The 47,674-nt window shown below is 39.9% G+C and carries 37 protein-coding genes, 2 tRNA genes, 3 rRNA genes and 1 other RNA gene (1 of these 43 running past the window's edge); 26 read left to right on the top strand and 17 right to left on the bottom strand.

Going from position 1 to position 47,674, the window contains the following annotated elements:
* The 7 genes from LC115_04035 to LC115_04005 form a co-directional block, all read left to right on the top strand.
* Positions 1-53: ribosomal RNA gene (locus tag LC115_04035) — 16S ribosomal RNA — on the top strand; the annotation flags it as partial.
* 40 nt (positions 54-93) lie between these two features.
* A tRNA-Ile gene (locus LC115_04030) sits at positions 94-167 on the top strand.
* Positions 168-182: 15 nt separating this feature from the next.
* A tRNA-Ala gene (locus tag LC115_04025) sits at positions 183-256 on the top strand.
* Between the two features lie 86 nt (positions 257-342).
* Positions 343-3,231: ribosomal RNA gene (locus tag LC115_04020) — 23S ribosomal RNA — on the top strand.
* A gap of 35 nt (positions 3,232-3,266) precedes the next feature.
* Positions 3,267-3,378, top strand: a 5S ribosomal RNA gene (rrf, locus tag LC115_04015).
* Between the two features lie 60 nt (positions 3,379-3,438).
* Entirely contained in the window at positions 3,439-4,572 is a 1,134-nt protein-coding gene (tgt, locus tag LC115_04010) for a tRNA guanosine(34) transglycosylase Tgt (GenBank protein ID MCZ2355850.1), read from the top strand.
* Positions 4,573-4,699: 127 nt separating this feature from the next.
* Positions 4,700-6,001 (top strand): aminopeptidase P N-terminal domain-containing protein, encoded by a 1,302-nt coding sequence (locus tag LC115_04005; protein MCZ2355849.1) that lies wholly within the window; start codon positions 4,700-4,702, stop codon positions 5,999-6,001.
* 166 nt (positions 6,002-6,167) lie between these two features.
* On the opposite strand, the gene LC115_04000 is transcribed toward LC115_04005, so the two are convergent.
* Positions 6,168-7,337: a thiolase family protein gene (locus LC115_04000; protein ID MCZ2355848.1), complete on the bottom strand. Its 1,170-nt coding sequence runs from the start codon at positions 7,335-7,337 to the stop codon at positions 6,168-6,170.
* A 315-nt stretch (positions 7,338-7,652) separates the two neighbouring features.
* Between LC115_04000 and hemN the strand changes: the two genes are divergently transcribed.
* On the top strand, positions 7,653-9,008 hold the full coding sequence (hemN, locus tag LC115_03995) for an oxygen-independent coproporphyrinogen III oxidase (protein MCZ2355847.1): 1,356 nt from the start codon (positions 7,653-7,655) through the stop codon (positions 9,006-9,008).
* A gap of 51 nt (positions 9,009-9,059) precedes the next feature.
* Here the strand turns inward: hemN and LC115_03990 are convergent, their stop codons facing one another.
* The 3 genes from LC115_03990 to LC115_03980 form a co-directional block, all read right to left on the bottom strand.
* A complete protein-coding gene (locus LC115_03990; protein MCZ2355846.1) occupies positions 9,060-9,452 on the bottom strand; it encodes a hypothetical protein in 393 nt (130 codons plus the stop codon).
* A gap of 38 nt (positions 9,453-9,490) precedes the next feature.
* A complete protein-coding gene (locus LC115_03985) occupies positions 9,491-10,138 on the bottom strand; it encodes an MOSC domain-containing protein (protein MCZ2355845.1) in 648 nt (215 codons plus the stop codon).
* A gap of 137 nt (positions 10,139-10,275) precedes the next feature.
* The gene (locus LC115_03980; GenBank protein ID MCZ2355844.1) at positions 10,276-11,484 is read right to left on the bottom strand and encodes a saccharopine dehydrogenase NADP-binding domain-containing protein; all 1,209 of its coding nucleotides are present in this window, start codon (positions 11,482-11,484) and stop codon (positions 10,276-10,278) included.
* Positions 11,485-11,591: 107 nt separating this feature from the next.
* Here LC115_03980 and LC115_03975 point away from each other — a divergent pair, with 107 nt between their 5' ends.
* The 4 genes from LC115_03975 to LC115_03960 are packed head-to-tail and all read left to right on the top strand — an operon-like array spanning position 11,592 to position 13,845.
* Positions 11,592-11,897, top strand: a complete 306-nt coding sequence (locus LC115_03975; protein ID MCZ2355843.1) for a rhodanese-like domain-containing protein — start codon at positions 11,592-11,594, stop codon at positions 11,895-11,897.
* A 47-nt stretch (positions 11,898-11,944) separates the two neighbouring features.
* A complete protein-coding gene (locus LC115_03970) occupies positions 11,945-12,310 on the top strand; it encodes a CoA-binding protein (protein MCZ2355842.1) in 366 nt (121 codons plus the stop codon).
* A 15-nt stretch (positions 12,311-12,325) separates the two neighbouring features.
* Complete coding sequence (locus LC115_03965; GenBank protein ID MCZ2355841.1) at positions 12,326-12,814, top strand: MarR family transcriptional regulator; 489 nt, start codon at positions 12,326-12,328, stop codon at positions 12,812-12,814.
* The gene (locus tag LC115_03960; protein MCZ2355840.1) at positions 12,811-13,845 is read left to right on the top strand and encodes a histidine kinase; all 1,035 of its coding nucleotides are present in this window, start codon (positions 12,811-12,813) and stop codon (positions 13,843-13,845) included. The genes LC115_03965 and LC115_03960 overlap by 4 nt, the downstream gene beginning before the upstream one ends.
* A 203-nt stretch (positions 13,846-14,048) precedes the next feature.
* Here the strand turns inward: LC115_03960 and LC115_03955 are convergent, their stop codons facing one another.
* Both LC115_03955 and ssrA read right to left on the bottom strand, forming a co-directional pair.
* Entirely contained in the window at positions 14,049-14,210 is a 162-nt protein-coding gene (locus LC115_03955) for a hypothetical protein (GenBank protein ID MCZ2355839.1), read from the bottom strand.
* 126 nt (positions 14,211-14,336) lie between these two features.
* Positions 14,337-14,704, bottom strand: a transfer-messenger RNA (tmRNA) gene (gene ssrA, locus LC115_03950).
* An 83-nt stretch (positions 14,705-14,787) separates the two neighbouring features.
* On the opposite strand from ssrA, the gene LC115_03945 reads away from it, so the two are divergent.
* From LC115_03945 to mtaB, 3 genes are all read left to right on the top strand, one after another.
* On the top strand, positions 14,788-15,969 hold the full coding sequence (locus LC115_03945) for a proline dehydrogenase family protein (GenBank protein ID MCZ2355838.1): 1,182 nt from the start codon (positions 14,788-14,790) through the stop codon (positions 15,967-15,969).
* Positions 15,970-16,005: 36 nt separating this feature from the next.
* Positions 16,006-17,095, top strand: a protein-coding gene (gene prfB / locus LC115_03940) for a peptide chain release factor 2 (protein MCZ2355837.1) whose coding sequence is annotated in 2 segments (ribosomal slippage) — positions 16,006-16,065 and positions 16,067-17,095 — 1,089 coding nt in all. Because the reading frame shifts where the segments join, the coding sequence is not laid out codon by codon here.
* The gene (gene mtaB / locus LC115_03935; protein MCZ2355836.1) at positions 17,088-18,398 is read left to right on the top strand and encodes a tRNA (N(6)-L-threonylcarbamoyladenosine(37)-C(2))-methylthiotransferase MtaB; all 1,311 of its coding nucleotides are present in this window, start codon (positions 17,088-17,090) and stop codon (positions 18,396-18,398) included. Before prfB ends, mtaB begins: the two co-directional genes overlap by 8 nt.
* A gap of 83 nt (positions 18,399-18,481) precedes the next feature.
* Here the strand turns inward: mtaB and LC115_03930 are convergent, their stop codons facing one another.
* The 4 genes from LC115_03930 to LC115_03915 all read right to left on the bottom strand — a co-directional run bounded on the left by LC115_03930 (position 18,482) and on the right by LC115_03915 (position 22,711).
* Positions 18,482-19,414, bottom strand: a complete 933-nt coding sequence (locus LC115_03930; GenBank protein MCZ2355835.1) for a YfiM family protein — start codon at positions 19,412-19,414, stop codon at positions 18,482-18,484.
* A 70-nt stretch (positions 19,415-19,484) separates the two neighbouring features.
* Entirely contained in the window at positions 19,485-19,781 is a 297-nt protein-coding gene (gene raiA, locus LC115_03925) for a ribosome-associated translation inhibitor RaiA (protein ID MCZ2355834.1), read from the bottom strand.
* Between the two features lie 31 nt (positions 19,782-19,812).
* Positions 19,813-20,739 (bottom strand): tyrosine-type recombinase/integrase, encoded by a 927-nt coding sequence (locus LC115_03920; GenBank protein MCZ2355833.1) that lies wholly within the window; start codon positions 20,737-20,739, stop codon positions 19,813-19,815.
* Positions 20,740-20,833: 94 nt separating this feature from the next.
* Positions 20,834-22,711 carry a T9SS type A sorting domain-containing protein gene (locus LC115_03915; protein MCZ2355832.1) on the bottom strand — a complete coding sequence of 626 codons (1,878 nt, stop codon included), beginning with the start codon at positions 22,709-22,711 and terminating at the stop codon, positions 20,834-20,836.
* Between the two features lie 185 nt (positions 22,712-22,896).
* Here LC115_03915 and LC115_03910 point away from each other — a divergent pair, with 185 nt between their 5' ends.
* Positions 22,897-29,631, top strand: coding sequence for a hypothetical protein (locus tag LC115_03910; GenBank protein MCZ2355831.1), 6,735 nt, complete (start codon positions 22,897-22,899; stop codon positions 29,629-29,631).
* Between the two features lie 129 nt (positions 29,632-29,760).
* Here LC115_03910 and LC115_03905 read toward each other — a convergent pair whose 3' ends face one another.
* Positions 29,761-30,954: a glycosyltransferase gene (locus tag LC115_03905; GenBank protein MCZ2355830.1), complete on the bottom strand. Its 1,194-nt coding sequence runs from the start codon at positions 30,952-30,954 to the stop codon at positions 29,761-29,763.
* 85 nt (positions 30,955-31,039) lie between these two features.
* Between LC115_03905 and gmk the strand changes: the two genes are divergently transcribed.
* Genes gmk through hemL form a run of 3 tightly spaced genes read left to right on the top strand, consistent with a single transcriptional unit; the run spans position 31,040 to position 34,499 of the window.
* On the top strand, positions 31,040-31,621 hold the full coding sequence (gene gmk, locus LC115_03900) for a guanylate kinase (protein ID MCZ2355829.1): 582 nt from the start codon (positions 31,040-31,042) through the stop codon (positions 31,619-31,621).
* Between the two features lie 58 nt (positions 31,622-31,679).
* A complete protein-coding gene (locus tag LC115_03895) occupies positions 31,680-33,191 on the top strand; it encodes a hypothetical protein (protein MCZ2355828.1) in 1,512 nt (503 codons plus the stop codon).
* Positions 33,192-33,200: 9 nt separating this feature from the next.
* Positions 33,201-34,499, top strand: coding sequence for a glutamate-1-semialdehyde 2,1-aminomutase (gene hemL / locus LC115_03890; protein ID MCZ2355827.1), 1,299 nt, complete (start codon positions 33,201-33,203; stop codon positions 34,497-34,499).
* Between the two features lie 88 nt (positions 34,500-34,587).
* Here the strand turns inward: hemL and LC115_03885 are convergent, their stop codons facing one another.
* The 4 genes from LC115_03885 to LC115_03870 form a co-directional block, all read right to left on the bottom strand.
* On the bottom strand, positions 34,588-35,190 hold the full coding sequence (locus tag LC115_03885) for an SMI1/KNR4 family protein (protein ID MCZ2355826.1): 603 nt from the start codon (positions 35,188-35,190) through the stop codon (positions 34,588-34,590).
* A gap of 57 nt (positions 35,191-35,247) precedes the next feature.
* A complete protein-coding gene (locus LC115_03880) occupies positions 35,248-37,644 on the bottom strand; it encodes an aldehyde dehydrogenase family protein (GenBank protein MCZ2355825.1) in 2,397 nt (798 codons plus the stop codon).
* A 26-nt stretch (positions 37,645-37,670) separates the two neighbouring features.
* Positions 37,671-38,678: a deoxyribose-phosphate aldolase gene (gene deoC, locus LC115_03875; protein ID MCZ2355824.1), complete on the bottom strand. Its 1,008-nt coding sequence runs from the start codon at positions 38,676-38,678 to the stop codon at positions 37,671-37,673.
* 163 nt (positions 38,679-38,841) lie between these two features.
* A complete protein-coding gene (locus tag LC115_03870; protein ID MCZ2355823.1) occupies positions 38,842-39,576 on the bottom strand; it encodes a thioredoxin fold domain-containing protein in 735 nt (244 codons plus the stop codon).
* Between the two features lie 230 nt (positions 39,577-39,806).
* On the opposite strand from LC115_03870, the gene LC115_03865 reads away from it, so the two are divergent.
* From LC115_03865 to LC115_03850, 4 genes are all read left to right on the top strand, one after another.
* Complete coding sequence (locus LC115_03865) at positions 39,807-40,310, top strand: DUF2480 family protein (protein MCZ2355822.1); 504 nt, start codon at positions 39,807-39,809, stop codon at positions 40,308-40,310.
* A 2-nt stretch (positions 40,311-40,312) separates the two neighbouring features.
* Positions 40,313-41,284, top strand: coding sequence for a CPBP family intramembrane metalloprotease (locus tag LC115_03860; protein MCZ2355821.1), 972 nt, complete (start codon positions 40,313-40,315; stop codon positions 41,282-41,284).
* A 65-nt stretch (positions 41,285-41,349) separates the two neighbouring features.
* The gene (locus LC115_03855; GenBank protein ID MCZ2355820.1) at positions 41,350-41,973 is read left to right on the top strand and encodes a hypothetical protein; all 624 of its coding nucleotides are present in this window, start codon (positions 41,350-41,352) and stop codon (positions 41,971-41,973) included.
* A 38-nt stretch (positions 41,974-42,011) separates the two neighbouring features.
* The gene (locus LC115_03850; protein MCZ2355819.1) at positions 42,012-43,967 is read left to right on the top strand and encodes an OmpA family protein; all 1,956 of its coding nucleotides are present in this window, start codon (positions 42,012-42,014) and stop codon (positions 43,965-43,967) included.
* 90 nt (positions 43,968-44,057) lie between these two features.
* Here the strand turns inward: LC115_03850 and LC115_03845 are convergent, their stop codons facing one another.
* Together LC115_03845 and LC115_03840 are read right to left on the bottom strand one after the other, a co-directional pair.
* Complete coding sequence (locus LC115_03845) at positions 44,058-44,567, bottom strand: DUF6125 family protein (GenBank protein ID MCZ2355818.1); 510 nt, start codon at positions 44,565-44,567, stop codon at positions 44,058-44,060.
* A gap of 29 nt (positions 44,568-44,596) precedes the next feature.
* Positions 44,597-45,943, bottom strand: coding sequence for a mandelate racemase/muconate lactonizing enzyme family protein (locus LC115_03840; protein ID MCZ2355817.1), 1,347 nt, complete (start codon positions 45,941-45,943; stop codon positions 44,597-44,599).
* A 157-nt stretch (positions 45,944-46,100) separates the two neighbouring features.
* Between LC115_03840 and LC115_03835 the strand changes: the two genes are divergently transcribed.
* The 3 genes from LC115_03835 to nadE form a co-directional block, all read left to right on the top strand.
* Positions 46,101-46,676, top strand: coding sequence for a nicotinate-nucleotide adenylyltransferase (locus LC115_03835; GenBank protein MCZ2355816.1), 576 nt, complete (start codon positions 46,101-46,103; stop codon positions 46,674-46,676).
* Positions 46,666-47,361, top strand: coding sequence for a CDP-diacylglycerol--serine O-phosphatidyltransferase (pssA, locus tag LC115_03830; protein ID MCZ2355815.1), 696 nt, complete (start codon positions 46,666-46,668; stop codon positions 47,359-47,361). Before LC115_03835 ends, pssA begins: the two co-directional genes overlap by 11 nt.
* A 78-nt stretch (positions 47,362-47,439) precedes the next feature.
* A protein-coding gene (gene nadE / locus LC115_03825; GenBank protein ID MCZ2355814.1) for an NAD(+) synthase crosses the window boundary here: on the top strand, positions 47,440-47,674 show its 5' portion. Its footprint extends 1,703 nt past the window's final position; the window shows 235 of its 1,938 coding nt (coding positions 1-235); its start codon is at positions 47,440-47,442; the stop codon falls past the right edge of the window.

Here is a 47,674-nt window from a genome sequence, read left to right as displayed (position 1 = left end):
CTAAGTCGTAACAAGGTAGCCGTACCGGAAGGTGTGGCTGGATCACCTCCTTTCTTGGGATATACCATTTTACACATTAATAGACTCGTAAGCGGGCTTGTAGCTCAGGTGGTTAGAGCGCAACACTGATAATGTTGAGGTCCGTGGTTCGAGTCCACGCAGGCCCACCCTTTTTAGGGTTGGGGGAATTAGCTCATTAGGCTAGAGCGCCTGCCTTGCAAGCAGGAGGTAATCGGTTCGACTCCGATATTCTCCACGTTTTTGTATTGTCATTATGGAGTGTATTTTTAGTGATGATATATTAAGGAATAGTTCTTAGAATATAAGGGGGTTTAAGATATATTAAGAAAGAGTTAAGGGTATTCGGGGGATGCCTAGGCGCATTTTGGCGATGAAGGACGTGGTAAGCTGCGAAAAGCTGCGGGTAGCTGCAAACGAGCGTAGATCCGTAGGTGTCCGAATGGGGCAACCCTACTGTGTGCAGCACAGTAATCCGTAAGGAGGCGAACGTGGGGAACTGAAACATCTAAGTACCCATAGGAGAAGAGAACAATAGTGATTCCGGGAGTAGTGGCGAGCGAAATTGGAGTAGCCCAAACCGTATTAGTTAAGGCTAATGCGGGGTTATAGGACATACGTTGTGGTTTATTTTATGTAATAGGAACTATATGGGAATGTAGGCCATAGGAGGTGAAAGCCCTGTACTATGATATGAAGTAGGTTAGTATGTATCCTGAGTAGTTAGCGGTTGGAGACTCCGTTAATGAATTTGCCGGCACCATCCGGTAAGGCTAAATACGTAAGTGCGACCGATAGTGTAGAGTACCGTGAGGGAAAGGTGAAAAGTAGCCTGAACAAGGCATTGAAAGAGTACCTGAAACCGAATACTTACAAGCAGTGGGAGCCTTTTTTTTTAGGTGACTGCGTGCCTTTTGCATAATGAGCCTACGAGTTGCGCCTTGCTGGCGAGGTTAAGGGTTTTAGATTTGTAGCCGAAGCGAAAGCGAGTCTGAATAGGGCGATTTTAGTCAGCAGGGGCAGACGCGAAACTTTGTGATCTACCCATTTCCAGGATGAAGTGCGGGTAAAGCCGTATGGAGGTCCGAACCGGTAAACGTTGAAAAGTTTTCGGATGAGGAGTGGGTAGGGGTGAAAGGCTAATCAAACTAGGAGATAGCTCGTACTCTTCGAAATGTTTTTAGGAACAGCCTCATAAGTTAAGTATAACGGGTAGAGCTACTGATAGGATGCGGGGGAGTCAAATCCTGCCAAATTCTGACAAACTCCGAATAGTTATACTGTTGTTATGGGAGTGAGGGCGATGGTGCTAAGGTCGTTGTCCGAGAGGGAAAGAACCCAGACCATCCGCTAAGGTCTCGGAATGTTATTTAAGTTGAACAAACGTAGTTTAAAGACTTTGACAGCCAGGATGTTAGCTTGGAAGCAGCTAATCATTTAAAGAGTGCGTAACAGCTCACTGGTCGAGTTTTTAGGCATGGATGATAATCGGGCATTAAAATAGCTACCGAAGCGGTGGTGTGTATGTAGATACACAGGTAGGAGAGCATTCTAATAGGGGAGAAGGTTATTCGTGAGGGTAATTGGATTTATTAGAAGAGCAAATGTAGGCATAAGTAACGATAATGCAGGTGGGAACCCTGCACGCCGTAAGACTAAGGTTTCCTGAACAACGTCAATCGGATCAGGGTTAGTCGGGTTCTAAGGGGCCTCCGTAGAGGGGATACTGATGAATGACGGGTTAATATTCCCGTACTATGATATTGACGGAAGGGGTGACGCAAAGGCGTACTATGTGCGTACAGACGGATGTACGTTGAATGGGGGTAGGAGTTATCAGTTAAGTAGTTAAATGCGCTTGATTGTCCGATACCAGACAGTACACTAAAGCAGTGATGTGGCGGTGATAATCATACGAAGCCATGTGCCTAGAAAAGCCTCTACGGTTAATTGATATCATATCCGTACCGTAAACCGACACAGGTAGTTGGGAAGAGTATTCTAAGGCGCTCGAGAGATTCACGGCTAAGGAACTCGGCAAAATGGCCTTGTAACTTAGGGAAAAGGGGCACCACAGTGATGTGGTCGCAGCGAAGAGGCCCAGGCGACTGTTTACCAAAAACACAGGACTCTGCGAAGACGAAAGTCGCGGTATAGGGTCTGACACCTGCCCGGTGCCGGAAGGTTAAGAGGGGATGTTATCGCAAGAGAAGCATTGAATTGAAGCCCCGGTAAACGGCGGCCGTAACTATAACGGTCCTAAGGTAGCGAAATTCCTTGTCGGGTAAGTTCCGACCTGCACGAATGGTGTAACGATCTGGGCGCTGTCTCGGCCGTGATCTCGGTGAAATTGTAGTACCGGTGAAGATGCCGGTTACCCGCTACGGGACGAAAAGACCCCGTGCACCTTCACTACAGTTTGGCATAGACAATGGTTATAGGATGTGTAGGATAGGTGGGAGGCTGAGATTTGGTGTCGCTAGATGTCAAGGAGCCGATGTTGAAATACCACCCTTTTTATGGTTGTTGTCTAACCTGTTTATGATGGGGACGGTGCCTGATGGGTAGTTTGACTGGGGTGGTCGCCTCCAAAAGAGTATCGGAGGCTTTCCAAGGTTTCCTCAGCACGCTTGGCAACCGTGCGTAGAGTGCAATGGCATAAGGGGGCTTGACTGTGAGGCAAACGAGCCGATCAGGTACGAAAGTAGGACATAGTGATCCGGTGGTTCCGCGTGGAAGGGCCATCGCTCAAAGGATAAAAGGTACGCCGGGGATAACAGGCTGATCACTCCCAAGAGTTCATATCGACGGAGTGGTTTGGCACCTCGATGTCGGCTCGTCACATCCTGGGGCTGGAGAAGGTCCCAAGGGTTCGGCTGTTCGCCGATTAAAGTGGCACGCGAGCTGGGTTCAGAACGTCGTGAGACAGTTCGGTCTCTATCTGTAGTGGGCGCAGGATGATTGCGTGGGTCTGACCTTAGTACGAGAGGACCGGGTTGGACGTACCGCTGGTGTACCAGTTGTAGTGCCTAACTGCACGGCTGGGTATCTAAGTACGGAATGAATAAGCGCTGAAAGCATCTAAGCACGAAATCAGCCACAAGATGAGTCATCCATTGAGAGTTGTAGAAGACTACTACGTTGATAGGCTGCAGATGTAAAGGTGGTAACATCAAAGTCGAGCAGTACTAATTACTCAAATATTTCTAAATATAAATAAACCCCCTTTCATTCTAAGCGAAAGACCTAAGGGCGGTTCAAGCGAAGGTTCTCACCTCTTCCCATTCCGAACAGAGCAGTTAAACCCTTCAGCATCGATGGTACTGGGATAAAACCCGGAAGAGTAGACCACCGCCCAACCTATTTTTAAAAAAGCCCTACATAAGGGCTTTTTTGGTTTGAAAAACATGGAAACTAAATATGTTTCAGTTTGAAATAGAGGCAGTCTGCCCAGATACGAATGCAAGAGCAGGGAAAATCTATACAGATCATGGAATAATTGAGACCCCAATATTTATGCCCGTAGGAACGGTTGCATCAGTAAAGGGCATTACCCAAGAGCAATTGCATCATTATATCCAAGCCCAAATTATATTGGCTAATACATACCACCTCTTTCTTAGACCAAGTATGGAGGTACTTTCCCAAGCAAAAGGTCTTCATAGGTTTATGAACTGGAATAAACCTATTCTAACAGATAGTGGTGGTTATCAAATATTTAGCATAGCTTCCCGGAGGAAAATTACTCAAGAAGGCGTTCAATTTTCTTCTCATATAGATGGTAGCAAGCATTGGTTTACACCAGAATCTGTTATTGAAGCCCAACGGATTATTGGCTCTGATATCCAAATGGTTTTAGATGAATGTACACCATATCCTTGTGAGTTTTCCTATGCTAAAAAGTCATTAGCCTTGACTCATAATTGGGCAAAAAGAGCTTTTTCGCATATCAATAAAATATCTCCGGCATATTCACATACACAGGCTTTGTTCCCAATAGTACAAGGAAGTACTTTTCCTGAGTTAAGGCGAGAGTCAGCTTCTTTTATTACCGAACTTAATGCGTATGGGAACGCTATAGGCGGGCTTTCCGTTGGTGAACCGGCTGAAATGATGTACGATATTACGGAAATAGTGTGTGAAATATTACCCACTACTAAGCCCCGATACCTTATGGGGGTTGGAACTCCCCAAAATATAGTTGAGTCAATCGCGAGAGGAATAGATATGATGGACTGCGTTTTGCCATCCCGTAATGCCAGACATGGAATTTTATATTCCTACGAAGGTGTGTTAAATATTAAAAATAATAAGTTTAAATACGATTTTTCCCCGATTGACCCAAATAGTACTTGTTCCACAGATTTAGATTATTCACGTGCCTATTTAAGGCATTTATTTGTAGCGGGGGAGTTGTTAGCACTAACGTTGGCTTCTATCCATAATTTACATTTTTACCTACAGTTAGCTTCTGATGCCCGAAAACATATCTTAGAAGGAACCTTCGCAGCATGGAAACGAGACGTTGTAGCGCAGTTAGGAAACCGTATCTAATTGATTATGAGAAAAATAAAAATATAATATACAGATATTAACCAATATCAAACTTGGAATTACAAATTAATGTACTTTTGAATCTACTAAACTGTTTTTGCAGAAAAGAAAGTTATTAAATAAGTATATGAAATATAATCCACCGGCTGCTGATTTGTTTATTTCTAATAGAGAAAGATTTATGCGGGCGATGCTGCCCGGAACTATGGCTGTTTTCTTCTCAAACGATTTGATTATGGATAATGCAGATAGCCATTACCCATTTCGGCAAAATAGCAATATGTATTATTTGTCAGGAATAGATCAAGAAGAAGTTGTTTTGATGCTGTTTCCAGATGCTCCTAAGCCTGATTTTCGGGAGATTTTACTTGTGCGCAAAACAAATGAACATATTCAGATTTGGGAAGGCTGGAAATATTCTCTTGAAGAGGCGGCAGCCGCTTCCGGAATTTCAAAAGTGTTTTATATTGAGGAGTTTGAAAACTTATTTTTATCACTCATTAATCATTCTCAAGGAATTTATTTAGATTTTAATGAGCATGAGCGCAATCGTATTTTCACAGAAACGGCAGCGCATCGGTTGGCAAAACGCCTTAAAAAGCAATTTCCAGCTCATTCTCTGCACCGAGCTGCACCGATATTAGAAAAACTTCGTGCAATTAAATCATCAGAAGAAATTGAACTGATTAAAACTGCCTGCGGGATTACCCGGAAGGCTTTTTTACGCACCTTACGTTTTGTGCGCCCAGGCGTGTGGGAGCATGAAATAGAAGCAGAAATATTGCACGAATTTATCCGAAATAGAGCTACCGGCCCTGCTTATGGATCTATTATCGCTGCCGGAAAAAATGCCTGCGTCTTACACTATGTTCAAAATAACCAGCAGTGCCAAGAAGGAGAACTTATACTGATGGATTTTGGAGCAGAATATGCTAATTATTCATCAGATTTAACCCGAACAATACCCGTTTCAGGAAAATTTTCTGCACGGCAGAAAGATGTTTATAATAGCGTTTTACGAATTATGAAACATACTACAAATCAATTAGTTCAGGGAAAAACGTTGGATACTTACCACACTGAATTAGGTAGTATTGTTACAGAAGAATTGCTAAAACTTGGTTTATTGACATTACAAGATTTATCTACGCCAAGCCCAATTCCGCCATACAAAAAATATTTCATGCATGGTTGCTCACATTATTTAGGATTAGACACTCATGATGTTGGTAGCCGTTATACTCCTTTTGAACCCGGTATGGTATTTACTTGTGAACCCGGAATATACATCCCGGAAGAAGGTATTGGAATACGAATCGAGAATAATATTTGGATACAAGGAGCTACAAATACAGATTTAATGGCAGATATTCCTCGAGAAGTTGATGAAATTGAGGCAATTATGGCCGGCGATTTAATGCTGGTATAAGAAAGTTATTGTTGTTACTTTTGGGGCATTTCGACTTTGGGGCATTTCGGACTGGGGGCATTGAGCGAAGTCGAAATGCCCCCAAGTCCAATGCCCCAAAAAATTTTTGATATTAACATTTGGCGGTTAATGCCGCTAAGTGATTTTTAGGTACGAACAACTTTTGTTAGTGTAGGTTTTCAATGATAATAGAAAGCCCCATTCCGCCTCCGATGCAGATAGTTGCTAAGCCGTATTTAGCTTTTCGGGCAGCGAGTTCATGAGCAAGCATAGTTAAAATACGTACTCCAGACATTCCCAAAGGATGTCCTAAGGCTATGGCGCCGCCGTTTACATTTACCTTATTTCTGTCCCATTCAAGTCCTTTTTCCACAGCTAATACCTGTGCTGCAAAAGCCTCATTAATTTCAATTAAGTCTAAGTCATTTATTTTCAGTCCAGTTTTTTTTAGTAGTTTTTGTGTTGCGAGGGTAGGGGCGTATCCCATCAGATTATGATCTATTCCGGCGGCGGCATATCCTACAATGCGGGCTATTGGTTTTAAATGATTTGATTTAATGGTTTCTTCATCGGCAAACAAAGCTGCGGCTGCGCCGTCATTGATACCACTTGCATTGCCGGCTGTGATAACGCCATTTTTACTGAACACAGGAGATAAGGTTGCCATTTTTTCTAAGGTAGTTTGGCGGGGATGTTCATCTTGCGAAAAAGTACCAATTTTTCCCCCTACTTCAACAGGAATCATCTGGTTTGCAAAAGTATTTTGAGTATGGGCGTTGAGGTATTTTTGCTGACTTTCCCATGCAAATTGGTCGCAACTTTCACGGCTAATTCCGTATTCGCGGGCGCAGTTTTCTCCCAGTAAACCTGCCGGGTATTTATCCATCGGATCACTCAAAATTTCAGAAGTACCGTCTATTAAGGTAATACTGCCATACTTAGTACCCCAGCGATTGAGCAATAATTGTGGATAACGGCTCATGTTTTCTGCTCCCACAGCCATAGTCATTTGAGCATTATCAGTTTCAATTTCCATAAGTGCATGAATAACAGCTTGTAGCCCAGATCCGCAAAGCCGGTTTACGGTATAGGTACTTACGTCATCATCTAAACCACAGTTAAAAGCAACATTTCTGGCCGGATTATGAACGTCTCCCGCCGAACAAACATTGCCCATAACAACGACTTGTATGGATTTTGAATCCAAATTATTTCGGGTAATTAGAGCCTTTGCAGGAATAGTGGCCAATGTTGATACCGGAATGTCTTTTAAGGAACCTCCATAGCTGCCAATAGGAGTTCTGACTGCGTCAATTAAAAAAACGGCTTTTTTCATATTACAAATATAAACAAGTTGAATATCCAATATTAGGCGTTATAAACAAAAGGTTTTTTAGGAAAAATCACTAAAAAATATTGTTGAAAATCAGATAGTTAATTACAGATAAGTTTTTTGCTCATACATCGCTATTCCTAAAACTAACTAAATACTATAAAAGGGTAACAACCTGCCTGTTAAAAATGAATTTTCTGTTGGCTAATTTTGTTTGCTTTGTAGAAGTTTTAAACTTGGTTACAAGTTAAACTATCTAAATCAGTATAAGCTAATTATCCTATTTTAGGATGATTTTTTAGTAGAATATTTTTCAGGATGCGTCAAGATTTATTTCAAAAATATGATAAGCCGGTTCCGAGATACACATCATTTCCGGCAGTTCCCCACTGGGATGTAGCAAATTTTACAGCACAAAGTTGGTTACAACATCTAAAAAAATCTTTTTCAAAATATTCGGAAGAAGGGATTTCTTTGTATATCCATTTGCCATATTGTGAACGGTTATGCACTTACTGCGGTTGTAATAAGCATATTACAACGAACCATGCCGTAGAAGATCCTTATATTGATGCTGTTTTGCATGAGTGGAAAATGTATTTGGAGGTTTTGGAATCCAAGCCCTTGCTTAGAGGAATTCATTTGGGGGGTGGCACGCCTACTTTTTTTTCTGCTAAAAACTTAGAACGCTTACTATCAGGGATTTTATCAACAGCTTATGTGTCAGCAGACTTTGAAGGCAGCGTAGAGGTTCATCCAACAGTTACTTCGTTTGAGCAATTAGCCGTTTTGCACAATTTGGGATTCAGTAGGCTATCAGCAGGCGTGCAGGATACTGACCCCGTTGTGCAATTTATTATCAACCGGGTTCAACCTAATGAAGAAACTATCCGCGTTGTAACAGATGCCCGAAATATTGGTTTTCAGCAAATTAACATAGACTTAGTTTATGGATTACCGTTGCAAACGTTTCAAAGTATTCAAAATACATTAAAACACGTTTTAGAACTTTCGCCGGATAGGATTGCTTACTATGGCTATGCGCATGTGCCTTGGAAGAGTAAAGGGCAGCGTAGATATTCCGAAACAGATTTACCTTCCGTAGAAACCAAAAGAGCAATGTATCTTATGGCTAATGAAATTCTTACTAAAAATGATTACCATGCTATTGGGATGGATCATTTTGCGAAACCCGATGATCCCCTGTTTTTAGCCAGAGCCGAAGGCCGTTTGCACCGCAACTTTATGGGCTATACTACCCAAAACACCCCTTTGATGATTGGGCTTGGAGCATCTGCTATTAGTGATTGTGAAACCGCCTATTCTCAAAACTATAAAACCCCCAAAGAATATTTAGCAATACTTTCTCAAAAAATACTCCCTGTGGAAAAGGGACATATCCTTTCGCAGGAAGATTTACAAACCAAAAAGCATATTCTAAACTTAATGTGCTATTACCAAACTTGCACTAATACAATAGAAGATAAAGAACAACGGAATATAATCCAAAATCGCCTATCAGAAATGGTTGCTGATGAATTATTAGTTATTGATAATCAAGATATTAAAATATCACCAATTGGTCATCCTTTTGTTCGAAATATTGCTGCTTGTTTTGACCCGTATTTTAACAAACAGGCGAATGACACCCCTACATTTAGCAAGTCTATTTAGTATTCAGCAACTATTATTGGAAATAGCTATTCAAAAGCAGTGAAAATTTCGCTATTGAAAATAGGTATTAAAGGTTTTCCACGAAGTTTTCATTTGGTTGAAGATATTTTGGGCTTCTGAAGCCGTTTTTGCCGCAGTAAGTTCCTCTACCGAATGAATATACGGCAGAAGCCATTTGTGTAATTCATCGTGAGCTTGACCCGTCATGGTGCAATTTGAGGTCAATAGCTGTATTCTCGCGTTTAAAATATTTCCCAAGACTTGGTATTCCGCTACGTTAATGGTTTCAAAAGACTTAGTTCGCTTTTCAAAGTCAAAAGTTTCTTTTTCCATATCTCGGATGTATTGTATCATATTTTTATGGACTTTCCACTTTTTCCCATTGTTTAGCTGAATAGGTTCTTCTTGGTGGTGTTCATGCTTGGCTGTTTGTGCCGAAACCATTGTGAAACAACAGTAAAGCAATATAATAATAAAATGTTTCATGATTGGGTGATGTATTTTTGTTGAAGATATAATTTGAGTTTTGATGGAATGTGCTGTAAGTTAATTATTTGGTGTATTTTAGAAACAGCAGTTTGGGGGTCATAAATAGCTCGAAATACCTCTAAGACACTCAAGGAATCTGTGCATTTAGTAATGAGTTGCATAATATCATTGGGCTGAACCAATCCTTCTTGCAGCACCCGCACATAAATTCCTGGATAAGGAGATTGTTGGAATTTAGCAACCATTAGCGGGTCGTTAAACCGAATCCCTAATTTATAGCAAGGCTGGCGCGGCTGAGAAACCTGAATAATAGCCTCACCAATCTGAAATACATCTCCGATATTGATAGCGGCTTCATCTAATTCTTGAAGGGTTATGTTTTCCCCAAGCATACCATATTCCCACGCTAAATTAGGATATTGCTTTTTCCAAAATGAATATTGTTTTTTGTATCCATACAAATAGCAGGCTTTTTCTGCACCACCGTGCCGAACTGTATCCATAACGTTATCATTTTGAACACCATCTTTACCTAAAAATATAGGTTCAGAAACCGCTTTTTTGAATATTCCGGTTTCTACCGGCCGTTGATTATAAAAAACAGTTTGCGGAACAGCAAGATTAACCGAACAAACAACCATTCTGGATGAATATTAAGAAAATAAACATAAAGTAATTTAAGTAATTTACCGTTTAAGGGTATTTCTACCGATGTTTTGGTAATTCAACCCCAAAAGCTACCTTTTTGTTCAAAATAATGGAATATTAGTTTATATTTTTATTCTAAATCTATGATTTTTACATCCATTTGGATGCCTCTTTCTGCTAAATAATTCATTATGAAGTGGTAACATTCTGTTGATTTCCCAATTAGTTCTGGTGGAAAAACGCCGTGATTTGGGAATAAGTTATTTAGCAGCATATTTACGGCTGCTGTTGCAGTATAACCAGTAGTTCTGGCCATAGAAGATATTTGGGTTTTAGGGCAATATTCATCATATAGATTAAACACAACTTCTTGAAGGCGTTTTTCGGTATTTTCTTTTCCCTTTAACCGAACGCGCATTACGGTTAGCTCCGGCTCTTGGGCGGCTAATTTCCAGTTTTGAAATAATATTTTTGAGGTAAATGCTAATGGAGAAAGATTTGTTCCATAGATATGTGTTGTATCAAAGAAACCGGTTGTTTTTAATGCCTTTATGAGTTCAACGTGGCCGGGGTAGCGTAAGGTTTTTTCTTTCATAAAGGGAATATGCGGCATCGTTTGAATGAGAGATCTTAAGCCATCTGTGTTAAAGGATTCTAAGGTTCCTACTTTTTCAAAGTCTATAAATTCACAGTCAGTTAAAGGTTCACGTGTTACTACCTTACCTTGTTCTACAAACCTTGCCGGTCTGGTATATTCCTCAATAACATCAATAGGCGAAAAAGGAGCTTTATAGTAAAACGGCCATTTTTTTATTTTCGGCAGCCCACCCACAAGACATTCAAACTCAGTAATTTCCCAAAAACTATCATAATATCCCAAGATAATGTTATCTAAACCGGGAGCAACTCCGCAATCTACAATAGCAGTTACTTGTTTTTTCTTAGCTAACTCATTTAGTTCCAATGCGTTTTCAGGGAAAAAGGAAATATCTACTACATTTTTTTCGGCTTCTATGATTGTTTTAAGTGTCTTAAATCCTAAAAAACCCGGAACAGCACTTAATATTAAATCGAAGTTACGTAACGTTACACTTAGTTGATTGCTATTTGAGACATCCAAAACAGTAGTTTGTATTTTTGCTTGCCTTTGTTTTAGTTTGTTCAGTGCAGTCTCATTCATATCTGCAACTGTTACGGAATGATTTACCGCTAAATCAAGAGCCATTGCGCTACCAACCATCCCAGCACCCAACACAAGAATATTTGCCATAATATTATTTTTGCCCAAAATTATAAATTGTTTTTGGGAAAAATTAACCCAAAAAAGATAAGCTGACAAACTTTTCCGGCTTATACAGCATTTGGTTCGGAAGAGTAATTGAAAAATGAACCTATTCAGTATTTTTTTTGTATAGTAGCCGTTATTTACCCCAAATCATACAACGCATGATTCAGCAGATTAATAATAGCCAGTTTAGGCAAATGATGACCCAGTCAGATTCTGTTATTTTGGATGTTCGTACGGCAGAAGAATACAAAGAAGGCAGAATACCCCGTTCTATCAACTTAGACGTGATGTCCGGTGCAATAGATATGGCAAACCACTTAGATCCAAATCAAACCTATTTAGTATATTGCCGCAGTGGAAATAGAAGTATGGTTGCTGCTTATATTCTGGAAAGCAAAGGATTTTCCAAAGTCCATAATCTAAAAGGAGGAATTATTGGTTGGGACGGCCAAGTTGAGTCCTGATTAAGTTGTGTTACTAAGCCAAGATCCGTATTAATTTTGAACGTATTATGGACCATAAAACGGTCGTTTTGGGGGCATCTACCGATCCAGATCGGTATTCATATAAAGCTGTTCGGCAATTAAAAGCAGCCGGATATACAGTTTTTCCGGTAGGTATCACTTCCGGAAAAATCGAAGGGATTTCTATAATATCAAGCCTTAAAGATATTTCCGAAAAAATAGATACCGTAACATTATATCTTTCTCCCAAGCGGCAAGAAGCTCTGTATGAGGATGTTTTAGCCTTAAAACCACGTAGAATCATTTTTAACCCGGGGGCAGAAAACCTATTTTTTGAAAATTTAGCACAAAAAAACGGTATTATTACTGAAAATGCTTGTACCTTAGTATTGCTTTCTACTAATCAATACTAAGTTTAACGTTTAACTATGGAATCTGTCCAGAATATTGTGCGCTCTATTGCTGCCATAAACCGGTTTATAAGATATGCAAAAATTGAACTTGCTAAATTTTTGGGCCTGAATCCAACAGAATATGAACTATTATACACCTTGTTTGTGCACCAACGGAGTATGTCTGTTAAGGAACTAAGTGCCGAAATGTTCCTTTCCTCTCAGGCAATTACCAAGATTACCAAAAATTTAATTTTGTTAAACTATCTGGAATCTAACAAATCTTCTACAGATAAACGGGTTACATTCATTACGCTCTCTAAACTTGGTTTTATTTCGATGCAAAAAGGAGAAATTGTAAGAGACCAAATGATAAAGACAGTTATACAAAATATTGAAAATCAAGATATTGAAAAAACGGAATTTGTTTTACAAAAAATCAAAGATAATATTAAGGGTTCAACAGGGGATTTTACAAAGTTTCTTCAAAATTTTGGAAACGAAAATTCTCCGGTTTACCTGTGATTAAATGGTGGAAGCGTTTTTTGCGGGATTTTCAGATACCACTGCTGCATATCCTTTTTTGGATTATGTACCTGTTGCTCCTGACAAATATCATCCAGAGAGACGGTGATTTTTTCCAAGCGGCTAAGCAAACACTGTTATTCACAACGCTACATGCCGCTACTGCATATCTACATTATTACTTACTGATTCCAAGATTACTGCTCCAGCAGCGGTATGGCTATTATTTTTTAGTAACGCTTTTATTCTGGTTTTTAGGAACCATTATATTAAACCTTAGTTTTCAATTACTTTATTATCAAGATTCTAAGATTTTATTATATCTTCAAACTGCTCATAGCTTACTTTATGATGCACTTTCTTTTGTAGATATTTTGATGATTGCGATAGTGCTGCGAATCATCAATTACCGGCAAGAACAGCAACGGATCCAGCACCAATTAAACCAAGAACGCTTAACCTCAGAGTTAAAGTTTCTGAAATCCCAAATAAACCCTCATTTTTTGTTTAATACACTGAATAGTTTGTATGCATTAACGCTTCAAAAATCTGATAATGCTCCGGATATGGTTTTGAAGTTATCTACTATGCTGCGTTATATTTTGTATGACTGCCAAACGGATTCAGTTACACTTTCGGCAGAAGTTACCTATCTTCAGGATTACATTGAGCTTGAAAAAATGCGGTTCGGAGACCGGCTTCAAATAATGTTTGAGCAAAGTGGAGATTTATCCCCAAAAATTGTGCCTATGTTATTACAGCCATTTGTAGAAAATGCCATTAAGCACGGAGTAGCCCGCAATATTCGAGGCGGCTGGGTGCATATCCTTTTATCTACTAAAAATGAAGTAATTACATTTGAGGTACGAAATAATTTAACAGAAACAACACCTTCGCTTGTCTCTAAGCAGCCGGGCGGTATTGGTATTCAAAATGTAATCCGGCGGCTTGAATTACTTTATCCACATCAACATGAATTGACCATTCAAGATACTCCAGAAGAATTTCAGGTCAAACTAACACTTTTTTAGAAAACACGATTACATTAAATCTAAAGAATAAAAACTAATGTAGGTTAATATAAAAAAACATAACTATTTGATATAGATTAAGTTATTTATATCAAATAGTTATGTTTAGTGATATAAACAGCAGTAATGGAAATAATAAATTATCTATAAAACCGGAGAGGCTATCTTTATTAGATAGCCTCTCCGGTTTTATAGAATGTCATTTAGGATTTGAGTTCAGCTTCCCACTTTAATATTAGAGGCCTGTTTTTATCGGCTAAGTTTTTTTTCAAGCCGCGAGCCGGACTGTTATATTTACGAGCAGCTTTTTTAGCTTTTATTCGAACAATTATCTCTTGTACTCTTCTGTCAATACGTTTTGGCATATCTTCTTAGTTATTATGTTTTAAAAATTAAAGCCCGCAAAGTTAGGAAATTATTCATTATCAAAAATGAAATAGAATGATAATTTTCTTTGAAAGATTTTCCTAAATCTTTCAAAGAAAATTATTTGGTGGAGATGGAGCGATTCGAACGCTCGTCCGGAGAAGTATCTTCAAGAGTTTTCTACAAGCTTAGTTTGTTTATGAATGTTGTATCTTTATTGCGAACAAACACGCGCCAAGGATACCGAGCCTGTAAAAATTTAAGAGGTTTCCCAGGCAAAAACCCCCGATTCCGTTTGTTTATCAAGCCTCATAGGAAAGCGAACAGACACACTCGCCGAGAGACTATTGGACTTTGCTAATGTTTAATTAGGCAGCCAATGCAAATGAATTGTTGCCATTTATGGCGTTGTTACCTTTGTTTAACGTGAAAAATAACCAATCACGACTTGCTTGCTATTGCCGATTTCAACCCGTCAATTCCTGTCATCCCCAATTTTTATTTTCTGCAAAGTTACTACTTTTTGTTTCATTTCAAAATAATAACTTTGCCTGCTGAAAAGATATAACGAAAACTATGCCAACTATCACACTGTCAGATTTTGAGAATACAGAAATCGCCTTTCGACATAAAACCAATGAAAAATTAAAGCAAGCTAATCAGCTATTTTCTACGATGAAATCTCCTTGGCTGGTAAAAACAGGATCTGCGTTGGTGAGTTGGGGGCTGAAAAATAACTTGCCTATTGAAGGATTAGTCAAAAGAATGTTGTTTGACCAATTTTGTGGCGGCACCAGTTTAGATGATATTGGAGCTACGATAAAAGAACTTGCTCAATACAACGTATTTACAATTTTAGACTATTCCGTAGAGGGTGAAAAAAACGAAAACGGCTTTGATGCCTGCGCCTTGCAAACTGTTCGTTCTTTACAATTTGCTGCAAAATACAGCGAAATACCCTATTGCGCCTTAAAAATAACCGGTATCGCACCGGTAGGATTATTAGAAAAAATAGCTGAAAAACAACAACTTAGCTTGACAGAAGAAGGAGCTTGGAATCGTGTGCAGGAAAGACTGCGGAATATTTGTGAAGTTGCTGCCAATACCCAAAAAGGAATTTATATTGATGCAGAGGAAACTTGGATACAGCCGGCTATTGAACAGCTTACAGAAACCATGATGTTCCATTTTAACAAAGAGCAACCCATTGTTTATCAAACACTTCAACTGTATCGCCATGATAGATTGCCGTATCTAAAAGATCTAAAAAAACGTTGTCAGCAAGCGGATGTCTTTTTGGCAGTAAAATTAGTGCGTGGCGCATACTTAGAAACAGAAATTGAACGTGCCAAACAGCTTGGATACCCCAACCCAATTCAGCCCAACAAAGAGGCTACCGATAAAGACTTTAACGAATGTTTAAGTGTGTGCATTACCGATATACAGAAATTTTCACTCTGTTCTGGAACGCATAATGAGGTAAGTGCCTTAGAATTAGTAAATTTAATGGAAAAACAGCAGATTAACCCTTCGGATACCAGAATTGTTTTTGCTCAATTACTCGGGATGTCTGACCATATTACCTTTAATTTAGCCAAAGCCGGCTACAGAACCGCTAAGTATGTGCCTTATGGCCCTGTAAAGTCAGTATTACCATATCTTTTCAGAAGAGCAGAAGAGAATACAGCCATAACCGGACAAACTAACCGTGAACTTCGGCTGATTCAACAAGAACTTAAACGTAGAAAAATAACCTAACTTCGTGTGAATATTTTTTCTACCTTTGCAGCCAATATGACGATAGATCAACTAAGAGATTTAAGTGCGCGTACCGAAGCGCTGAGGAGGTTTCTTTAACATCGGTGAGCGTTTAGAAATCATTAAAGAACAAGAAGTTATCACTCAAGCTGCTCATTTTTGGGACGATCCCAAAGAGGCGCAGAAAGTCCTTAAAGTTATTCAAGCCAATAAAATTTGGACGGCTACTTTTCAAGAAACAGAGGCTACTGTTACCGATGTAGAGGTATTATTCGATTTTTTCAAAGAAGGAGAAGCATCAGAGGAAGAGGTTGAAGCGAGTTTTCAAACAGCACTTAAAGCTGTGGAAGACTTGGAATTTAAAAATATGCTTTCAGCAGAAGAAGACCAGTTAAACTGTGTTATCGAGATAAACTCCGGAGCCGGAGGCACAGAAAGCCAAGATTGGGCAGAAATGCTGATGCGTATGTATATGCGTTATGCAGAAAGACATAGATATAAAATTGCCCTCTTAGATGAAACACAGGGAGAAACAGCCGGCCTAAAAAGCGTTACCTTAGAAATTACCGGATCTTTTGCCTACGGATACCTAAAAGGAGAAAATGGCGTACACCGAATGGTGCGTATTTCCCCATTTGACTCTAACGCAAGACGACATACCTCGTTTGCCTCCGTTTATGTGTATCCTATCATAAATGATGATATTGAAATAGAAATAAAAGATGCGGATATTGAAATCCAAACAGCACGCTCCGGAGGTGCCGGTGGCCAAAATGTCAATAAAGTAGAAACCAAAGTAATGCTTACTCATATTCCCACTGGGATTGTGGTTGTTTGCCAAGTTGAACGTTCACAATCGGCTAACCGTGAACGCGCTATGCAAATGCTCCGCTCCAGACTTTATGCGTTAGAACTGCGCAAACGAAATGAACAAAAAGCTGCTGCAGAAGCAAATAAGAAAAGAATCGAATGGGGGTCTCAAATCCGAAACTACGTCTTTCATCCCTATAAATTGGTAAAAGACTTACGCACCGGCACAGAAACCAGCGATGTAATCAGTTTTATGGACGGAGATTTGGATAGATTTATCAAAGCGTACCTAATGGAGTTTGCCCAACATGCTTAATGCTTCTAAGCTTAAGACGGTTGCTTTCCACACATTAGGCTGTAAACTTAACTTTGCAGAAACCGGAATGTTAGCTAAACAGCTAAACTCCGAATTATTCTCAATAGCATCGTTTGATAAATATTCTGATATTTATGTAATCAACACTTGTTCGGTTACGGAAAATGCAGATAAAGAATGTAAAAAGTTAGTACGTAGGTGTTTACAGCAAAATTCTAATGCTCAGGTAGTAATTGTGGGCTGTTATGCACAGCTAAAACCCCAAGAAATTGCACAAATTCCCGGAGTTCGGGCTGTATTAGGTGCAGCAGATAAATTTAGGCTGGGAGAAGTATTAGCAGAACTTTCCCTAAATACAGAAGTTATCGTAAAAACCTGCGATATCGAAACATTAGATCAATATTCTGCCTCTGTTTCTTTTGGAGACAGAACACGAGCCTATCTTAAAATACAAGATGGTTGCGATTACAACTGTTCTTTTTGCACTATTCCATTAGCTCGCGGGCATAGCCGTAGCGATACCATTCAAAATGTAGTTACACAAGCCAAAGAACTCCTGCATTCCGGAGCGCAAGAAATAATCTTAACAGGTGTTAATGTAGGCGATTTTGGCAGAAAAAATCAGGAATCCTTTTTCTTATTGCTACAACGATTAAGTGATTTACCCATTCCCAGAATCCGTATTTCATCAGTAGAGCCCAATTTGCTGACTACCGAAATTATTGACTTCGTAGCAGCACAGCAAAATGTCATGCCGCACTTTCATATCCCGCTTCAAAGTGGTAATGATGCTATTTTAGCACTGATGCGCAGACGATATAAACGAAAGTTATATGCTGATAAAGTGCTGGAAATCAGGCAAAAACTACCAGACGCAGCCATCGGCGTGGACGTTATTGTAGGCTTCCCAGGAGAAACTGATGAATTCTTTTTAGAAACCCGCGAGTTTATCCAAACACTACCGGTATCCTATTTACATATATTTACGTATTCAGAAAGAGATAATACCGTAGCTACAAACTTAGGTAAAACTGTTTCTAAATCAATTAGAAATCAGCGAAATGCACAACTACGGCTACTTTCAGAAATGAAAACAAGAGATTTCTATCGCCAATTTCATGACACAATAAGACCTGTTTTGTGGGAAATACCCTTGGCAGATAACCTGCAAACCGGATTAACCGATAATTACATCCGAGTTATCAAACACAGTTCAAATGCCCAAGCCGGAACAATTACCTCCGAAAAACTTATTTGGCAAGAAACCGAGAATTATCATAAATTAAGATTAACAGCTATTTAATTTTTCTAAATATCTTATTCTAAGTAAGTTGTTATTGAATAAGATATTTTTGATATATTTTTTTGAAGTATTAGATTATTATCCTAAAAATAAAGTGGCCGGAAGAAAACACCTTTTTTGCTAAATTCAAGGGCAGGCATCGGCAAATGAATAAAGTTAATAGTGCCTAAAAACAGTTTTAGCCAAGGATTTTTTACTTTTATGGCTGTTAAATCTATATCTAAGCTAAGATACCATTGGCGATATTCGCGGGCATTAATGACAGAGATAGGGTCTTGGCCATAGCCGCCGATCAGCCCTTCTGCACCGTAGCCAATGGCAGGTACTAACCAAGCCGGTATAAATTTAGTGGCAGTACGATTGGGGTTCAAAAATGGTTTTATCCGGCAAGTAAGCCAGTAAGTTTGGCCATTATAGTCTTTGACATAACGGGTAATACCTTTCCCCAACTCGTCAGGGTGGTCGGCAGCGTATGGCGAATCATGATAAGACATTTTTAAGCTAATTATATTTTCGTTAAACAGTTTCTTATTAAGCATATAAAGGCCAATTCCGGCTGTGTTTGCCGCTAAATCAAAATAAGATGCGCCCCATTTATCAGAAAAACCATCTAAAACCTCTATTGATAACATCAACCCGAACCCAACGGCACTTGAAACAATTAACTGGGTTTTGGGTGGGCAACCAGACCATTTCAGTACCGCATCTGAAATCCGGCAAAACTGAAAGGCAGTTGTAGCATGGCCAACTTTATCCATCTGCCTCCATTCCGGCCAATCGTTAAACCAATGAAAAGAAGTTTGTTTGGTATTTCGATACCAAGAAGTAGTTAAATAAACCGTACCCGCCGTAATAATAGACCCGGAAGCTATTGATATAGGTATAAATTTCTTGGGATTAAATAGGGTGTCATTGGTTAAAAAATGTTGTTTAGTGAGGGTATCTTGCCCCAACGCTACTTTACATCCTACGCTTAAAATAGCTATCCAGGTTTTGAGGCTACGGAGTATTTGCATTGTATAGTTGATAAATGAAGTTGTTAAATAATTCCAAAGCCCTGTTTTAAGGCAGGGCTTTGGGTAAATATTATTCTCGAACTTTTTCTTTATACTTTTGCAGTTGAAGTTTTAGTTTGTCGATGCAAGCATCTGTTGCTTCTTCAAAGGAGCGTTTTTGCTCTTTTGCTAACAAGGTGCTATTGGGAACATTTAACTTGATTTCTACAGCTTTGTTGCCATTTTCATTGTCTTTCTCAATTCTCAAAAATACACTTACATCTACTACTGAGTCAAAAAAAGTGTTTAACTTAGAAACTTTTTGCTCAATGTAGCTTAAAAGTTTGGCATCGGCATCAAAACGAATTGATTGAATTGTTGTCTTCATAACATTTTGAAATAAAGGAATACGTAAAAAATTATTTATCTATTTTTGTTTGTGCTTTTGGGTGCGCTGCCTGATAACTCTCCTGCAACTGCTCCAAAGTTGTATGCAAATATACTTGGGTTGCGGTTAGAGAGGTGTGCCCAAGCAAAGTTTTTATCGCATTTAAGTCCGCACCACGGTTGAGTAAATGAGTAGCAAAAGAATGTCTTAGAATATGCGGACTGTTTTTGGTGAGATTAGCCACAGAAGAAAGGCTTTGGTGCACAATTCGGTACACCAATTTTGGGTAGAGTGGTTCTTTCTTTTCTGTATAAAGTAAGCAGCCTTGAACCGGAAAATGATTTTCTATACAAGCGACACGATAATTTTGGAAGGCTGTAATAATAGCCTGAGTAAGCGGTAAAATACGTACTTTATTTCCTTTGCCAAGTACACGAAGTGTCTTATTGGCAATATCAATATCTTTCCAGTCAAGGTGAATTACTTCAGCACGTCTTAAGCCACAGCCATACAAAAGCTCTAATAGTAACTTATCCCTTTTGCCTTCCCACGTTGGTTCAGTAATATTGGGGAGTTCAAATAAAGATTTTGCTTGTTCTTCATTTGCAAAAACAGGCAGTCTCTTCTCTGTTTTGGGAAGTGGAATTTTCCCTAAAGGGTTTTGAGAAATCACACCTCGTTTTTGCCAGAATTTAAAATAACAGCGTAGTGCCGATAGCTTCCGAGAAATAGACTTTCGAGTGAGCTTTTCTTGATGTAAAAACGCTACAAAAGATCGAATGTTTCGGGAGGAAATCTCTCTAAGACTCTTTTCATCCGATAGTGGATTGTTATCAGAACATTGTTTTTGGCAAAATACTGACCACTGCCTTAAATCTGAAATGTATCCAGCAATAGTCGCATCAGAATAATGACGCTCATTTTCAAGATATTGAATAAAAAGAGACAGTAGTTCCACGCACTATTGATAGTTAAGCAAGCTAACAAATATTTCTACATAAAAAAAGCGGCATAAGTTCATTTATGCCGCTTTTTTTATGGATTTTTATGGTTTAATGTGTAACTACTAACTTACTGCTTGCCTGACCGCCATTCATCACAATAGCGTAGGAATAAACTCCGTTCGTTAAGTTTTCTGTATTAAACTCAAAAATATGATTACCTTCTGCAAGGTTACCTAATTCTTGTTGGAAAACTACTTGTCCCATCACGTTTCTAACGATAATACTTGCGTTTCCGGAAGTTGGTAAAGTATAGCTGATGTTGGTTATGTTAGATGCAGGGTTCGGAATAGCTGTTAAGTGCATTTGCTTAGTTAGGTCATTGTTACGGCTAACTGTTTTAGTTTGAACGACTAAACCGATAGCCATATCATTGGTGGTTCTATCGCGGTATGGAGCCCATACACCGCCGGAAATTTCAAAGGTGCGGTTAGAGATAGGTAGAGAGTTGTCCATAGCTAAGGGATTGTAGAGAGAGTCATCAAGGACAGGCTCCCAAGAAACATACACGCCACCGGAAGTAATCACAATAGGTGTTTCAATAGTAACTAAGTTGTCAACAGCTTCTACGGCTTCTGAAACCAATACTTCTTCTTTCGGAACTGTTTTACTGAAGAGTAGGGTACCCGGTCCGTTTGCGCCGTCTGCATACATCTTGGCTTTAAAACCATTAACCTTACTTGGATCGTCTGGCTTACCGGTAATAATTCCATAGTTTAAGCCGGAAATCGTTATTGGGTAGTATGGCATTTTAAAATATACTCCTACTGTTAAACTCGCAGCATCATCTTCTTGGGAACTCCATATAGCATCATCAAAACGGAGTAAAACAGGGCTTTGAGAGGTATCCACGACCACAAGTTCTGCCTGGGTTGTATTATTAGCGTTAAACTGGTCTCCGGTTAAACTGGTTGTGATTTTATAGATAAAATTACCTTCTGTATTCGCATTAAAAGGCTTTGGAAATGTTATGTTATTTACTGTACCCTTCAGAACTCCGGTTGTAACCATCACGGTATCAGCATGTAACAAATTAAAATCTTTATCTGTAATATTTGCAATAACACGAACATTATCCGCAATATCAACTGTTCCTGTATTTCGGATTGCTGCATTTAAGGTAAGCGGCTGCCCGGCAACGGTAAAAGTACCTGAATTGTCGGTGTCAAAACACCAATAAGCTTCAATATCTTTTACAGCAAAGGAAGTTGAAGGCGGGTAGGTTATACGGATTGTATTATTAACAGGATAAACATTTCTGGGGAATGTTAGTCCTACGTTTCCGGTAATGTTTTCGATACCGCGGGTAACAAAACTTTTACCGCTGGCAGTATAGGCAGCATCAGCCGGACCTACGCATTTTTGGTAGTTTAAGGTAATGGAAGAATCTAAGCGGCTTAACACAATTTGGAAAGTACAAGCACCACGATAATGCCCCGGAGCATCATCAGTCCAAAATGGAACATCTTGATAAGTGATTACAAATGAATCTGTTCCGATAGTTTTATAAAAAACTTTTGCAGCAGGAATGGCTGTGCCGGTAGAATCTGTAAAGGTAAGGTCAGCTAAATAAGGTGCAATAATATTAGAAGGAACGCCCGGTGTAGGTATATTTGGCATACCGGAAGAGCCTGAAGCGATATTGTAGCCTTTACCAAACGTTATGTAGCCGTTAGAGCCAACATAAACCTCACTGTAGTCTAACCAGTAAAAACGAAAACTAAAGCCAATCGGAACCGGCCCCACAAAGTTATCATCCGTAAAACCAGTAAGTTCCGTAGAACCAGAGGAAATATCTACCCAGTTATAGGTCGGCCCACCCGCAGAAGTATCTGACTTCCAAGAATACCCAAAAGCATCCTGCATGGACTGAGCCCGGGCATTAAAAAACAACACTAAAACAATAATGATGAATTGGAGTTTTTTCATAATTTTTTTTCCAAACAATTCCGCGAATTTACAGCTTTTTCTCTGATGTGTTTTTTTTTATTGAAAACAGGTTAAATCTTTTTTTGAGGAAAAAAAATAGTTCTGATATTTTTTTTTAAAAAAACGTATTACGCAACATTTATTCGGGAAAATACGTAATATTGCGTTAGTATAATATTCATCCGATGAAATACAACTCTCCTTTACAGTATTTACAGATTGCTTTGCTGTCAATTTGTTTTGCTATACAAGTATCTGCGCAGGTAGGCATTGGCACACTCACCCCTGATGCCTCTGCTATGCTGGATATTCAGTCAGGCGATAAGGGTATTTTAGTGCCTCGAATGACCACTTCAGCCCGATCCGGAATAGCATCTCCGGCAACCGGCTTGCTGATATTCAACACAGATATAAATCAGTTTGAATATTTTGACGGTACTGTATGGATAAATATAAGTTCTGGTTCCGGAGATAATCTGGGCGACCATACAGCTACCCAAAATATAGCATTAAATAACAACTATCTAAGCGGGGACGGAGATAACGAGGGTGTATTTGTAAATGGAACTGGAAACGTAGGGATAGGCACTACTGCACCAAGCCAAACGTTTTCAGTAGCAGAAAAATTTCAAGTAAATGCTACCGGTAATGTCGTTAAAATAAACGACGTACCTACTAATTTTCCGGCTGCGCAAGGAACTGCTAATACTTATTTAAAAAATGATGGCTCCGGAAATCTCAGTTGGGCATCATCCGGCGGCAGTGGCTGGAATTTAACCGGCAATGCCGGCACGGATACTTCTATCAATTTTATAGGTACTACCGACCTAAGGAGTTTGAAGTTTAAGGTCAATAATATGCAAGCCGGGCGTATAGATACCGGTTCCGTATTTTTAGGTTACAGAGCCGGCTTGGTGAATACACCTAAATCCAATGTAGGTATCGGTAACGGGTCTCTAAAGAGTAATACCACAGGTTATGAAAATACGGCAACGGGCTTTCAAGCATTATACAGCAACACCACAGGCTACCAAAATATCGCCAATGGCTCTTATTCTCTGTATAGTAATGATTTAGGTAACTATAATACTGCAATTGGCCATAGTTCGTTATACAGTAATACTTCGGGGAGTTATAATGTAGCAAATGGTTGGACTTCATTAAACAGCAATACTACGGGCTACGAAAATACGGCAAGTGGTTTTACTTCACTATATTACAATAATACGGGTAGCAGCAATACGGCAAGTGGTTATGGGGCGCTTTACTATAATGTAGCAGGCGATAAGGCAACTGCCATAGGTAGTAGAGCCATGGCGAATGCCAATAATACGGCTACTCCATTCACCAATACGAATGTAGCAGTTGGGTTTGAGGCTCTACGAGGTCCGAACACTCCTGCTTTAAACACAGGTCTTGACAATACAGCCTTAGGCTATCAAACACTGTGGTTTACCTCATCAGGAAGTTCTAATACCGCTGTTGGGACAACTTCTCTTTATAATAACACTACTGGAAATTCCAACACATCCGTAGGGAATAATTCTCTTTTGGGTAATGTTACCGGAAATTACAATACCGCTTTGGGACGTAATGCCGATGTAGGTAACAATAACTTAACCAATGCTACGGCTATTGGGTCAAGAGCCTATGTAACAGCTAATAACAGCATGGTGCTGGGCAGCATAAACGGCCAAAACGGAGCTACGGCAAATACTAAGGTAGGCATAGGGACTACTGCACCTACTCAGCCGTTTTCTGTTGTAGAGAAATTTCAAGTAGATATTAATGGTAATATCGTTAAAATAAACAATGTGCCCACCAATTTTCCGGCTATACAAGGCGGTGCCAATACTTATTTAAAAAATGACGGCTCCGGAAATCTCAGTTGGGCACCATCCGGCGGCAATGGCTGGGATTTACTTGGTAACGCCGGCACAGATACTTCTATCAATTTTATAGGTACTACCGACCTAATGAGTTTGAAGTTTAAGGTCAATAATATGCAAGCCGGGCGCATAGATACCGGTTCCGTATTTTTAGGCTACAGAGCTGGTTTAGTGAATACCGATAAAACCAATGTAGGCATTGGTAACGGAGCTTTAAAGAGTAATACTACGGGTAATTATAACACGGCAAGCGGTTTTCTGTCGCTATACTACAACACCACGGGTAATTATAACACGGTAAGCGGTGCTTATTCGCTATACAAAAACACCACGGGGGATAGAAACACGGCAAGTGGTTATGGTTCGCTACGCAACAACACCACGGGTAATTATAACACGGTAAGCGGTGCTTATTCGCTATACAACAACACCACGGGCTATCAAAACACGGCAAGCGGTACTTATTCGCTATACAGCAACTCCACGGGTTATGCCAACACAGCAAGCGGTGCTAGTTCGTTACAAAGCAACACCACGGGTTATTACAACACGGTAAGCGGTTATTATTCGCTATTCAGCAGCACCACGGGCTCTCAAAACACGGCAAGCGGTTCTTATTCGCTATACAACACCACCACGGGCGGTAGTAACATGGCAAGCGGTTATAGTTCGCTATACAACAACACCACGGGAGATTATAACACGGCAAGCGGTATTAATTCGCTATACAACAACACCGAGGGTGGCAATAACACGGCAAGCGGTTCTAATTCGCTACAAAACAACACCACGGGAAATTATAACAGTGCATTAGGACACTCAGCCGATGTAGGCAGTAATAACTTAACTAATGCTACGGCTATTGGGGCAAGGGCGTATGTAACGGCTAATAACAGCTTAGTGCTGGGCAGCATAAACGGCCAAAACGGAGCAACGGCAAATACAAACGTAGGAATAGGCACTACTGCACCAAGCCAAACGTTTTCAGTAGCAGAAAAATTTCAAGTGAATGCAAGCGGTAATATTGTTAAAATAAACAATGTACCTACTAACTTTCCGGCAAACACAGGTAGTTTCGGTAATTTTTTAATGACTGACGGCTCCGGAAATTTATCATGGGAATATCTCTCTATACCTCCACCTCCCCTCCCACCAAACGCTTCTAATGGCTTAACCCTTGGATGGTCTGATTATGAATTAGGAGGCACACTTTCCCACGGTACTACAATAGAACAAAATTCCTATAGTTTTGGTATTGAAAATAGTGGCTCACCAGTTCTTAAACTTAATGCCGGAAAAGTAGGGATAGGCACAGCCTCCCCTACTCAGCCGTTTTCTGTTGTAGAGAAATTTCAAGTAGATATTAATGGTAATATCGTTAAAATAAACAATGTGCCCACCAATTTCCCGGCAAACACAGGTAGTTTCGGTAATTTTTTAATGACTGACGGCTCCGGAAATTTATCATGGGAATATCTCTCTATACCTCCACCTCCCCTCCCACCAAACGCTTCTAATGGCTTAACCCTTGGATGGTCTGATTATGAATTAGGAGGCACACTTTCCCACGGTACTACAATAGAACAAAATTCCTATAGTTTTGGTATTGAAAATAGTGGCTCACCAGTTCTTAAACTTAATGCCGGAAAAGTAGGGATAGGCACAGCCTCCCCTACTCAGCCGTTTTCTGTTGTAGAGAAATTTCAAGTAGATATTAATGGTAATATCGTTAAAATAAACAATGTGCCCACCAATTTTCCGGCTATACAAGGCGGTGCCAATACTTATTTAAAAAATGACGGCTCCGGAAATCTCAGTTGGGCACCATCCGGCGGCAATGGCTGGGATTTACTTGGTAACGCCGGCACAGATACTTCTATCAATTTTATAGGTACTACCGACCTAATGAGTTTGAAGTTTAAGGTCAATAATATGCAAGCCGGGCGCATAGATACCGGTTCCGTATTTTTAGGCTACAGAGCTGGTTTAGTGAATACAGCTATTACCAATGTAGGTATCGGCAACGGGTCTCTAATGAGTAACACCACGGGTAATTATAACACGGCAAGCGGCTCTTATTCACTATATAACAATACCACGGGCAGTATTAACACGGCAAGTGGTGTTAGTTCGCTATTCTACAACACCACGGGCTATCAAAACACGGCAAGCGGTTTTCAATCGCTGCTCAGCAACACCACGGGTAATAACAACATGGCAAGCGGTTATCTATCGCTATACAGCAACGTGGCGGGTAGTAACGCTACTGCCATTGGTAACGGAGCTATGCGCTATGCCAATAATACCGGCACGGCTTTTACTAATGCCAATGTAGCCTTGGGCTTTGAGGCTTTGCGCGGCTCTACCGATGCATCTAACAATACGGGCAATAACAACACTGCTTTAGGCTACCAAACCTTGTGGAGCAATACCACGGGTGGTAGTAACATCGCAAGCGGTGTCCAGTCGCTATATAACAACACCACGGGTAATAATAATACGGCAAGCGGTTCTGTTTCGCTATTCAAAAACACCACGGGTAATTATAATACGGCAAGCGGTTCTTATTCGCTATATAGCAACACCACGGGTGATGGTAATATGGCAATAGGTTATCAAACGCTGTGGAATAACACCACAGGTAATAATAATGCAGCAGGCGGCTCTTATTCGTTATACAACAACACCACAGGTAATAATAATACGGTAAGCGGTTATGGTTCGCTATTCGGCAACATTACGGGCAGCAGCAATACGGCAAATGGTTACGGTGCGCTTTACTATAATGTAGCGGGTAGTAACGCTACTGCCATTGGTAACGGAGCTATGTATTATGCTAATAATACCGGCAGCTCCTTTACCAACTACAATGTAGCCTTGGGCTTTGAGGCTTTGCGCGGTTCTACCGATGCATCTGCCAATACGGGCAATAACAACACCGCCTTAGGCTACCAAACCTTGTGGAGCAACACCACGGGTAATTATAACACGGCAAGCGGTTCTCAATCGCTATACAGCAACACCACGGGGACTGGTAACATGGCAAGCGGCTCTCAATCGCTATACAGCAACACCACGGGGGGGGCTAACACGGCAAGCGGTTCTTCTTCGCTATACAGCAACACCACGGGGAGTGGCAACACGGCAAGCGGTTATCAATCGCTACAAAGCAACAACACGGGGAGTTATAACATGGCAAGCGGTTCTTATTCGCTATTCAAAAACACCACGGGGGGTGGCAACACGGCAAGCGGTTATTCTTCGCTAAACAATAACACCACGGGGGGTAGTAACACGGCAAGCGGTTATTATTCGCTAAGCAGCAACATCACGGGGTATTATAACACGGCAAGCGGTTCTCAGTCGCTATACAGCAACATCACGGGTGGTAGTAACACGGCAAGCGGAAACTATTCGTTATACCATAATACAGGCGGTAATTTTAACACGGCGTTTGGAGATAGTGCCTTGCTTACCAACACCACCGGCAGTAATAACAGCGCGTTAGGGTATTTTGCTAATGCAGGCAGTAATAACTTAACCAATGCTACGGCTATTGGGTCAAGAGCCTATGTAACAGCCAATAACAGCATGGTGCTGGGCAGCATAAACGGCCAAAACGGAGCAACAGCAAATACTAACGTGGGGATAGGTACTACGGCACCTACTCAGCCGTTTTCTGTCGTAGAGAAATTTCAAGTAGATATTAATGGTAATATTGTTAAAATAAACAATGTGCCCACCAATTTTCCGGGTGTGCAAGGTGCTGCTAATACCTATTTAAAAAATGATGGTAGTGGAGGGTTAACGTGGGCATTTTTACCACCCGGAGAATCCACCACAGCCAGCAACGGATTAACGCTATCCGGCTTTGATGTGCGCTTAGGAGGCAACCTAACAACAAATACAACACTAACCCAAGGTTCTAATAGCTTGACTTTTGAAAACAGCGGTGGCAGCAACACTATTTTTAACTTATCTTCTACCGGAGATTTTGAGGTGCGGGATAACGGCGCAACAGCCTTTATAGTTAATGATGCCGGATCGGTAGGAATTGGCACGGCCGCACCGGCTATTCCTCTTCAGATAGAAAGAACCGGGACCTACTCTGAAGGTGCTTTTTATACCAATACCAATGTAGCTACTCCAACAATATCAGCTTACTCTGCTCTATCATTGGGCACTAAGGGAAGTACAGTTACTCCTGGTGGGCAAGTTTTGGGGGCACTTGTCTTCAGAGGGCACAACGGAACTTCTTGGGAATATAATCAAAGCCAAATTCGCAGTGATGCTGAAGCAACTTTTTCTGCTACCATTCGCCCTTCGAACCTGGTGTTCTCCACCGTAGGAACATATGCAAGTGCTACTTCCTTAGAGCGTATGCGTATCACAGCAGACGGAATTGTGGGAATTGGTACAGCAAGTCCACCAAATGCTTATGCCTTGTCGGTACATAAAACAGGGGCTGTCAGCTCTTATTTAGGCATTACCAACCCGGGTACAGGTGCAAGTCAAGAAACAGCACTGCATCTTACAACTTTAAATGATGCTAATGGCTCTACAGCATTAGGCTATGCAGGAACAAAAGGCTGGGCTATGGGTGCTCGCTCTAATGCTTGGGGTACCGTTGGCGAACAAAATGATTTTTATATCTCTAGATATGATGGAAGTGCTTGGAAGCAGATGTTTAATATAGATATGATTAACGGCAATGTAGGTATAGGTACCACTAGCCCAACCTCAAGCCTCCATACAGTTGGTAGTATCGCTAAAAGCATCGTTGTCAGTGGTGGTGCTATTACCTTAGATGCCACACATTATACGGTAATACGTACCGCTGCTGGTGCAATTACCTTGCCGGCAGCAGCATCATGCCCGGGACGTATATACGTGCTTGTAAACAGAACAGTCGCAGCAATAAACACTTCCATCGCATACAATCCTTTTGCCGGTGCTGCTACTACTAATATAGCTGCTAATTCTGCTGTTACTTTACAAAGCGATGGAGCTGCATGGAATCGAATACAATAATGAATAAAAACCAACCCAAAGGCTCTATTAAATAGTCATTTAGCAACTATATTTCACAAATAGAAGGAGGTAAGATACATTACGTAATGTATCTTACTTCTATTTGCGAGCCGGTTCATTGGATTTTTTCTATGAACCGGCTTTTTTAAATAGCTGTTCATAGCAGCTACGCATATTCTGAACCAATGTTTGGTAGGAGAATCGCTCCATAACATATTTTCTGCCCTCATTTCCCATTTGGATACGTTGGTCAGGGTTTTTTATTAACTGAAGTAGGGCGTTTGCCATAGCATTGGCATCCCTTGAGGGTGTAACAAAGGCTGTTTGGTTTGGTATCACAATATCTGCAACACCTCCTACACGAGTAGTTACGATTGGCTTTGCGGCAGCCTGAGCTTCTATTAGGCTTACGGGAGTGCCTTCATTTAGGGATGATAAAACGATAATATCCAGTCCGGCGGTAGCTATGTCAATGTCCCGTATCCAAGAAGTAAAGGTGAGTTCAGCAGGTTGTTGCTGGGAGCCTAAGGTAAAACCCAAGTGCTTTGCTTGTGCTTCCACTGCATCTTTATCCGTTCCATCTCCAATAATAAAGAAGCGTAGTTTTATATTGGGTGGGCATAATTGCTTTAGCGTGGCACAAGCCGATAAAAACAAAGGATGATTTTTGATTGGAACAATCCGTCCTATTATCCCAATAGCTATTTCATTATTAGAAATGCTCCATTGCTGACGAAAAGATTTTCGTTTAAACTCTTGGTTATCTGTGAATTTTGATAGGTCAAAGCCATTGTGAACAACATGGATTTTATCCGAATCTGCCACATGATACACGTCAGCCAGTTCTTTTTTTTGAGATTCACTAATAGCGATAATTCCGGTACTTTTGGTAGCTAACCAACGTTCAATAAACAGGAAAAATTTTGTTATGATTGGATGAAAATAGGAGTGAAAATAATGCCCGTGATATGTGTGGATAATTACCGGTACTTTTTCATGATAGGCGGCTAAACGGCCTACTAAGCCCGGTTTAGTAGCGTGGGTATGCACTATATCCGGTTTGAACTCCTTAATTATCTGCCGGATTTCACGATAAGCCAGAAAGTCGTTGAAAGGATTAGGGGTTCGTTCCAGAGAACGAATAAAACGGGGTTCTACTCCATTTTCGGCAGCTACAAAAGAAGAACTTGCCTCACCGGCAAAAATCTGCCCGGATAACAAACACGTTTCATATTCAGGGGCTAAGTATTTGGTTAAAAAAACAGCATTGTAGGTAGGGCCACCAATATTTAAGCGGTTAATAATCCGAAGTATGCGAGGCATTAGTATCTAATGAGCACGCAAATTCCGAAATATTACCGTTTTAAAATCATTATCAAGCATAACTTTTTTCAACTTTGTAGGCTCAATGAAACAAGTTCCTAAGCAAAGCGGTAAAATAATCATATTTTCGGCTCCCAGCGGGGCAGGAAAATCCACCATTGTCTTTGAAGTTCTGAAAAGAATAGAAAGGTTAGAGTTTTCTGTTTCGGCAACTACACGCCCAAAGCGTAATTATGAAATCAACGGCCGCGATTATTATTTTATCTCAATTGAAAAATTTCGTTATTATATTGAAAAAGATAAATTTTTAGAATGGCAAGAAGTTTATCCAGATAGATTTTATGGTACATTTCGTTCAGAAGTAGATCGTATTGTTACACACGGCAATTCAGCCGTATTTGATGTGGACGTGCAAGGCGGTATTAATTTGAAAAAAATATTTCAAGAGCAAGCACGTTCTTTTTTCATTCAGCCGCCTTCTCTGGAAGTCTTACGCCAGCGACTTGAAAAACGGAACACAGAAACACCCGAAGAACTCGACCGCAGAATCAAAAAAGCTGCCCATGAGCTTACATTCGCCCCTTACTTTGATGAAATTATCCTAAATGACGACTTAGGGCAAGCTATTCAGGAAATCGTAACCAAAATCAACCTATTTATCCCCTAAAACTTATAGCCATTCGATTTGTCAATAAAGAGAATACATTAATTTTGCCAACACTATTTTGAAGAAAACCTTGGTTAGGCAAATTGCCGTAATTTGCTTTTTCTTTTATTTTGGAAATCATTGGTTAAGTAGCTGCGCCCAAGAAAGCAGTTCTGTTGAAGTATTGAATACCAATGAATTAATATTTGAAAAAATAGGAAACTCAACAATCCGCAAAATGATTGGTAATGTCATTTTAAAGCAAGATTCTACGCTGCTCTACTGCGATAGTGCTTATCATAACACAGATTCTAAGATAATCAACGCCTTTGGGCACGTCAAGATAGAAGTTCCCGGTCAAGTAGCCATTACCTGCAAACAGCTTACTTATCTTGTAGCGGAAAGGCGTGCCGATATGCACAACGATGTTTCGCTTACAGATGGCCAAACAACCTTAAAAACAGAACATTTAATTTACTTACGGGGTTCTCAGACAGCGTTTTACACAACCGGAGGAACTCTCACTAATTCTGACGGGCTGATGAAAAGCCAGTTTGGAAATTACAATACCGCCACCAAAATCGCAACTTTTGCCCGAAAGGTTGAACTGAATAACCCGGATATGCGCCTGATAAGTGATTCTCTTGTGTATGAAACAACTCCGCAAACAATCTTATTCGTTAGCCCAACAACTATAAAAAACTCTGAAAATCAAGAAATTAAAACAAATAAAGGCAGATATTTCCGCAAAGATAAAAAGCTCTGGCTCTACCAGCGTTCTACGGTAAGTAATGAAGATTATATCCTTACCGGAGATACTTTGTTTTTTGATGATAGCTTAGGAACTGGTTTTGGCCGCTGCAATGTAGTATCTTGGAAAAAAGACTCAAGTGGTTATATCGCAGGAGATAAGTTAGTGTTTAAGAAACAGAATAAACAAGCACTTTATACAGAAAATCCTTGGATGTGGATGCAAATGGAAAGCGACACTATGATGCTCGTTTCAGATACCCTTGAAGTCTGGAATGATTCCCTTAATCACAAAGAATACATTCACGGTTGGCCGCATTGCCAGTTTGTAATGACCGATTTACAAGGAAAATCCGATTCGATTAGCTACATGACTAAGGATTCGTTGCTCCGTTTATACCACAAACCCGTTATCTGGTCTGCCGAAAACCAGCTTACCGGAGATACTATTTCCATCTGGGTGAAAAACAAACAGCCGGATTCCTTATTCGTTTCTGAAAATACGTTCCTTATTTCGCAAGTAGATTCCATTGGTTTTAACCAAATCAAAAGTAGATGGTTGCACGGAAAATTTATCAATAACCAAATTGTTTGGTTGCGGTTCATTGGAAATGCAGAAAGTATTTATTTTTCAAGGGATAAAAATGAGGTTTTGGGCATGAACCAGTCTAAGAGTGCCGGAATTTTTATCACCTTAGTTAATAACAAGCCCAGCCGAATTCAGTTTTACAAAAAGCCTGAAGCAATATTTTATCCTTATTTTGAAGTAATTGACAAGCTAAACCGGTTAGATGGATTTAGTTGGCGGCTTAAAGAACGCCCAACACGCTGGTTTCCATAATTTTATCTTATGAAAAAATCTATTCACAGAAGCATTGAGCTATTTAATGAAGCTCAGAAATACATACCGGGCGGAGTAAACTCTCCGGTACGTGCCTTTGGCAGTGTCGGAGGCACACCTGTTTTTATCCAAAGAGCACAAGGACCGTGGCTCTATGACACAGATGATAACCGGTATTTAGACTTATTGAGTTCTTGGGGGCCGATGATACTTGGGCATCGGCATCCAGCTGTGGAGCAAGCTATTATTGCAGCTACCAGCAAAGGTTTTTCGTATGGAACTCCCACAGAAATGGAGGTAGAAATGGCAAAACTTATTTGTCGCTTAGTACCTTCTATAGAGAAAGTCAGGCTCGTAAACTCCGGCACAGAAGCTACCTTATCCGCGATACGCTTAGCACGCGGCTATACCAACCGTTCTAAAATAATCAAATTTGAAGGCTGCTATCACGGACACGGCGATAGTTTTTTAATAGCTGCCGGAAGCGGCGCACTCACTTTTGGCGTGCCGGATAGCAGCGGAATCACCAAAGGAATAGCAGAAGACACCCTCACAGCTCCCTATAACGACCTAAACTTTGTAGAAACACTGGTAGAAGCTAATAAAAACCAAATTGCGGCGATTATCTTAGAGCCGGTAGTCGGTAACATGGGTTTAGTGCTTCCTGAACAAGGATTTTTATCAGGACTTAGAAAAATCTGCAATGCAGAAAATATACTTCTAATCTTTGACGAAGTAATGACCGGTTTCCGGCTTGCATTAGGAGGGGCGCAAGAACGGTTCGAAATCATTCCAGATTTAACGACATTAGGAAAAATTATCGGTGGAGGCCTGCCCGTAGGTGCTTATGGCGGTAAAGCAGAAATCATGAACTGTGTAGCTCCGGTAGGAACTGTTTATCAAGCCGGAACCTTATCCGGAAATCCCATAGCCGTAGCAGCCGGATACGCAACGCTCTCTGAATTGCTAAACCACCCAGAACACTACCAAACCCTTGAAAAATTAGGAAAATCAACAGAAGAAGGTATCCAAAAAATCCTCCAGAAAAATGGCAGTTTATTGACTTTTAATAGAATAGGTTCTATGTTTACCTTGTTTTTTACACAAAAACCAGTAAGAAATTTAACGGAAGCAAAACTTGCCGATACCAAGCAATATGCCGCTTTCTTTCATCACCTGCTAAACTTTGGCATACACCCTGCAGCAAGCCAGTTTGAAGCAATGTTTTTAAACCTTTCAATGACCAACGCAGAAATAGAATTTTTATTAACCGGAATTGAATCGTTTTTTCAAAATACAAAAAACTGATAAACGATAATTTCGATACAGAAAGAGTTCTGTTTTTAACCCTAAGATTAATTCGTTTTTACAACTGATATTAGATTCGTTTTGTCTATTACAAGATTTCTGATAGTTTAAAGTCAGGAAATAACTTAGGCATACTTTTCTTAAAGTGTTTGGGAGATGTTGTGTGCATTTTTTGATATTTATCTGCAACAGCAGTCTGCCAGTACCAAAAACCACGTGTTTTTAAGAGTGCATGGAGATATTTCCCAAAATCCATCTTTAAGGGATACATTTCTTCGCCACAATAGTGGTAATAAACTTCCGGGTTATCTGAATCATCAAGATATAAAGCGGCGCAAGCTTCATTAACAAAAAAATCTAACGGATGTAATGGCTTAAACTCGTCATCATCATCAAAGTAGATGTTATCTTCCCAATCACTAAATACATCTTGAACGGCAAGTAACTCAATGTTTCCACAAATAGGCTCTTCTTCGTCTTCTTGTGTGTCTTTTAGCTTCCAGCGTAGCGTTAGACCATTAGCTTGCTTGTAGAAATCAAGCATATCGCTCGTGAGTTTGAATTTTTTACTGGCTGATTTTATCTCCTTTTCTGTTGCAGGGGGGTTAATCACAAACTCAGTAATCTCAATCTGTGGATGAACCCTAAGCTCATCCACCATCTGTTTGAATTTTTCTAAATAATTTTTCATTTTTAGTGGGGTATTAAGTTACAATCAGCAGAGAATATTGGGCTACTACGGCTCTTGTTACGCACCATAAGGAATCCAGATGTTTTTTATCTGTGTAGCTTGCCGTAAAAAGTCAGAGCCTTCGCCTTGTGCTTTATCGAACCAGTTACGGTATTTTCCGTAATTTACCCACGTTCTTTTTAAGTTATCGGTAGAAAGTATTTCTACATCCTTGCTGCCGTTTAAGCTGCCAAAATACCAGATTCCGTCAACATCATCGTGCTTAGCTAATTCCGTAGTTAGTTCGTTATGAAAGCCGGTAATAATATTAATTGTTCCTGCAGGAACATCAGAAGTTTCTATGATTTGGTAAAAGTCTGTTGCTAACAGCGGATAACGCTCAGAAGGTACAACTACGATAGTATTTCCCATTGTGATAGCCGGAATAATGGTAGAAATAAAGCCTAAAAAAGAGGATTCTTCGGGACAAATAACAGCTATTACGCCAATACTTTCCGGCATAGCTAAGGTTACATTTCGCATAACAGTATGGTGAACGTGTCCGTCATATTTATCTGCCCAAGCGGCATAAGTATAAATACGTTCGATTGCCGTTTCTACCTCTTGTTTACAACTTGTAAGGGATTGATTGGTTTGCTGATGAATACGGTTTACGAGTTCTTCGGCACGAATAGCGAGGTTTTCTGCCATATAATAAAGCACTTGCGCGCGTGCGTGCCCGGTCATAGTTGGCCACGTTTGGCAAGCGTGTGCCGCCTCTACTGCGTTACGAATGTCTTTTCGGTTACCTCTGGCAACTTCCCCCACATGATTTCCAAAGCTATCGTTGATAACGATGCTATTGCCTCCGTCCGGGCGAGCTTGCTTACCTCCAATAAACAATTTGGGGGTTCTGTCAATTTTGGGAATACTGATTCCATTGCCATTCAAGGAAACTTTTGCCGGAGGCTCGGTTGTAACTGCCGGCGGTGTTTCTGAAAATAGCTTTTCTACCTTCGGTTTGATGTATTCAAATAAACCTTCTTTGCCGCCTTCTCGCCCAAAACCGGATTCCCGATACCCTCCAAATCCTGATGCAGCATCGAATACATTGGTACAATTAATCCATACCGAACCGGCTTTTAGCTGAGGGGCAATATCTAATGCTAAGTTGATGTTTTCTGTCCAGATGCTTGCGGCCAAGCCGTATCGAGTATTGTTGGCTAACTTGACAGCTTCTGGGTGAGAACGAAAACTCATAGCTACCAATACCGGCCCAAAGATTTCTTCTTGGGCTATTGTAGCTGATGGAGATACATTTGTAAATAAAGTTGGCGGATAAAAATAACCTTCTTGTGGGCATGACCACGAAGGTTGCCAAATGCTATTTCCCTCTTTAATACCTTGTTGTACCAAGTCATCAATTGTTTTTACTTGCACAGGAGCTACGATTGCGCCTATGTCAATACATTTATCTAAGGAGTTTCCGACCCGTAGTTTTTCCATACGGTTTTTTATTTTTTGGTATAGTTTTTCGGCGATGCTTTCTTGTGCTAATAACCGTGATCCGGCGCAGCAAACTTGTCCTTGATTAAACCAAATAGCATCCACAATACCTTCTACAACGCTGTCTAAATCAGCGTCTTCAAATACAATGAAAGGAGATTTTCCGCCCAGTTCTAAGGATATTTTTTTTCCTGTTCCGGCGGTTGCGCGTCTGATAATTTTACCGACTTCGGTTGAGCCGGTAAAAGCTATTTTTTTAACATCCGGATGATTGACGATAGCCGCTCCGGTAGCGCCATGCCCGGTAACGATATTTACGACTCCGGGAGGCAGCCCTATTTGTTTACAAATATCGGCAAATAGCAATGCAGTGAGTGATGTAAATTCGGCGGGTTTAAGCACAACTGTATTCCCCATGGCTAATGCCGGAGCTATTTTCCAAGAAAGCATCAGTAACGGAAAATTCCAAGGTATTATTTGGCCAACTACTCCAATTGCCTGATAATTTGATAGTTCTGTATCTTGCAGTTGTGCCCATCCGGCGTGGTGATAAAAGTGGCGTGCAACAAGCGGAATATCTATATCTCGGGATTCCCGAATGGGTTTGCCGTTATCCAGAGATTCTAAGACTGAAAAGAGCCGAGAATGTTTTTGGATTTGTCTGGCGAGGGCATACAGATAGCGGGCGCGTCCGTGCCCGCCTAATTTTTCCCATTCCGGAAAAGCTTTTTTAGCGGCTTGTACTGCTAAATCTACGTCCTGTTCATTTCCTTCGGAAATTTGAGCAAGTACCTCTTTGGAAGACGGGCTAACTGTCTCAAAATATTCCCCTGAAGTAGGTTCTACCCAGTTACCGTTGATAAACAAAGAAAAGCGTCTTTGATGAGAATCTAAAAAGTTGTAAGTATCTTTGGGGCTTTCCGGAGCAGGGCCGTAGCTCATAGTTTTAAAAATTTCCTTTATATTCATGGTTGATTTGATTTTAGAGCCAGAATTTATGCCATTGGGTGTCTATAAAAAGCTGAGTATCTGCCTGTTACAAAATGTTCTAATTGTCTTTCTATATCAGCCAGCAGGCTTGATGCTCCAAAGCGGAAGAGTTCAGGAGTAAGCCATTCGTCTCCGAGTTCTTCTTTTATCAGAGCGAGCCAAGCGAGGGCATCTTTGGCTTTGGCAATTCCGCCTGCGGGTTTGAATCCGACTTTGTAGCCGGTTAGTTCAAAGTAGGTTCTGATAGTCCGAATCATCACTAAACTAACTGGTAATGTGGCGTTTACGCTTTCTTTTCCGGTGCTGGTTTTGATGAAGTCTGCGCCGGCCATCATGCAAACTAATCCGGCTTTGGCTACTTTGGTATAGGTTGGGATTTCTCCGGTGGCTAATATTGCTTTTAGGTGAGCATCTCCGCAGGCTTTGCGGCAGGCCGCTACCTCTTCATACAGTTTTTTCCAGTCAGATTGCAGCACTAATGCGCGACTGATAACGATGTCTATTTCGCGAGCTCCGGCAGCTACCGATTGTTCTATTTCTGTTATCTTTTCAGATAGAGATATTTGCCCTGCGGGAAAACCCGTGGAAACAGCAGCTATCGGAATAGTTGAACCTTGTAATGTCTTTAAAGCATACGGAATTAAATTGTGATATACACAAACAGCAGCTACTTGGATGTTTTCTTCATCCATAGCCAATGCTTTTAAGAGGTCATGGCGAACAGGGTATCGTGCTTTATTGCAAAGCCTTGAAACATTTCCGGGAGTATCGTCTCCGGCTAAAGTAGTTAGGTCTATGCAAGTTATGGCTTTTAACAGCCAAGCTGCCTGCCATTCTTTTTTGATAGATCTGCGCGTTGGTAAGCTGGCTGCCCGCCGTTCTACGGCACTCTTATTTACGTTTAGACCTTCAAAAACCAACGAATCAAAGGGGATGCCGGCATTCCTTACTAACGGCTCTTTTTCAATTAAAGCCGGTTTAATATCTTTTATTTTTGTTTTTGTTTCAGCCATAAAAAAAGTTTATTATAAGTAACCTCAAATATTGATACAAATTTACAACATAATTCAATCTTAGCTGTGTAGCATCCCATTTCAGGATGGCAAAAATTTTTAAGGTACGCTATCAAGTTAATAGCGTACCTTAAAAAGTAGTTTTTTTATGAGAATAATTTTCTTATAAATTACTTTCGATTTGTTGTGTTAAGGTTTCTTCGGCAATGATTCCGGTGTGTTTCCAAACGGCTTTTCCTTTTTTAAATAAGATAAAAACAGGGACTCCCTGAACCTGATATTGCTTGGCAATTTCTTTACTTTTATCTACGTCTATTCTTTGAACGACGGCTTTTCCTTGATATTGTTTTTCGATTTTATCTACTACGGGTGCCATTTTTTTGCATGGAGAGCACCAAAGTGTGTGGAAGTCAATCAATACTGGTTTGTCTGTATTTAAAATTGTGTTAAATTCGGCTAAGGTCATCTGCTTGATATTTTCATCTTTAGCATTGGCAGATTTAGTTACTTGAAAACCTTCTCCTACCCATGCGTTAATTCCGCCGGATAGGTTATAAACTTTTTTGAATCCGTTTTGATTTAAGATTTCGGCTGCTTGAGCACTTCTGCCACCAACTTTGCAGTAAACATAGATTTCTTTTTCTTTATTCATCAAGTTGATTTTTTCTACAAAGTCGCTGTCATAAAAGTTTATGGTGCTGGCATTTGGGATTTGCCCGGCTGCAACTTCTTCGGGAGTTCTTACGTCTAAGGTAATTCCATCACCGGCATCAACCAATGTTTTGAATTCTTTGGCATTTACATTTTTTATGAATCCATCTCTTTGTTGAGCTGTGCCGTTACTGCAACGTACAAAAAATAAAGAGCAAAACAGCAACGAAAAAAAACGTTTAATCATTTATCTAAATAGGTTAATTTGTGTATTTCGGAATCAAAACAGTCTTTTTTTGTGAAAAGTTTCTTTTTAGTTTATAAATATTTAAAAATCAGCCCCTCTTCTTTTCGTTATTGAAAAATCACATAGTTCTAAGCCAAGCGGGAGTTTTACTATCTTTGCCCACCAATCAAGTAAGTTTTGGAAACTTTTTTGTTCTCTTTTTAATTTATTGGAGATAATCTAAGTTTTTTATGGAAACCGAGTTAATCAATAGAGTAGCTAATTCCCAGTTAATTACAATTAATCTGGAAGATTTTCTTTCCAATCTTCCGGTAGTAGTTTTTGATATTAAAGATCAATTGTATATGGGACTTATGTTGAAAGAAGGAGATTTTAGGAGCTTTTTAAAAGCACATGACTGGCAACAGTATGCTGATAAGGCCGTTACGATTACCTGTACTACAGATGCTATTGTTCCTACTTGGGCGTATATGCTTGTAGCAACGTATTTAAGTCCGGTTGCGAAGTTTATTTACTTTGGCACAGAGGCGGATTTAGAGCAACAAATGCTGAAACATAATCTTGACACCTTAGACATTGAGCAATATAGAGATCAAAAAGTGGTAATTAAAGGCTGTTTTAATAAATCAGTTCCGGTTTGGGCGTATGTTGAGCTTACTAAGCGACTTACAGGCGTTGCACAAAAAATCATGTATGGTGAACCCTGTTCTACAGTACCTCTCTATAAGCGTTAAAGGTGATTGCTAAACCGGTAATTAGCTATTTAACGGCTCCATTTATTTACATCATAGGTCATTTAAGGGCTTATTGGCAAGCGGAAAAAAATATTCCATTTGTTTTGGTATGGGGAAGTTTTGTTGCAATATGTGTTGCTATAAACTATTATTTTGATTTTGAGACAAATTACATTGAATCAATTAAGCCGTATTGGTTAGAGGTATTGGCTTATATTCTTATGTATAGCTTTGCATTTTATGGGGGGCTATTTCTATATTCAATATTTTACAAGAAATTTTCTTTTTGGAAAGACGCTCTATTTTGGGTAAAAACACTATTTGCGTTATCTTTTTTTTCGATATATGTCAGTTTCAATACATTTTACAGTTGGATACAGGCAAACTTTCCCTATGAGATACAATATTTTTTGATGAAATGCGCTGCAAACGTAGTTCGTCCGGTAGGTGCAGCCCTCGTTTTATTGATAGTATGGATATTTACAGAGCGTTCTAAGTCTCATTTTTATGGGATGAGTACTAAAAAGATTGACCTTAAACCGTATTTTTGGATTCTATCTATAATGCTTCCGCTCATTGTGATAGCTTCTTTTACATCGGACTTTCAGCAGACGTATCCACGTTATAGGCCGTCTTTGGCAGAAGGGTATTTAGGGTGGCCGTTTTGGAAAACATCCATTATTTTTGAACTTTGCTATGGCGTTGATTTTGTGTTTATTGAGCTGTTTTTCAGGGGCTTTTTGATGATGGCTTTTGCTCGTTGGTTAGGAATAGGGGCTTTAGCGGCAATGGTTCCGATGTATGTGTTTATCCATTTTCAGAAGCCATTAGGCGAAACGATAGGTTCTTTTTTTGGAGGCTGGATATTGGGCGTGATGGCTTACCGTACCGAAAGTATCTGGGGAGGCGTTATAGCGCACTTAGGAGTAGCGTGGCTTATGGAGCTAACTGCCTTAGCGCATTTAGACCTTTAAAAAAAAAGACAACCCAAACGTATTGCGTAGAAAAAATGTTAATTTTGTCCCCAAAAATAGTGCCTATGCGATTTTGGCTTTGCTTAATCGGGTTAATAACTACCAACTTTCTATATCCAATTGACACCCAAGCGGATGTTTCCCTTAAAAAAAATTCATTTCAAGTTTCGGTTCAAATAAACCAAGTAGAAGTTAACTGGACAACCGAAAAGGAAGCCGGCCAAGTGGTGTTTTCCATCGAAAGAAGCCAAGATGGCGGCCTATGGGAAAGACGATATATTATATCTAACAACGGAAACTCCCAAACCGAAAAAATATATACATTCTCCGAACGGCTACATGGCCAATATTCTTACTATCGTTTAGTAGCTGAAGACCCCAAAGGCTCACAAATCCTATCCATAGAGCACATTGATACCGATTGCGCTCATGTTTATGTAGAAACCGAAATAGATAAACGCTACAATATTTTAACCGTAGGTTACATCGTAAATAAAGACAAAGAACTCTTACTTCGTATCTATGACAAAATCGGCCAACAGGTTCATACACAGCTTCTACCCTCAACACTTGCCGGCAAATTTTATACGTTTATAGACACTACGAAATTTAAAAAAGGAAATTATTTATTAGCAGTTACCCAAATAGATAAAGACGTTGTGGTGGGGGAGTCTCGATTTGAACTGTAATGGAACGATATTTGCGCCTTAGTGTATCGTTTTTTTAGATGAATAACTACTTTGCTTTAAGATGGGTTGTAGTATGGTTTTTAGGGCTTGTTTTTTTGCAAACAAACGGACAAACGTTATGGCAAAAATGTGTTGGGGGTACAGCCTATGAAACAGCCTTTTGTTTTGAAAATACCCATGACGGATGCTATTTGGTAGGAGCTACTACCCGTTCCGGCGATGGAGATTTAGCCGGACGAACCAGCCTTGACGCAGCTATCTGGGTGCAAAAAATCAATGCTAAAGGAAATGTAATCTGGAGCCAAATCTTAGGCGGCAAAGGCACCGATGAAATCAGAGCACTTAAAGTTACCCGCGATGGTGGCTCTATTATCGTCGGTTTTTCAGACTCCAAAGATACGTTTGTACCTGAAAATAAGGGAAAACGTGATGCCTACATTATTCGTTTAGATGCTCTTGGAAACACAAAATGGGCAAAAACTTATGGCGGAAGCGGAAATGATATTGCCAATGCAGTTTTGCAATTAGAAGACGGCGGCTTTATCATTGGTGGTGAAACCGGCTCAAGGGACGGAGACGTAAAAGCAAACAAAGGCGGAATAGACTTCTGGATTTTTCGATTGGATAAAAACGGTACCTTAATCTGGGAAACCACCTTTGGAGGCGTTGCCAATGAAAGTGTTTCAGCATTAACCCTCACCAAAGACGGAAATCTATTAGCTGCCGGAGTTACAGATTCCGGCCCTAATGACGGAGACGTTACCTATAACAATGGAAAAACAGATATTTTCTTGGCCAAAATATCACTTACAAACCAATTAATCTGGAAAAGGTTTATCGGAGGGAACAGCAATGAAGAACTTCACGGAGTTGTTACAAAGCCGGATGGCGGCTTCATGTTGGCCGCAACAACGTTTTCAAATGCAGAACCCATTAAATCACCCAAAGGTGGTGGCGACATATGGATTGTTTCTACCGACCCAAATGGCGAAATCGAATGGGAAAAAACCTACGGCGGAAGTGGAGACGAAGGCGCAAATAGCATATCCGCAACCTATGACGGAAACTACCTAATTAGCGGCACAACCCGCTCTAAAAACGGAGACATCACCACCAGCAAAGGACTTTATGACGCATGGCTTTTTAAAATAAAACCAACCGGAGAATTTATCTGGAAACAGACCTTTGGCGGGTCAGAAAACGAATCTTTTTATGCCGGCTATGAAATCCCCAGCGGAGATTATGTGGTTGTGGGTATGACAGAATCTACAAACGGAGACCTAACAAACGTTCAAAAACAAGGCGGCGGAGACGTATGGGTGCTCTGTTATAGAGACCCCATTTCACCCCCGCAAGCCATTTCCTTAACCCCAACATCCTTAATCGGTTATGTAAAAGATAAAAAGACCAAAAAATATATCTATGCCGAAGTTGCTCTCGTAGATAATCGAAAAGGAACAAAACTATCCAGCACCGTTACGGATACTACCTTTGGAATCTATCAAATCATCTTACCGGATACAAATCAGATGAGTATCAGCTTTTTTTCTCCCGGATATATGTTTTATGGAAAAAATGTTTACATCACAGACGAAGAAAGATATGCCGAAATCCGCTTAGATGTTGAACTTGAACCGATTGGAATAGGTGCTAAGTTAGATTTGTATAACATTTTCTTTGATACAGGGAAAGCTGATATTCGTCCGGAATCCAAACCGGAGTTAGATAGAATTTTAAACTTTCTAAATAAAAACCCGAAGTTAAGGGTGCAAATTAACGGCCATACCGATGATACCGGTGCTCCCCAAACCAAAATGCAACTTTCATTAATGCGGGCTAATGCCATTCGTAACTACCTAATAGCTGCCGGAATAACTCCTAACAGACTATCTACCAAAGGATTTGGAATGACAAAACCGATTGCCTCCAATATTGATGAAGTTGGCCGCCAACTTAACCGCCGAGTAGAGTTTGAAGTTACAGCACTATTTTAACCTAAGACTATCTCCTTAACTTAGATATAAATCTATAATCTATTCCTTATCAGTATGTTATATTGATTTTCCTGAATAATAATTGATAAATCAGCCAAAATTCAGTTTAATGGTCATTCCGCAATTTCCGTTTTGATACATCAGACAACCGGTAAATTCCGGCTGAATTTCAAAACTCACGTTAAGTTCATCTAACCAACCCATAAGACGGTATTTAATGCCGCAATCGTATTGGGCGATATTTCCGGTTTTAGTCATACCTTCAAAAGCAAAACATTGGGGAATATGCCAAAAAATGGTATCCGGCTCTTGAAAGCTAAAGTTAAAATTTATAAAATGTGCCTGTGTTAGTTCAAATATATTGATAATAAATACCTTAAATTCTTCTAAGTTTTTGGGATTCTCCATTTTCAGCAGTTTTTTTACCCGTTTTGCTTCCACTCTTGCCATCATTCGGGCAGCTATCTTATTAATGGTGTTCGTAGCTTCCATGCCATACTCTTTTGCCATATAGTTGAGCCACATAGCATCATGGGTCATCCAATTTGAAACCAACAATTCACGTAATTCTTCTTTGGTAATTTCCTGAAAAACAGTCATATAAAATCAATAAACAATAATTAGCGGCTTTAAAATGGGGGGCTTGGAATTTCAAATTTTGCTTGTGCAGTACGTAATAACTGCTCTTCTTTTTTTTGTTTTAAATACATTGTTTGTTTCCAACCTCGGTCGAGTAAAGTGAATAAGCCAATACTAAATTTATCACCATGATAAATTCTTTTTCCAAACTTACGTAATATAGCATCATTTATTTCAATACCTAAGCCGGGAGTATCGGGAATAGTTAGTTTACCGTCTGCTTTTGGGGTTACAATATCGTTTTTGATAAAAGAAGCCCACATTTTGGGTTCCCAAAATCCTTCTAATGGGTATTCAAGTAAGCTCCTTTCTTCGGGGTTTAGGAGGCCAACTAATTGAAGTCCAACGGCGAATCCGATTCCGGTAGTCCATGTATGCGGGGAGAAAGTTATTTTTTCGCCGGCTGCATTTCTGCGTTTTACTTCATCAATAATCCATTTGGTAACGGAAATACCTCCGGCGTAAGTTCCGCCTACCAATATTGCATCCGGCTGAAAGACACGGAGGCATTTTTTTTCAAACAAAACTTTGAACTCCGGCCAAGTAGAGTTCATTTCTCCTCCGGCAATGGGTGTTGTAGTGTTTTGGGTTAATTCTGCTAATCCGGCAAAATTACCTTTGTTTAAGGGTTCTTCGAGCCATTTGATATTGTATTGTTCTAAGCCTTTTGCAAATTGCAAGGCAAAGTCGAGGGTCCATTTGGGGGTTTCATCTACAATATCAACCGGCCATCCTTGATTTGCATCAACCATAATACTCATTTCTGGGCCGGCAGCTTCACGGGCAGCACCCACAAAATCAAGCATCTTATTAAGATCGGTACTTTTTACCCGTAATTTGATGCCACGAAATCCTTTGTCTTGCCTGTCTTTTACGATTTCCCGTATTTTTTGCTGGCTGTGGTCATAGGTAGAACCGGTAGAGGCGTAAGGATAAACGCTGCCTCCGCTACCGCCCAAGACAGCATACAAGGGCTTTTGCTGTACCTTACCGATAATATCCCAGAAGGCAGCTTCAACCCACCCGTTGCGCATACCTATGTAAGAAAATTCCTGAATGCGCTGGTTAATTAGCTTAGTATCAAGTGGGTTTATCCCAAAAAGATAACTGCCCAACATATTTCCTAAGCCAAAACGTTCAGTACCCATTGCGGGCATAGCACTATAGCCACTAATACCGGTATCCGTAGTCAATTTCAGAACATACATACGCATCTCGGATTGGCGAAAGCCCGGAATCCAACTCGGCTCAAAGTATTTAGGCTCAGAAAAAAAACCAATTTTTTGGCCACCCAGTGGAACCTTTACAGAAAAAACGTCTATGTGAGCAACTTGCATAAAATTAAACTTCGCCGAACAAATCTACAAAGATTTTTGGGGTATTAGTTTCCAAAATGTAATTTGAGGATTTTTAAGGATTATTAACAATAGGTTTCTGGATTCTGGTTAAATTTTGGGTACATCAGATTAATGTTTAGATTAGCGCAGTTTAAGGATAACTGTGATTATAGGATTATTTTTTGGGTCATTTAACCCGATTCATACGGGGCATTTGGTAATTGCGCAGGCTATGCTAAATCACGCTGCTATTGACCAAATTTGGTTTGTAGTTTCTCCCCAAAACCCTTTCAAAAAAAAACAATCGCTTCTGGGAGAGCGGGAACGCTTCTATATGGTAGAACTTGCGACCGAAAACCATGATAGAATGAGGCCTTCTAATATTGAATTTCAGCTTCCGCAACCAAGCTATACTATTGATACATTGGCAGTTTTGTCAGATAAATACAAAAGCTATCAATTTGCTTTGATTATGGGTTCTGATAATTTAGAGAATTTTGAGAAGTGGAAAAACTATGAACAAATTTTAGAAAACTATTTGATTTTTGTTTATCCCAGACCGGGCTATGAAGTTACATTGCAGCACCCAAATATTCAAAGTATTCCGGCACCTTTGATGGAAATATCAGCTACTTATATTCGGAATCTTATTAAGCAACAAAAATCTATTCAATTTTTAGTTCCCGAAAAAGTACAGCAATACCTTGCAAACCAACATTATTATGCGGATTAAAAGCCATATTCCCAACTTATTGACTTCCTGTAATTTACTAAGCGGCTGTTTGTCTGTTGTAAGTTCTTTCAATGGAAATCCGGATGTTGCTTTTTATTGGATATTGGCGGGTTTAGCATTTGATTTTGCAGATGGTTTTGTAGCGCGCTTATTATCAGTAAGTTCCTCGATTGGGAAAGAATTAGATTCATTAGCAGATTGTATTACCTTTGGGTTAGCTCCCGCTTGTTTTTTGATACCACCGTTAAAAAGTAGTGTCCTTGTAGCTCATTTTCCGTTTATCATTTATTTTCCGTTTATCATTACTGTATTTTCAGCTATACGATTGGCAAAGTTTAATATAGATACTCGGCAGTCAGATTCTTTCATAGGATTACCAACTCCGGCAAATGCTTTGTTTTGCTTTTCTTTACCGGAGGTTTTTGAAAAAATAGCCCAATATGTAAAAGTTGATTTTGCTTGGGTAATCCCAATCCTTATTTTTCAATCCTATTTGATGAATGCAGAATTACCGTTATTGGCATTAAAATTCAAACATTTTAGCTGGAAAGGAAATGAAACCCGCTACGGCTTGATTTTTATATCAATAGTTTCAATATTATTAGCTGGGAAAATGGCTATTCCGGTTATTATTTTGGCTTACGTACTGTTATCTGCTATTAGTTCGTTGCGAACGGCAAAATAAGCTATTTATAACTATTTGAATTTTTCCTAAAAAACAGTCAATTTTGAAGCGTAATCATCTCGGGTTACAATTGTTTTTATGAAATTTTTGAAAATAGCCGGTTCATGCGTTAATCAAACTCCATTAGATTGGTCAGGAAATACTCGGAGGTTAATTCAGGCTATACAAGAGGCTCGAAATCAAGATGTTGATATTCTTTGTTTGCCGGAGTTAGCAATCTCTGGATATGGATGTGAAGATACTTTTTTTTCCCATTTTCTGATAGAACAAGCGGAGCGTGAGCTTCTTAAAATTGCATCTGTTTGTAATAATA

The sequence above is a fragment of the Bacteroidia bacterium genome, from assembly GCA_026932145.1.
GTDB lineage: Bacteria > Bacteroidota > Bacteroidia > J057 > JAIXKT01 > JAIXKT01.
The sequence above is the reverse complement of the archived record's forward strand: the minus strand, read 5'-3'. Positions and strand labels throughout refer to the sequence as shown.

What these genes read in the sequence shown, in the direction of transcription:
- LC115_03885 (MCZ2355826.1), bottom strand. Translation starts at nt 35,190, where the DNA reads ATGAAAAATTATTTAGAAAAATTCAAACAGATGGTGGATGAGCTTAGG.
- raiA (MCZ2355834.1), bottom strand. Translation starts at nt 19,781, where the DNA reads ATGAAGACAACAATTCAATCAATTCGTTTTGATGCCGATGCCAAACTT.
- LC115_04005 (MCZ2355849.1), top strand. Translation starts at nt 4,700, where the DNA reads ATGAAATATAATCCACCGGCTGCTGATTTGTTTATTTCTAATAGAGAA.
- LC115_03865 (MCZ2355822.1), top strand. Translation starts at nt 39,807, where the DNA reads ATGGAAACCGAGTTAATCAATAGAGTAGCTAATTCCCAGTTAATTACA.
- LC115_03930 (MCZ2355835.1), bottom strand. Translation starts at nt 19,414, where the DNA reads ATGCAAATACTCCGTAGCCTCAAAACCTGGATAGCTATTTTAAGCGTA.
- LC115_03880 (MCZ2355825.1), bottom strand. Translation starts at nt 37,644, where the DNA reads ATGAATATAAAGGAAATTTTTAAAACTATGAGCTACGGCCCTGCTCCG.
- LC115_03945 (MCZ2355838.1), top strand. Translation starts at nt 14,788, where the DNA reads ATGCCAACTATCACACTGTCAGATTTTGAGAATACAGAAATCGCCTTT.
- tgt (MCZ2355850.1), top strand. Translation starts at nt 3,439, where the DNA reads ATGTTTCAGTTTGAAATAGAGGCAGTCTGCCCAGATACGAATGCAAGA.
- LC115_03955 (MCZ2355839.1), bottom strand. Translation starts at nt 14,210, where the DNA reads ATGCCAAAACGTATTGACAGAAGAGTACAAGAGATAATTGTTCGAATA.
- hemL (MCZ2355827.1), top strand. Translation starts at nt 33,201, where the DNA reads ATGAAAAAATCTATTCACAGAAGCATTGAGCTATTTAATGAAGCTCAG.
- LC115_03905 (MCZ2355830.1), bottom strand. Translation starts at nt 30,954, where the DNA reads ATGCCTCGCATACTTCGGATTATTAACCGCTTAAATATTGGTGGCCCT.
- LC115_04000 (MCZ2355848.1), bottom strand. Translation starts at nt 7,337, where the DNA reads ATGAAAAAAGCCGTTTTTTTAATTGACGCAGTCAGAACTCCTATTGGC.
- LC115_03845 (MCZ2355818.1), bottom strand. Translation starts at nt 44,567, where the DNA reads ATGACTGTTTTTCAGGAAATTACCAAAGAAGAATTACGTGAATTGTTG.
- LC115_03850 (MCZ2355819.1), top strand. Translation starts at nt 42,012, where the DNA reads ATGAATAACTACTTTGCTTTAAGATGGGTTGTAGTATGGTTTTTAGGG.
- hemN (MCZ2355847.1), top strand. Translation starts at nt 7,653, where the DNA reads ATGCGTCAAGATTTATTTCAAAAATATGATAAGCCGGTTCCGAGATAC.
- deoC (MCZ2355824.1), bottom strand. Translation starts at nt 38,678, where the DNA reads ATGGCTGAAACAAAAACAAAAATAAAAGATATTAAACCGGCTTTAATT.
- LC115_03975 (MCZ2355843.1), top strand. Translation starts at nt 11,592, where the DNA reads ATGATTCAGCAGATTAATAATAGCCAGTTTAGGCAAATGATGACCCAG.
- LC115_03855 (MCZ2355820.1), top strand. Translation starts at nt 41,350, where the DNA reads ATGCGATTTTGGCTTTGCTTAATCGGGTTAATAACTACCAACTTTCTA.
- LC115_03970 (MCZ2355842.1), top strand. Translation starts at nt 11,945, where the DNA reads ATGGACCATAAAACGGTCGTTTTGGGGGCATCTACCGATCCAGATCGG.
- LC115_03985 (MCZ2355845.1), bottom strand. Translation starts at nt 10,138, where the DNA reads ATGGTTGTTTGTTCGGTTAATCTTGCTGTTCCGCAAACTGTTTTTTAT.
- LC115_03990 (MCZ2355846.1), bottom strand. Translation starts at nt 9,452, where the DNA reads ATGGTTTCGGCACAAACAGCCAAGCATGAACACCACCAAGAAGAACCT.
- LC115_03915 (MCZ2355832.1), bottom strand. Translation starts at nt 22,711, where the DNA reads ATGAAAAAACTCCAATTCATCATTATTGTTTTAGTGTTGTTTTTTAAT.
- gmk (MCZ2355829.1), top strand. Translation starts at nt 31,040, where the DNA reads ATGAAACAAGTTCCTAAGCAAAGCGGTAAAATAATCATATTTTCGGCT.
- LC115_03965 (MCZ2355841.1), top strand. Translation starts at nt 12,326, where the DNA reads ATGGAATCTGTCCAGAATATTGTGCGCTCTATTGCTGCCATAAACCGG.
- pssA (MCZ2355815.1), top strand. Translation starts at nt 46,666, where the DNA reads ATGCGGATTAAAAGCCATATTCCCAACTTATTGACTTCCTGTAATTTA.
- LC115_03910 (MCZ2355831.1), top strand. Translation starts at nt 22,897, where the DNA reads ATGAAATACAACTCTCCTTTACAGTATTTACAGATTGCTTTGCTGTCA.
- LC115_03870 (MCZ2355823.1), bottom strand. Translation starts at nt 39,576, where the DNA reads ATGATTAAACGTTTTTTTTCGTTGCTGTTTTGCTCTTTATTTTTTGTA.
- LC115_03840 (MCZ2355817.1), bottom strand. Translation starts at nt 45,943, where the DNA reads ATGCAAGTTGCTCACATAGACGTTTTTTCTGTAAAGGTTCCACTGGGT.
- mtaB (MCZ2355836.1), top strand. Translation starts at nt 17,088, where the DNA reads ATGCTTAATGCTTCTAAGCTTAAGACGGTTGCTTTCCACACATTAGGC.